Below are 57,671 nucleotides of genomic sequence, written 5' to 3' on the forward strand. Positions count from 1 at the left end.
AATTTCATTCTATTTAAACATGACGGAAATAATCTTTGGAAAAGAAGTGACTTTTCTTTCGAAGAGGCTTGTTACTCTAAAGAAGACATAATTTCTTCTTTAAAATCTGTAGGATTTAACAATATTCAATTACACGGTACAAATAGAACATTTTTCATTTGTCAAAAATAAAAAAACTGAATCGTATCGATTCAGTTTTTTTGTATTATTTTTTTCTTAATATATTTACAACGGTAGTCGTTGCATTCTTTTCTTTATATACACGCGGAATTCTTCTATCTAACATACATGTAACTTCATAGTTAATAGTACCTAATATATCAGCTATTTCTTCTACTGCAATCTCTTCTTCACCTTGTTTGCCGTAGAATACAACTTCGTCTCCTACTTGTACTGGCATCGCTTTTGTAACATCTAGCATAAGCTGATCCATACAAACACGACCAATAACAGGCACTCGAACTCCATTAATTAACGCCTGCCCTTTATTAGATAACTGACGATTATAACCATCTGCATAGCCAATAGGTACAGTCGCAATCCATTCTTCACCCGTTGTTACATACGTATTCCCATAGCTAACACCACGATTTTTCTTCGCATGTTTAACATGAGCTACTTTTGATTTTAAAGACAACGCTGGCTGTAATGAAACAACTGTATAATCAACTTCTCTTGAAGGATACATGCCGTAAACTCCAATACCGACACGAACCATATTTTGAAATGTGTTACTAAGCTCCATTGATCCTGCACTGTTTGAACTATGAATATATGGAAAATGAATCCCTAATTCTTCCGCTGTATTTACAGCTTTCTCAAACAAACTTGTTTGCATATTTGTATAAGTTTTATCTATTTCATCAGCGGTAGAGTAATGTGTAAACATTCCTACTACTTCTACATATCGCATACGTTTTAACTCTTCAAAAAATGGTTTAACTTCTTCTTCTTGTAAACCGATACGGCTCATTCCTGTATCAATTTTCACATGAATACGCACTTTCTTTTGAAGACGATTTGCAATTTCATTTATACCATGTAAATCTTCTACTCTATAAACAGTCATCATAACGTCATATTGAATTACATCTTCTGCAGCCGCTACTGGTGTATAGCCTAAAATTAAAATCGGTACAGTGATTCCAGCTTCTCTTAATTCAATTGCTTCATCTACAAATGCAACAGCAAGTTGGTTTATTCCTGCTTCAATAGCAGCTTTCGCAACTTCAACTGCCCCATGGCCATACCCATTCGCTTTTACAGCAGCCATCATCGCAATATTTTCATCGTTTACATGTTTTTTAAATTCTTTTACATTATGTTTTACAGCATTTAAGTCAACTTCAACAATTGTATCTCTTCCATATTTCAAACTCATTGGTCTAACTCCTAACTCAATAATTGCATTCCATTCTATTTCACGTTTCATATGACCTTTTACAATATAATACTTTTCACTATGCTAGTCAAACTACTAGAATTTTCCGAATTTTGAGTATGATATAATACCCTTAAGAAACTATTATATACGGAGGCGAGGAAAATTACAATGTTTGTCCAATCCGCGTTGCATCAACTTAAAGTTGCTGTTGATAGTTTTATTCATATGCTCAACCAATATAATGATAACAATTTGCAAATAACACCGATTCAATCAAAGCGTTCACTATTTGAAATGTGTACACATCTTTCACTTATTTGTCATGCTGATTCTCTCATCTTAAATGGTATTAAGGAAAAAGAGCTACATACTTTTTATAAAGAGCATACACCTAAAACAATTACTCAAATGCAGCAAACATTGATACAAGGGTACAATCTTCTTTCTAAAACTTTTCTATCCTATTCCAATGAAGAATTAGCGGAAGTTATGACCGCCTATTGGGGTATTTCTTATTCTCGATTTGAATGGTTACTTGAAATTATTGCACACTTTTATCATCACCGTGGGCAAATTCATACTTTATTATGTGAGCATATTCATGATCCTAAGATATCTTTATTCGAATAAAGATATCTTTTTAACGAATTTACCGAAAGAATTCTCCTTCCTCAAGCGTGTGAAGGGCGATAACCCAACGGTAGGTGGGAGATGAATTTCGGTTTGGCATAGCCAAAAACTTTTGATAAACTAGCTATATGAAGTTCTTTGATAACTTGATATATAAGGTTGCAGGTAGAAAATAGAGTGCGAAAACCAAGCCATTCGGTTCCTGCGTAAAATATCAACCGTACCAAGAGAGCATCCAAGCGTTGGACATCTAGGGGTGGAACACCCCGAAGTAACGCTCAGGGAGACGAAAGGTTACTTTCGTCGTGGAACTGAGAAGCTCCCACTTCAAGCTTTGCTAAGTGGTGAGTAGTTCACATAATCTTAAATTCCTTTAAAGCAAAAGCAATGCCACCTTCACTTGATTTTTTTGTAATAAAATCCGCTCTTTTCTTTAACTCTTCCCCACCATTCCCCATCGCAATTCCTAATCCTACATATTGTAACATCTCAACATCATTTCCACCGTCACCAAAAGCAATTGCTTCTGATTTACAAATTTTCAGATGTTCCAATACCTTTTGAATTGCAGTTAGCTTCGATACTTTACTATCTTCCAATACATTCATAACGTAACCATGAAAACGTTCAAACGTAAGCGTTGGATATCTTTTTAAAAATTTTTGGGCTTCTGTTTCATCAGCATACAGACATACACAATAAACCTCTTCCAACAAGTTTCTGACTTTGTCAGGATACTGTTTTAAATTTAACGTTTCGTTTAGTGCTCGTATTACACGTTCATCTTTCGAGGCAATACCATTCATTGCAAATTCCTCTGTAAAATAAGAAACACTGTGACCATGTAATTCAGCGAAATTTGAAATATCATGAACAATTCCACTAGAAAGTACCGATTTATGTATAACCTCTTCATCACACTTTATATGTGCGCCATTTGCAGAAATAAACGTATTTATGCCTAGTTCTTTAAATTGTGTGCACAAACTATATGGTCTCCCAGTTGTAACAACTACGTGAATACCTTTATCTATCAATCTTTGTATTGCTTCTCTTGTGCTTTCATGCATACTTCTATCAATCTCACTTAACAGCGTACCGTCCACATCAAAAAATACAACTTTGTACATATCCTATTACATTCCATCCAAATGATTTGTATCATTTATAAAATGAACTATTTTCTGTTTATCCTTAAATTCAATCAAACTAATTCCCGTATCTCCCATTTTAAAATAATAGTCCATTGAAATTGGCATTTGGAAAAATGCACGTAATATACTATTTATTACACCACCATGTGCAACAATTGCAATCCGGTCATATGTATTCTCTGTCACAATTTTAGAAAAGATTCCTTCTATTCTCATTCTAAATTCAATAAATGATTCCCCGTTTTCAAAACGATCGTGAAGATACTTTGGCTCTGGATATTTCTTCGCTTCTTCAAATGACAAACCTGCTTGTACCCCATTATTAAACTCCATTAATTCCTCTTCTAATTGAATTGGGCATCCCATTGCTTCCGCTAATGTTTCAGCAGTTTCACGAGCACGTTTTAATGTACTTGCCCATATGAAATCTGGCGGAAATTCCGCTTTCACTTTCTGGATAAGTTTTTGTACTTGCTGTCTTCCCTTTTCTGTTAATTCAAAATCAGCTCGTCCTTCATGTACATTTAAAATATCAGCTTCTGATTCTCCGTGGCGTATTAGTAGTATTTGCATGTCTATTTCCCCCTTATCTCCTTTTAAACAAGGTTAAATTTTAACATATTATTAAGATTTTTCAAAATAATAAAAGCAATCCCCATTCCTAAAAGAATGAAAATTGCTTTTATTACCAACTAACTTTTTTCTAAACTAGCTTTCGACTTTCCTCCTACTCCCCAATGTGAACTAGGGATTTCATTTACTAAAACACGTACACGCCCAGCATCTACATCTAAATTTTTTGCAACCGCCTCTGTAACATCTGAAATAAGATTTTGAATTTGCTCTCGTCCTCTACCTTCTATTATTTGAATTTGTATAATTGGCATTTCTCTCTCTCTCTTTACTATTTATTCACAAAACATTGCTACACTTCCTAAGTCATCAAACTGTGCAATAATAGAATCTCCTGCTTTGAATGCAATCGCTTCTGACAATGCTCCACTTAATACGATATCACCTTTTTTAAATCCTTCATTTTGTAAACCAAGTTTATTCACCGCCCAAGCAATCGCCTCTGCTGGATGCCCCAGTACAGCTGCCCCTGTTCCAGTTGTAGCAATCTTACCGTTTTTCGACATAACCATCCCTATACTAGCTAAATCTATTTTTTTAGCATCAATCCATCTACTTCCTAATAAAAACTTTGAAGATGAACAATTATCTGCTATTACATCAGGTAATGTAAATTTAAAATTTAAATACCTGCTATCAATAATCTCTAAAGCTGGAGCGACATATTTTGTTGCCTTTAATACATCATCGGCTGTAACATTTGTACCTTGTAAATCCTCTCCTATTAAAAATGCAACTTCTGGTTCTACTTTTGGATGAATTAATGTTTCATATCGCAACGGCTCCCATTCGAACGCTATCATATCATGTAACAAATACCCATAAATCGCTTCATCAATCCCCATCATTTGTTGTTTTGCCTTACTCGTTAATCCAAGTTTTACACCAACTCTTTTAGAACCTTCCTTCACTTTTTGTTCAATTAAACATTTTTGCAATCTATAAGCATCATCCACCGTTAAATCAGGATGCTTATCCGTTACTTTCACTACTTCTTTCCTTTCCTTTTCAGCCTGGAGTAAATAGTCAACAATTTCTAAATCTGCCCCTTTCACTAAAGCCACTTTTTACACCCCCGTTTTTATCTTTGCTAATTCTGCCGCTACATCTAAAATCATATCCTCTTGTCCGCCAACTACTTTTCTTTTCCCAAGTTCTATTAAAATATCACGAGCGTCTACACCAAAACGCTTTGCCGCTCTTTCAGCATGTAATAAAAAGCTAGAGTATACACCAGCATACCCCATTACAAGACTACCTTTTTGAATTTCTTGCGGCTCCGGTAATAACGGAGCGACTACGTCCTCTGCTAAGTCCATCATCTTATACAGATCTATATCTAGTTCATATCCCATACGATCTAAAACGGCGAGCAATACTTCTGTTTGTGCATTTCCAGCCCCCGCTCCAAGACACCGTACACTTCCATCAATACGTGTCGCACCTTCTTCAATTGCCGCCACTGTATTCGCTACTGCAACAGAAAGGTTGTTATGGCCATGGAAGCCAATTTCGACATTTAAAGATTGACGTAATGCACGAATACGTTCACGTACTTCATGAGGCAATAAAGCACCAGCTGAATCAGTTACATAAATCGCTTCTGCACCATAGGCCTCCATCAGCTTTGCTTGTTCTACTAACTTTTCAACCGGTGCAGAATGTGCCATCATTAAAAAACCGCACACTTCCATACCTAACTCACGTGCAAATTGAATATGCTGGGCTGAAACATCCGCTTCTGTTACATGCGTTGCTACACGAACAAGTTTCGCACCAATATTTGCAGCTTGCTTTAGTTCATGGATAGTTCCAATACCAGGAATTAACAAAACAGCTACTTTAGCTTGCTTGCACTCATCTACCGCTGCTTCAATCAGCTTCATTTCATTAATTAGCGACTTTCCATATTGTAATGTAGAGCCTCCTAAACCATCTCCATGACTCACTTCGATATAATGCATACCAGCTTCATCTAATGCCCTTGTTACAGAACGAACTTGTTCTTCTGTAAATTGATGTTTCATTACATGACTTCCATCACGTAAACAAACTTCCGTTATTTTAATTGGCATTTTACTATTTCGCCTCATTCATTACACCTCTTTTCATTTCTGAAATGATCTGCGCTGCAAACTCTTCACCAACTTTTAATGCCGCTGCTGTCATAATATCTAAATTACCGGCATAAGGAGGAAAATAATCTCCAGCTCCTTCAACCTCTAAAAATACAGTCACACGATTCCCATCAAACATTGGCTCTTGTTTTAACGCATAACCTGGAACATACGTCCTAACTACTTCAACCATCTTTTGAATCGCCTCTCGGATAGAAACCTCATCCATATACTTAACTTCACAATATACTGTATCTCTCATTAAAATAGGAGGGTCCGCAGGATTTAATATAATGAGTGCTTTCCCCTGATCTGCCCCGCCAATTTCTTCAATTCCACGCCTTGTCGTAATTGTGAATTCATCAATATTCGCCCTTGTACCTGGACCTGCACTTAAACTTGAAATTGTAGCAACTATCTCTGCATATGCAACATTTGCCACCTCATTAATAGCATGTACAATCGGAATCGTTGCTTGCCCCCCGCACGTAATCATATTAACGTTTTGCTTATCTACAAAATCATTATTTTGTAAAGCAGGGCAAACGAACGGTCCACATGCAGCAGGTGTTAAGTCGATTATTTTTTTTCCAAGCTCTCCTAATACTTTTGCATGATAATTATGTGCTTTAGCTGAAGTTGCATCAAATACAATATCAGCTATACTCGGCTTATCAATAATTGCTTGTATCCCGTTATCAAAAACCACATATCCCTCTTCTTTTGCTCGCTTTAAACCATCCGATTCTGAATCTATTCCAATCATGGCATTCAGCTCTATGACTTCACTTTTTCTTAACTTATACATTAAATCCGTGCCAATATTACCTGATCCAATAATAGCTGCCTTTACTTTTTCCACATCTATCCCCCCTTTTTCACCGCTTTAATCTATTTGAATTTAACAAAAACTGATCCTAGTGAACCGAAATCAGCTTGAATACTATCTTTACTATTCACTGCGACTGCAACAGATAACGCACCTGGTAAAATTAACTCACCTGCTTTTAATCCAATATTAAATTCATGAAGTTTATTAGCTAACCAAGCAACAGCTTGCGCAGGATGCCCTAATGCTGCTGCGCCAGCTCCTGTAGCAATTAAACAATTATTCTTATAAAGTGTCATTCCTGTTGTACGTAAATCTACTTTATCAATGCTAGAGAATGTATCACCAACTACAACTTTTGCCGATGACCCATTATCCGCCACTGTATCAGCAAGCTGAATCTTCCAATCGGCAATTCTACTATCAATAATTTCAAGTGTAGGCACGACATATTTCGTCGCCATTAGAACATCAACATATGTAATGTTAGGACCGCTTAAGTCTTCTGCTAAAACAAAACCTATTTCTGCTTCTATCTTTGGAGATACAAAGGAGCCTATTGAAATTTCACTACCATTTTCTATCTTCATATCATCTAGTAAATGTCCATAGTCAGGTTCATCTACTCCAAGCATTTGTTGCATTGCAACACTCGTAAGACCGATTTTCTTCCCAATTATGCTACGCCCACTCTCTAATTTCCTCTCTATAACTTCAAGTTGAATATTATAAGCATCCAAAACTGATAAATTAGAATACCTCTCTGTAAAAGGAGTAATCCCTACACACGAATTTTCAGCTTGTATTAGTTCATCTGCTAATTCTTTAATTAATAACTGCACTCATCTCACCCCATTTTTCAATTTTATACTTATCGCACATCAACGAAACTTTAATTTGCTCCCACCTAGCTTCTTTGTTTCCACATAATTTTGAGGTGGGAGCTTTACTGTTCACAAACAGTCGGATAAAACTCCACTGGTGCAGCATTGACTTTATAATTTCATCGTAACTGTCTTAGCTTCTGTATAAAATTCAAAACTATGACGTCCACCTTCTCTACCAATCCCGCTAGCCTTCGAACCTCCAAATGGAGTTCGTAAATCTCGGACATACCAACAATTAATCCATAGTAAGCCTGAATCAATTTGTGAAACAACTCGTTGTGCTCGTCTAAGATCGTTCGTCCAAACAACTCCAGCTAGTCCATAAACGGAATCGTTCGCAATGCGAATTGCATCCTCCTCCGTTTTAAATGGGATAACAACTAGAACTGGGCCAAATATCTCTTCTTGCGCTACACGCATACTGTTATCAACATCATATAGAATAGTAGGTTCATAAAAATTCCCTTCTACTAAACTTTTAACTCTTTTTCCACCATAGGCTAATTTTGCGCCTTCCGAAATCCCTATTTCTACGTAACGATCAACTGTTTCTAAATGAGATTTTGATACAAGCGCTCCCATATCGGTATCTTCAGAAAGAGGATCTCCCACTTTTATTCTTTTTACAGCCGCTACAAATTCCTCTAAAAACTGTTCATATACACTTTCTTGCACAAGTAATCTTGAACCAGCTAAACAAATTTCTCCTTGGTTCCGATAAATAGCTTCAATCGATCCTTGTACTGCTTCATCTAAATCCGCATCTTCAAATACGATATTTGCTGATTTACCCCCTAACTCTAATGAAACAGGAATTAAGTTTTCTGATGCATTACGCATAATTGTTTTTCCTGTGTTACTTTCTCCAACAAATGAAATTCTTCTTACAGCCGGATGTGTTGTCATTGTTGTCCCAACAGTATTTCCTGGACCTGTAATAATATTAAGTACACCTGGAGGTAGCCCTGCATCATTTGCAATTTCACCGAGCATAACTGCACTTAAAGGGGTATACGAGGCTGGTTTGACAACAACAGTATTACCAGAAGCAAGTGCAGCTGATACTTTCCACGTCATTTGCATAAATGGCAAATTCCAAGGAATGATTAAACTAGTCACTCCCGCTGGAGCATACTTTGCATATGACATAAAGTTATGTTTGTCATAATGTTCATGCACCATATATTTAGCCATTTCAGCAAAGAAGCGAAAATTATGAGCCGAGCGTGGTATATCGAACCCTTTACTTTCTTTAATTGGTTTTCCAACATCAAGAGTTTCTAAATACGCTAGTTCATCCACTCTTTCCATAATCAAATCCGACATTTTGCATAAAATATTCGATCGTTCTTCCACAGGCATTTTACTCCAAATACCACTTTTAAATGTTCGTTCTGCCACATCAATTGCTCTTTTTGTGTCCTCTTCATTTGCCTTTGCTATAGAAGCAAGCTTTCTATTCGTCGCTGGATTGAACGTATCAAACGTTTCGCCGGATATAGAATCCACATATTGTCCATCAATAAACAACTTCGCATCTTTTACTTTCAGTTTTTCAGCTAATAATTCTTTGTTCACCTTCCTTACCTCCTATTCCTCAATTTCTAAAACCATCTCAATTTCAATTGTTGTGTTATTAGGTAATTGAGCCATTCCGACAGCAGAGCGGGCGTGTTTTCCCTTTTCCCCAAAAATATCTACTAATAAATCCGATGCTCCATTCATTACCTTTGGCTGATCGATAAAATCTTCTGTACAATTTACAAAACCAAGCATCTTTACAACTCGTTTTACCTTATTTAAATCACCAAGTTCGTTTCTCACAACACTTAACAAATTCAACATTGATTGTCTTGCTGCTTTATATCCCTCATCAATTGGTATATCCTTTCCTAATTTCCCATGATACTCATCTACACCTTGTCCAGCAGTAAACAATAAGTTACCTACTTTTACACAACTAACATAATTTCCGACTGCTGGACGAATAGCTGGTAGTGTGATACCTAACTCACTTAATTTATTCTCAGGTGTTTGTACTCTCTGCATATGCTTCACCTCGTTTTTTTATATCAATATTTAAAAATTCCGCAGCATTTCCCCCAAGCATTGCTGCCTTTTGTTCCTCAGATAAACCGGATGTCTCGTCAATCACTTTTCCTGGATCAATTTCTCGCAATAAAAATGGATAATCCGAACCCATGAAAATTTTTTCATGTCCAAATCTTTCAATCATATATTTCAAATTAATAGGATCGTAATTTAAAGAATCAAAATAAAATTTCTTTGCATAATAACTAGGAGGGTGTGTAGTCAACCGCAAATGTGGCCATACTTTCCACCCCTGATCTAATCTTGGCAAAATATATGGGAAAGACCCTCCACCATGCGCAAAACAAACCTTCAACCGTGGAAACTTCTCCATTATCCCACTCCATATAAGTGTAGCTGCCGCTAAAGCCGTTTCACTCGGCATCCCGACTGTATACATAAAATTATGATGCGGCATTCTATCGCGCCCTAATGTTTCCCATGGATGAATAAAAATTGGAACTTGCCACTTTTCGGCCATTCGAAAGAATTCAATAAATGATGGATCATCTAAATTTTTCCCATTTACGTTTGTACCAATTTCAATACCATGTAAATTTAATTCCGTAATACACCGCTCCATTTCACGAACCGCAGTTTCCCCATCTTGCATCGGAACCGTTCCTAATCCGACAAAACGATCTGGATATGCTAAAACTGTTTCTGCAATAAAATCATTTTGAATACGTGCCATACTTTCAGCTTCCTCTGGTTTTGCCCAATACGAAAATGTGACAGGGATTGGTGATAAAACTTGAATATCGACACCTTCACGGTTCATATCTTCAATCCTTTTCTCAGGACACCATACTTGATCTGTCACGTCACGAAAATTTTTGCCTCCAACCATAATACTTGCACCACATGTACAAGTCCGATTTAATATTGGCCAACGACCGCCACCAAACTTCTCTTCAAAATCCGGAAAAGTTTCAGGAATAATATGTGTATGAAAATCTATTCGCACTTCCATTCCTCCACTTCTTCCGGCATAATGTAACCACAGTTTTTACATGCGCGAATTTCCTTATTTGAATTAAAACTATGAATCGCTTCTTTTACTTGTTTTTCAATATCATTTAATTGAACACGTACACGATGCATTTCATGATTACACTCGTCACAGAACCAAACGAAATCCTCGAGTTCTCCTTGGTTACGTTTTCTTTCAATTACTAGCCCATATGTGTTAGCAACGCGATGTGGTGAATGAGGTACCATAGCTGGTAGCATAAATACATCGCCTTCTTTTACTGTAACGACTTCACGCTTACCTTCCTCTGTAATACATTCCACATAACAGTCACCTTTAATTTGATAAAAAAACTCATCTGAGGGATCTACATGGAAATCACGTCTTCTATTTGGACCACCTAATATCATGGCGATAAATTCCGAGTCCTGCCAAATAACCTTATTATTTACCGGCGGCTTCAACAAATCTTTATTCTCATCAATCCATTTTAGTAAATTAAAAGATTGTAATGTTTTTGACATATTTCTTCCTCCTCATTATTCCTTCTATTTATATCGTTTTGAAAGACCATCCGAGTAAAGAGCTAGACTTTTGTAACTCTCCTTGACATACATGATTTCTAATTCTTGTTGAAGATATCCGCTCACCTTCTTCACAACACACATCTTCAACTATAGAAATATTGAAGTGTTCTCGTAGAAGCTCTATATCACCCTCTCGATTTTTTCCAAATCTAAAATCTTGGCCAATATAAATTTCTACAGGACATAACCTTTGTAGCTCTTTAACAAAATAACTCGCCCTTTTTGTTACATAGGACTCATCAAAACGAATTGCAACTATATGTTCAACACCAAGATTCTGAAGACGTTTCACCTTCTCATCAATTGGCGTTAATATTCGAGCGCCTTGAAAATAAGAACGTGGTGGTGGATCAAATGTATACACAACATTTGTAATCTTTAATTCTTTCGCTCTATGAATCGCGTTTTTAATAACAACTTGATGACCTTTATGTACGCCATCAAAAGCACCAATTGAGACAATTGATCTCTTTAATACCGGTATACAGTTATCATGTATATAAATGAGTCTCACCCCTCTTTTTTGGAATTAAATTTCCAAAAAACCAAACTCCTTCGAAATTAAATTCGCCGTATTCATCACACTTTGAATTATGATTTCACGATTACTTCCCTGCATATACGATATAGGTCCAACAATATTAAGCGCTGCAATTGTTCTCCCAGTGTAAGATCGAATGGGAGCTGCAATTCCATACAATCCATGCTCATTTTCATTATCACTAATTGAATAACCTTGCTTACGAATCGTCTGTAACTCTGTCTGGAATTGTTTCACGCAAGTAATTGTATTGGGTGCTCGTGGTAAAAGCCTTTTTTCTGAAGTAAATTCTAAGGGAGATGAATTAAATGAAAGCAGCACTTTCCCTGTACTTGTACAATACGCAGGCTCTCTTGATCCAACATGTGTTGAAATCTGAACGGAATCCTTTGATGAAACTTTCAAAATAAATACAACATCACCACGATCAAACATGCCAATATGCACAGTTCCATTAAAATTCCTTACAAGCTCTTCTACAAGCGGAATTGCTCCACTATAAATCTCTTGCTGAAACATTACTTGATTTCCCCACTCTAACAATTTCCAACCTAATCTATATTTTCTTTGCTCATCTTGAATGAGCATTCCTTCTTCACACAACGTACGAACAAGGTGATGAACCGTACTAGCATTCATATTTAGTTTTTCAGCTATTTCAGAATTTCCTAGTACAGGTTCATCACTCGTAAAACAATTTAGAATTTTACAAATTTTACTGATAGAAGCGATCAAATCATTTACCTCCCCTATTTCAGTTACAGTTCTCTATTTTACATGTTGTTAATAATATAAGAAGATTTACATCCTAACAGTAAAATTCTTGTTATCATCTGTTGCTCCTTCCTTTTCCAAATAAAAATGTAAGCGTAAACATTTTTATTTAGCTTAAAGCGCCTTCGGATGAACTCGATTGCAAAGCTTCCTTCACTAGAGAAAGCGATTGTTGTTTTTTGTACGCACTATAAAACATTCCCATTTTACGCACCGGATCTCCAGAATAGTAACGCTCATATTGTAATAATCGTTGTCCAAAAGCTTCACCACATAAATCCCAAGCTAATTTAAACAAGCGAACACGTTCCTCAGAAGAGACTCCTTCACGCCCGATATAATATTTATGCATATCATCTTGAATCTCAGGGTTCATAAAATCAGCGCCTGTCGGTGACATCAATAGCCCACCAGCACCAATGGTTTGAATGATTTCAATAGCCCGCGGATACATTTTAGGTAATAAACTACGTATCGTATCAAGCGGCAACCTCGCAGGAACAACTTCTCCATATGGATTCGTTTCATATTCATATTCAGCTACTTGCAAGAGAGCACGTATCGTTTCTACATCTTGCATAAGCTCTGCTAACTGGTTTTGTACATTTAAAAAACCGTCTACTCCTATCGAATCTGCTAATTTCATAGCTACTTCAGCGGCGAAAGATAGCTTAACTAACCCTCTTACTCCAGATTGATGCGCTGGTTGATGACCAATTCCCGTTTTAGGGTACAATTGATTCCCAGCTTCTACACTTTGATAAATAAATACTTTATCCCATGGGATAAACACATTATGAAATACTAGTAATGCATCCATTTCCTCAAACCTTGATGCAAGTGGATGATCAAATAGAGAACGTTTTCCATCTTGCATTGGCTCACGACAAAGAATCCTTAGTCCCGGTGCATCAATTGGAACGGCAAAAGAAATTGCATGACGTTCATCACCTGGTTTAAAACTTGGATAGGAGTATATAATTACCTCATCTGTAATCGGGGCAAGTGTCGCTAACATTTTAGCACCACTAACATACATCCCTTCCTCTGTTTCACTTACTACACCTAAATGCATTGTTTCATCTTCTTGTTGATGAGAAGCCTTGCTCCGATCATTTTGCGGATTAATAATCGCATGTGTTAAAAATAAATCATTATCTCGTATATGTTTATAATAGTTCTTTATATTCGCTCCCCATTCTGGATTGAACTTCTCAAAAAACCACGCATTACTTGCCATTGAAGTAACTGTTACATTTAAAAAATCAGGTGTTCTTCCCATTAAACCAAAGGTAGCTTTTGCCCATATTTCAAATAATTCACGACGCGCTTTTAAGTCCTCATAATTTTTGGGTACTAAAAATGCATTTGAGATCCTTTCTCCTGTCTCTTCGCATATATGAGTAATCTTATCCTGATATTCTGGATTGTGCTGCATATCATATAAGTTAGCAATTTGTAAAATAGGTTCGCGAAAAACATCTTCATTTACTACATCTGTTACTTTTCTTCCACCCATCCAGATTTCAGGATTTCTTTTTCGCAATCCTTCAATATACTGTTCCCCTGTTCTAATTGCCATTCTTTCCCCTCCAATTTCCCATAATAATATACTAAAAAGTTTAGAAACCTCATTAGATGACTGAATTTTCAATCATTATACCAATTTTAATTCGTACAATTTCTCCCTTATTTCACATTATGAAATCTTAATAATTTTTTAAGCAATACGAAAAAGGAACGGTCTCCCGTTCCTCACCCATTCACTTTCTCCGCATTATTCCAATAATACTTACTAAACGCTTCCGTTAACACATCAATGGTATTATATAGTTCATCTAAAGTATTATCTACACCACCAACTTCGATTAGCATCGCATTTTTAGATAAATCTTGATTATACACTCCATCCCCGTCCTTTTTATACTTCGGAAAAATCCCTCTACTTAACCCGTAATAATTTTCATCTAAATAACTATTGATTGCCCTTGCAATTTTTTCATTCTCTGTATGATTCCCATTTTCCATTCCAATTATAAAATATAATCTTGCATACGATTTCCCGTTAATTACTTTTGTTGTTACCTTTTTCCGCTGATCATCACGATGTATATCAATTGGAAACGCAATTTTATTATTTTGCGCCAATGTTTCTTTTACATATCCATGAGACGCTTTATACGCTTGATACCATTTCCACTTTTTACTCGCTAATAAATCCCCCATATTCGTTTTATCATGAATTACTGGTATTCCTTGCCCTTCAAGCTGCTCCTTCAAACGTTCCCCTAGTAAGGACACATTTACGTCCGGGCTCGATGGGTCGGTAGCTCCTGGTAATAATGGAAAGAACGATTCCCAACTATGCGTATGATAAATGTATACTGCACTTTCACCCTGTTTCGTTCCATTTCTTTTCTGGACTGGATTTTTCTTTTCCGCTTCTGTGACTTTATCTTTTGCTACTTCTCGCTCTTTCGTTACTTCTTCAATTGGTACACTAGATTCATTAGGTATATTCGTATAGTTCGTCCCTTCACCAGCTACGATAATGTTAGAATAATACTTCGACATACCTGGTACTTCTTTCCCGACATACGTTCTTAAGTCTTTAATTTTCAAATCCGTCGCGATTGAGAATAATAAGCTTCCAACTGACTCCCGTTTATGTATTTTAAAATAATCTGTTCCGAAATAATGATTCTCACTTTCTATCATTTGAACAAAACCTTGCATCGATACTTTTCCGAACCATTGATTCGCGTAATAAGATTTCATTGTATGTAAAAGTGAAGTTACAATAGATGCAATTACGATCACTACAAATGCATATGTAAACAATAAATATATTAATCTCTTTCCATGTATACGAGTTGCATACTTTTTCAATGTATCACCTTCTTTATACATGAATATGTACAAGCTTTATGTAATATACGCATAAAAAAGAGAAATGGCATCCCATTTCTCTTTCTCACACTTATTTCTCTTTTTCTGCATCTGACGAAGGTAACTTCTTCGCTTGTTTTTCTTTAAAGATTTCACCAATTGCACCAAGAGTACCAAGTGTTTCAATTGCATTAGATGGAATAAAGACTTTATTTGCTGGCCCTTTCGCAACTTCTGCTAATGATTCAAATGATTTATAAGCAAGTACGCGCTCATCTAAATCTGCTGCACGGAGTAACTCAATTCGATTTTGTTCTGCTTTTGCGATTTCCTCAATCGCTCTTGCTTCCCCTTGCGCTTCTAATTCTTTTGCTTCTTTAATACCTTCTGCTTCTCGAATACGCGCTTCTTTATCCCCTTCAGCCATTAAAATTTTACTTTGTTTTTCCCCTTCAGCACGAAGGACCTTATCTTGTTTTGCTGCTTCAGCTTCTAAAATGATCGCACGTTTATTACGTTCTGCTTTCATTTGTTTTTCCATTGATGCTTGCACATCTTTTGGCGGGTTAATATCTACTACTTCAACACGCTCAATACGAACGCCCCATTTTTCTGTCGCTTCGTCAAGCGCTAAGCGAATTTCTGTTGAAATTTTTTCACGACCAGATAATGTTTCATCAAGTTCCATTTTACCAATAATTTGACGCATCGTTGCAGAAGTAATGTTACGAACACCATATTCATAATTGGAAATACCGTATGTCGCAAGTTCTGGTTCAACAATTTGATAGAAAATAATTGTATCAATTTCTACTTGTACATTATCTTTCGTAATTACCTTTTGTGGCGGTACATTCGTTTGTTGAATACGTAAGTCGTGATATACGCGAACTCGATCTACAATCGGTATTAATAAATTTAATCCTGGCTGCATAATACGCTGAAACTTACCAAATCTTTCAACGACCCCAACTTTTTGCTGAGGAATAATTTTAATTGTTAATGCAACAAATGTAACTACAATTAGTGCGAAAATAATCGTTAACGTTAATGCTACCATATTTATTCACTCTCCCTTTTTACTTGTAAAATAGTACTATGCCTCTTTATAACAACGACTTTTTCTCCGGTATCAATAGGAGCATCCGAAATAGCTGTCCAAGTATCTCCATCTACTTTCACAATACCGTTCACTTCACTTGTAATCGCTTGCATAACAATTCCCTTTTTACCGACAAGTTTATCTACTGTATCAGTAAAACCTTTTGCTTCTCGAAAGTTTTTTGAAATTCTTTTCGTAAAGAAAGTCAATGTTAAACTTACAATCGCACCAGCAACAACTTGTAAAAATAGTGCATCAGGAGCAAATAAGGCAATAAGACCTCCGACAACAGCTCCAATTCCAAGCCAAAGCATGTAAAAAGTAATCGACAGCATTTCTGCGATAAATAAAATACCTGCTATTATAAACCAAATCACCCATCCAGCCATATGCAACCCTCACTTTCTTTCTCAATTTCTATATGTATATGAAGAAAAGAATGGTTTATCCGCCCTATCTCACACAGAGGGCGTTTGCTACAAGCTATTATACATATTCGCTGTTACAACAAGTATTAATAAAATACTATATCAATATATTCTTCATTATACATGAAAATCCCTTTCAAAAAATGACAAAATATTTAATTCTTCCAAAAACGTAATTTTCAGATTATAATTATTCTAACTAAAAAAGCATTATTTTTTTGGAAGGTGGTATTCTTATTGCCGAAACGTTCACTAGCTTACTATTTAGGCTCCAAAATGTGTATTACCCTCGCTGACATTGTATACTTAATGATTATTACGACTCACATCTATATCACAACTAAATCAGCTACAATTACTGCTCTTTTTCCATTATTACAAGTAATCACAAACCTTATCGCGAACACATCTGCACCACTTATAATGAATCGTTTTCCATCTTATGCATTGCTATATACTCTACAATGGATTAAAACAGTTCTTTTACTATTATTAATGATATTATTTCCTATGCTATCCACAAACATCATTTCTCTTTTAACTTTCATCATCTTCATTTCATTATGTAGCGGCTGGAGCGCTCCATTATTATACAGCATTCTTCCGCACCTAACGCCAAAAGAAAAGTTAGTAAAAGTAAATAGCATCTTTTCCTTTTCAACACAAATTGTGCAAGCAGCTGCTTACTCATTTACAAGTATAATTGTTCTTCTCATTGGTGTTACTTCGACACTCATGATTAATAACATATTGATGATTTTCGGATGTATTACATTACACCTTTCATTACAATCTATACAAGCTGAACGAGTAGCAGAACCCTCCTCTTCAAAAACTATTGCTTTATTAGAGGGCTGGAAACTATTATTTCAGCACCCGTCTCTACGCACCGTTACATTTATGGATTTAATTGAAACTTTCGCAGGGACGATATGGATTGGTGCCATTACGATGGCATATGTAACTACCGCTTTACATAAAGGCGAAGAATGGTGGGGATATATTAATACAAGTTATTATGTCGGAACGTTAATTGGCGGGATATTAGCATGGAAAATGAGTACATATATTCAAAATAATTTAATACGCTCTATGGCGATAGGATCTCTTTTGTTTAGTATCCTTACATTTTTATACGGTGTTATGAGCAGCGGATTTATTGCCCTATTCCTTTGCGTTCTAATGGGACCATGTTATCAAATTAGAGATATTTCTCAAACGACGGTTTTACAATCAAGCGTCGCTCCTTCTTTATTATCAAAGATGTACACAGCTCACGGTGCTCTTCTCTCAACAGCTTCTGGTCTTTCTATGCTAAGTGTTGGCATAATTACTGACACTTTCGGTGTTCGCACTATTTATATCATTGCTTCTTTTCTTATTTTATGTTCAGCTTGTTTGTCTTTTCGTTTATTAAAACATCAGAGGTCACAAAAGAAAGAGATTTCTATTTAATATATATCATAAATATAATGTTTTCCGTAATTGGAGCCTCCAACTACATAGCACCATAGTACATGAAATTATATGAACGATTTTTAAAATATATCTATCGTAACTTACAATATATCAACGATTCGACAATACTTTTAGCTATTAAAATAAGAGAAGGCTGCCCCCAAAAAATCCATTTTGAGCAGCCTTCTCTTTTTCCATTTACGATAAATTGGGAATCTTTCTATGCTTTGTCGCCTGTTCAAAAGCGTATGCTAGTTTAATTAATGTCCCTTCACTAAAAGCAGTACTTGCAAGTGTAATCCCAAAAGGCCTCCCGCTTTTCATATATCCAGCCGGCATTGCTATAGACGGATAACCAGCTTTGGCACAAATTGTAGAGCCTATATAGGAGGGGAACAGTATCGCATCAAGATTGTATTTTTTTAATGCAAAATCAATTCCTTGTTCTTGTGAAAAGTATATATCTTCTAATCTGGCATTTAAATATTCCGGATTTCTTAACGTATTAGGAAAATCTTTTCTTATTTCTAATTTATTTTGTCCATATTTCAATGCCCTTTCTTCTATATGATTATTAAAATCGATTAGTTCTGAAATCGAATGCACTGGAATATTGGAAGGTAATTTAGAAAGATAGTTATCCAAGCTATGCTTCAGTTCGTAAAGAGGTACTCCCCAACTCCATTCCCTATGAAAGGATGGAATATCGATATCTTCTATTACTGTCGCTCCCTCATTGCGTAACACGTGAATTGTTTCTTCAAACAATTTTTCATCATACTCACCAGTTTCGCAATAATCTTCTGGCGCATTGCTAAATACACCAATCTTCGCTCCCTTTAATCCATTTACATCAAGATAAGTTGTATAATCCTGCTCTGTCCTTCCTTCACTTTTTTGAGTCGCTACATCCATCTCATCCACTCCGGCTAAGCTCCCTAATAAAATAGCGGCATCTGTTACCGTTCTAGCAAATGGCCCAGCTGTATCTTGAGAATATGTGAAAGGAATAATTCCTCTACGGCTAATTAAACCAACTGTCGGTTTAATGCCAACTACAGAGTTTTGAACAGCTGGGCTTAAAATAGAAGCATCTGTTTCTGTTCCAACAGATAGTACTGTTAAGTTAGCGGCAACTGCCACGGCAGACCCTGTACTCGATCCTCCAACAAACATATCATCTTTTCCTGTTCCGTAAGGGTTTATTGTTTGACCTCCCCTAGCGCTATATCCAGCCCACATTTCAAAAGACATTCCGTTTGCCAACTCTGTCATATTTGCTTTCCCTATTATAATTGCACCTGCTTCTCGCAGTTTTGTAACAAGAAATGCGTCTTGACTACTAATATTATGCTCAAGAGCAATTGTCCCTGCACTTGTATGCATAGAATCATTCGTTTCAATATTGTCCTTCAGCAAAACTGGTATACCATGTAATGGACCTCTCACACCTTTTGTCTTTCTTTCATGATCTAACGCTTCTGCAATAAAGATAGCATCTGGATTTATTTCTAAAATAGAATTGATTTTCGGACCATCTTGGTCATACTTTGCGATCCTATAAAGATAATACATGACTAATTCTTTCGACGTTAATTTTCCTTCTTCCATTGCAGTTTGTATATCATGAATTGTTAATTCTTTTTGCAATAATGTATTAAACTGAATTTCCATTTTCATTCTCCTTTTATAAGCCCTTTTCTTTATGAAGTGTATCTATTAATTTTTCATTTTCTTCGCTCCTCGTATAAACAACTACTATCCCTTAAAAGAAATTCAACTCACCTATTTAAAAACCTTTAATTTCCCGAAAAATAAAAAGAGTCTGAAACGAATCAACTTCCGCTTCAGACTCTTTTATTACTTTACATATATCTCATCTAGTAAATGTAAAAACTCTCCTTGTTTACCTGCTAATTCAGGACATTTTGCAATATCAACCCATTCATAACAAAATGCTAAACCTTTATCTTCTTCACCATCACTTACTATATGTTCCCACGTATCTTTCACATCTGTTACTAATGAAACATGGAAAAAATGACGTTTTTGATATTCCTTTTTTTCTTTCACATAAATAATATAATCAGCAAGGAATCGCTCAATGTATAAATGACGTAGTCCCGATTCTTCTTGTACTTCACGTAAAATCGCTGCTATTAACGTTTCTCCTTCATCAACTGTCCCACCTGGTACTTGGATACCAGCTTCAGGTATATCACGATGTTTAAAAACGAGTAATTGCATAATCCCTTCTTTTTCTCTTGTAACATATGCATGTACCTTTTTCTTATATAACATCGTCATCTTAGCCCTCTCCCCTCAATTATTTACTTCGTTACTTCTTCAAGCGTAAGTTGGTTTTCATATAAATATGTAGCTTGCGGATTCCCCACATATCGTACGTGCCACGGTTCATATCGATAACCGGTAATCCCTTCTTTCTGTTTCGTATACCGAATAACGAAACCAAACTTATGTGCATTTTCAGAAAGCCACTTTCCTTCTTTCGTCTCTCCAAAAACTGTTTCTAATTGAAATTTAGCAGATTGAGATGTAATATCCATAGCTAACCCTGTTTGATGTTCACTCGTACCAGGAACTGCACTGGACATCGCTGTTTTTGCTTCACCATCTTGTTTTTTATACATCGTATTTAATGCTTTTTGTCGATCAAAAGATCTAAATCCAGAGACTGCAAAAAGGAAAATACGCTCCTTATCAGCTTGCTGGAACATTTGCTCCAGCGCCATCGCTGCCTCTTTCCTCATTTTTTTCTTCTCTTGATCACCTTCACTAGAGTAACGTACTTTGGGAATAACTAAATCTGGTGGCTTATACCCATCTGGTAAACGCCTACTTTTATTTACAAGTACAAGCATCGAATTTGGATTATTAATGACTGCGATATCCCCATCCATATTAGCAATCGTTTCTTTTGCTTTCGGAAATATATTGTTTACATTTACTTCCCGCGCCTCTTGATCCTTATACATTTTATAATTTATCCCTGCTACTCCAACAATCAGTATCACTGCTACGATACCAAGTAATGTCCATCTTTTTTTCATATAACGACCTCTTATTTTAATAATTTGGCCATTTCATACTCATCAACACCATTCCCATCGATGATAAGAGCAGATTTTTTGACACCTTCTTGTTCAAATCCAATTTTACTATATAGTGTCTGAGCTCTTGTATTGTGGGCCATTACCGTTAATTCTAAACGCCATACATCATGTAATCTTGCCCACTTCTCTACTTCTTTAAACAAACTTGTTCCAATACCTCGGCCACTATACTCTTGTAAAATACCAATGACAATTGTCGCAACATGTCTCTTTCTTTGAACATCATTACCATTAGCTAAAATAAATCCAACTAATCTACCATTTTCAACTGCTACAAATATTTTTGCATATTCACTTTCTATAAAACGGTGGACCATCTTTTCTTGTTGCTCTACTGTAGTTTTTCGTTCTCCTGGTTCATATAACATAAATTTCGTTTCTTCGTCTAATTGCTTACTTAATTTTAAAAATGATGCTGCATCTTCTACTCTAATCTCCCGGATCACCTTGATCACCCTACCCATTCTGTTAGTTAAAAATTTTCCTTGTAAAAAGATTTTCTCCACTATTCCGAAAATTCCTTTCTAAATTCCTTACTATAAATAGACAAATTTCGATATTGCTATAATGATAGGAAATTATGTCTATAATGTGACATATCTTTTTAACCATAACTTATGCTCAAAAAGAAAAAACGTAAGCTTCTCACTTACGTTTATCCATTCACTTTTTCAGCTTGCCAAAAATATTCTCCAAATGCTTTAGCAAGAACATCAATTGATCTATTCAATTCTTCATCTGTATTATCTACGCCACCAACTTCAATTAAAATCGCCTGTCCTGATAAGTCTTGATTATAAACACCATTACCTGTTTGGAAGCCTTTTTGAATAACACCTCGGCTCACTCCCGGATATTTCTTACTAATCGTCTCATGTAAAGCCGTTGCTAATTGTAAGTTTTTTTCATAGTTTTTGTTACCTTTCCCAATTACAAAAGCAAGCTTCGCATATGATTTATCTCCAATTGTTTTTGTCGTGACGTTTTTCCGGGCACTATCACGGTGCAAATCAAAAAAGTATTGGAGTTCTTTATTTCCAGTCATAGCTTGTTGTACAATTTCTCGAGACATTTTATAAGAGCTATTACTGTTTAATCCTTTGCTTATTAACTTTTGACCGACATCAGTCTTATCGTTAGTAGCCCCTATGCCTTCACTTTCCAGTTGTTCCCGAAAACGATCTCCAACTATTGAAATATTCGTTACAGAACTCGTTGCTTTATTCGGATCTGGGTCATTCGTTAAGTTCAGTAACGGTAAATAAGATTCCCAACTATGTGTATGATAAATAAATGCAACTTGCCTTTTCCCCGTTGTTTGAGCTGGCTGTTTCTTCTCTTTATTCGGATCAGACTTAGGAACTTGTCCAGTTTCTCCAGTCCGTTCCTTCACTACTTCTTCAAGAGGAACGCTCGACTCTATTGGTAAGTTGGAGTAATTTGTTCCTTCACCTGCTATAACGATTTCCGTATCATACTTTCCAAATCCCGGAAGTTCCTTTCCAACAAAACTACGTACATCATCAAAACGTATATTCGTTGCCATCGAAAAGAGGAATGAAGAAATAGAAAAGTCTTGATTCAAATTCCGGTACTCTTGTGTAAAGTAATGATTCTCTTTTCCAAGAACATACATGTAACCATTCATTGATAACTCATTTAACCAATTATATAAATACGTTGACTTCGTCTCTTTCATAGAAGTTACCATCATACTAATAAGAAAAAAAGTCGCTAATACCGTAGTAATAATAAATAAAATTAACTTGCGTACACTCGTTAATTTCACATAAAAAAAGCCTCGATTCATACTATCACCCTCTCTATTTCAAGTTATGTACAAGCTCTAGAGAATAGACCGCTTAAATTTTGGCTATATTGTTAATGAGGTGAAATGAATTGAAGCTATTAATAGGAACATTACCAATCGTTCTATCATTTATTTTTTATTTACTTGCTATACACCGTAAAATTCGTATTGCACTTCATATTTTTGCGTACATAGCATTGTATGTACTCGGGACAATTATTTCTATTAATATATATGATGTTTTAATACAACATCTTGTTTTCATGACGAACATTCATGGTATTTTACTAAATCCATTATTCCTTATTTCCGGAGCATATGTAGGAATATACACTTTGTCCCTAATATTGTCTCAAATTATTACGAAACTACTGAATATAGAAAATGGAGAGTAATAAAATGCAGCCACCGTTCATCTGTCATACATGCAAAAAAAGAATAGTGAGAAAGCAAGATCTTATTACTGCTACATGGTACTTCCGCTTTTATTTATTTCACAATATTTGTTTTAAGCAGCAGAAACTATTTACCTCTCGCTTTATCCCTATTAATACACTCTTTAGTTTCTTTCTTATTATATATGGACTTATCGCTGGCAGCATCCTAATGTTCACAGAGCCATCTATAATTTGGCTTATTTTTTTGATTCCTATATTATATCGGCTTCTTTCTTATTATTACGTAGAGCGTTATTTCTCTAAATAACTGGTAGACTGCCCCCTAGGAATACTTAAACACGCCCAATCGGTTTCTTTTAACATTTTACCAATGTAAATGATTTGTCCAATATGTAAAGCATAATGTGAAATTTGCCTTTCAATCGCTTGCATGACAGTATGTTCTTCTCCACGAATGTATACTCTCTGCAAAATCTGATCCGGTGTTAAATCATCCATCGCTTTAAAAACATATTCCCATCCTTCCTCCCACGCAGCAAGAGCTTCTTGTTTTGAATTGTAGCCGCCCTCAAATTCACCATCTCGATTACGATCGGTCTTTTCACCATCCGACGTTAAAAAATCCGTCCATCTTGAACGCATATTACCATGTAGATGCTTAATAATAATGGCAATACTATTCGTCTCCTCATGAGAGGACCACATGATTTGTTCATATGATAATTGAGAAAGTGCCCGTTCTCCTTGCTTCTTTGTTGCTTTGAAATTCGAAATTGCACATTGCAAATATTCTCGTCCGATATCCAAATTAACCCCTACCTTCACACTAACTAATTTTCGTTCCATTCGGTAGTTCCATATTTGGCTGAAGTAAAACAACATCGCCAGCTTCAGGAACACCACCCAGTACAAGTACTTCGGATTTAAATCCTGCCACACGCTTTGGCGGGAAATTTACAACAGCAACAACTTGCTGACCAATTAACTCTTCTGGATTATATCTCTTAGTAATTTGAGCGCTTGATTGCTTAATCCCTAGCTCGCCAAAATCAATTTCTAGCTTAATTGCAGGAACCCTCGCCTCTTTAAATTCTTCAGCCATTCTCACCGTCCCAACCCGTATATCCAAAGTTAAAAAATCTTCAAAATTAGCCATTTTATCATTCCTCCCAATTATTACTTAGACAAAATACAAAAATCCCCTTCAAAAAAAGAAAGGCGCCTAAGCACCTTTCTTTTGTAATTCACTTGATTCATTTGATTTATAGAAGAAGTAACCGAGTACCCCGCCAATACATGATGGGATTAACCACCCTATTCCTTCTTTATATAAAGGTAGCATTTGCAGTACATTTGAAATTGCGTCAATTTTTATATTTGCACTTTCTAAACCATTAAACAAGCTAATTGATAATGCCCCTAAAATTGCTCCAATGTAAATTGTATTACGCTTTCCAATCCATTTATGGAAATACGAAAGTACGATTAATACAATTGCAACTGGATAAATGATCATTAACACTGGTAATGTTACTGCGATTAATTGTGTTAATCCTAGGTTTGATACAATTAAACTAAATACACATACTATTGTTACAATCGTTTTGTGTGAAAATTTCGGGAATAAATTTGAAAAGAACCCTGCACATGCAGATGCTAATCCAACCGAAGTTGTTAAACAAGCAAGCGTAATAACAAGACCTAATAAAATTTTACCACTCGTGCCATATAACTCATTCACAACATTCGTTAAAATAAGACCACCGTTCTCTGAAACACCAAGTGATGTGCTTGTAGAACCGAGATAAGCAAGTGATAAATATATTAACGTTAAGCCTAATACAGCAATAATACCTGATACGACTGTTATTTTTGCAATTTGTCCACTCTCTTTTATCCCTTTAGAGCGAATAACTTGTACAACAACAATTCCAAAAACAAGAGCACTAATTGCATCCATCGTTAAATACCCTTGAATAAACCCACCAAAGAAAGCATTTTCTTTATAAGCAGCTAACGGTGCAGCTGGTGTTCCAATTGGATCAATAATTGCCTTTCCGACAATAACAGCAACAATTAATACTAATAATGGTGTAAGAAACTTTCCAAACCAATCAACTAATTTAGATGGATTTAATGATAAATACCACGTTATTCCGAAGAAAACTGCAGTGTAAAGGAATAGCATGTACCATTCTGAAATCATTGCTTCTGATAAAAACGGCTTCATCCCCATTTCAAACGAAACAGCCCCCGTACGTGGGATTGCAAAGAATGGTCCAATTGCTAAATAACTAACGAGTGGAAAAACAAACGCAAATATAGGGTGAACTCTTGAAGATAACGCTTTCAAGTCCCCCTCTACAAACGCGACAGCTGTGACAGCTAGTAGGGGAAGTCCGACTCCCGTTACAAGGAATCCAATTGTAGCAATCCAAACATTTTCTCCAGCTTGTTGCCCTAAAACTGGTGGAAAAATTAAATTTCCTGCTCCTAAAAATAATGCAAATAACATTAAACCAATTGCTAGCGTATCACCTGGCCTTAATCGTCCCTTCATTTCTTTAAATTGCATAGCACTTTTACATTGTTTTTCTCTATTCTCACAATATGCTATGCATCCTCCTCTCTGTTCATGATCATAAAATATGCCCCTTACAAAGCAATGTCTTTCTCCATAATTTCTCCATTCCCCTTTTAATTACTCCAAATAATAAATTTTGATTTTTTCGAAAATTTAAATCATTAGAGTGTTATAACGTGGAGTTTAGTTGTCAGACCTCTTTGCTTTTATCACACATATAGTAACATATTTAGTTGAAAAATAAAAACATAATTTTTGATGGAATTTTTCGAAAATCAAAATTATCCACACTTATCTCTCTATTTTATTCTATTACACAAATATTTTTTAAAATCTATGTATTTGTATGTTTTGTTATCTTTGAATAACTTTATGTAAGGACTATAGCAAAAGCCATCCCAAAAATAAGATGGCCAATAAACGTTAATCTATAGTCTCCAATTCACGTGGATTATTCATTTCTTCAACATACACAACTCTAAATCCATGATCTTCTAAATCCTTTAACAATGTTTCTAATTCAGCATCTTTAAATTCTTCTCCTAATGTAAACATAATTCTACGTACTAATAACGCGTCATTATCAAAAGTCATCAAACTTTGAATACCAGTGTATTTCTTTAACACTGTCGATAATTTTTGAATTGCTCCATTATAATCTTGTGTTCCAATCATGACAGAATATTTACTAGAATGAACGCCCCATGCATCTTCTAATAACTCAAAAACTTTTTTATGAGTTAGGATTCCAAGGAAAATCCCTTTTTCATCGACTACTGATAAATACGGTAGTTTTTTTATTGTAAAAAATATTTTAAAGAACGAAGAGTCTTCTCTTACGTATCCATCTTTATCGTTCAATAATTGTAATAAATTATCTTCAAGTGAACCTTTATATTCTAAAATATCTACTTTGTATACATTCCCTAAAAATTCCTCTTTTTTTTCATCTAATACTGGTACACAACGATACCCTGTTTTATTTAAATGCTCCAGCGCTTCCCCTACCGTAATTGAACTTGAGCAAAATAAAACTTCCCTTTTCGGCACATAATTCCCTTTAATCCTCATAAAAAGCCTCCTTATGTTAAAATACTTTCTGTGCCATAACTATATTATATTTTCAGAAAAAAATAAATAATTTATTTTATTTTTCTGAAAATTTTTCGTTTTTTCGTCATAATTTATTCATGAATCATACACTTTTATTAAGTGCAATTTTAATCAGTAGGGATTTTGTCCATGCCCACTGGTTAATTAGCTCATACCAATCCGGTAAATCTTCAATATGGAACATTCTCTCACAGTTACTTTTAGAAAAATATATTGTAACTTCCTTAGAAAAAAGCTAAAATAAGAATAAGAATTTTCTGAATATTCAAAGAGTAGGTGATTGTATGTCCTTATTGCGCTCACATATATGTAAATTTATCGTTGGTGTTTTTATTATTTTCGTCATAAGTCCTATTCCAGCTTTATTCATTACACATAATTCCTCTTACTTAACTGGCTTTATAAGCATTTTTCATAACTTTACACAACTTTCTTCCATTTCGATTCCAAGAATCGATTGGATGCATGAACCTATCCTTTTCTCAGCAATTCCGATGGTACATACACAAAATATGATACATACTTCTAGTCATTCGACTCCTCTATTCCCCTACATATGGGAAATATATTTTTTATCAATTGTTCGTTTCACTTTCACTCTTGCAATCGGTTTCTTTATAAGTTTAGGAATCGGCCATCTATTTTTAAAAGCACCGGACTCAGTAAGAAAGTACACTTCTTTATTGCGTTGGATACCATATTCTTTTAGCGCTGTATTATTACAATGTTCAGTCCTATTATTACTTCTCTACATCGCAAAATTCATAAATCTTCCTTTCTTCTCATCTTTTATCATCGTATGTAGCACTTCCATGATTATCGTTATGCAAGCAATAAAAAAATGGCTACCTTTCTTAAATAATACAAATGAATACGAAATAAAAAATTCAGCTTTCCTTGTTGATACGTTATTTATGGCGCTTACTTCCAATCATAAATCTATTTTAAGTTCCATTATTCTTTCATTCGTTTTTATGGAGTGTGTTTTTCACGCGAACGGACTCTTACAATTTATCGTTCAATTTGGCGGAAATGCACCTATAGTTGTCGCAATTGGTCTATTACTTCTTTACATCCCATACAGCGTCTTATCTTTTCTCCAAACTCTATGGACAACAAACTACTCCAAACAGCAAACATATGCTTTAGCAAGAAGTATTTCAAAACCATAACGTAGAATAACCGTCTACTTTAAATTAAAAGTAGACGGTTATTCCTTTTATATAGAGGACAAAATAACAGCAAATTTAAAAAACACTTTAGAAACCTACCAATATTTACCCATTTCCTTTGACTAATCTTTTCATTTGGATTTATTATAAAAGTATAACATAATTGCAGGAGGTGACATCTTTATTCCCACTTAGGAGTAGAGAACACACTTGGACATATTAAATATTTTTCTCATCTTTATACTTATCCTTATTTCTGGCTTTTTCGTTGCATCAGAATTCGCTGTTGTAAAAGTACGAAAAAGTCGAATCGATCAGCTTGCAAATGAAGGTAATAAGCAGGCATTAGCTGCAAGAAGCGTCGTATCTAACTTAGATGTTTATTTATCTGCTTGTCAGCTCGGTATTACTATCACTTCTTTAGGACTTGGTTGGCTTGGTGAACCAACTGTGGAACATTTACTACGACCACTATTTGAAAGAATCAACATTACTGGAGCAATGGCTAACACGTTATCCTTTATTATTGCTTTTAGTATTATTACTTTTTTCCATGTTGTGTTAGGAGAGTTAGTTCCTAAGTCTTTCGCAATCCAAAAAGCAGAAGCAATCACTTTAAAATTTGCAAGACCGCTTATTTTATTTGATAAAATTATGTATCCATTCATCTGGCTATTAAATAGTTCGGCAGTATTTTTCACCAAATTATTCGGTTTAGAGCCTGCAAAAGAAAACGAACTTGCCCATTCTGAAGAAGAACTGCGACTTATTTTAGGTGAAAGTTATAAAAGCGGCGAAATTAATCAAACCGAATATAAATATGTAAATAATATTTTTGAATTTGATGATCGTGTTGCTAAAGAAATTATGGTACCTAGAACTGAAATGGTTTGCTTATCTACTGAAAATACGTTAGAAGAGAATATGGAAATCGTCGCAACTGAAAAATATACACGCTATCCTATTATTGAAAAGGATAAAGATGATATTATCGGTATGATAAATACGAAAGAGATTTTTCACAATCAAACAAAAGGCATTTACAAACCACTTGACGCGTACATACATCCTGTTTTAACTGTATTTGAAACAGTTCCCATTCGTAAAACGTTAATCCACCTTCAAAAGAACCGCGTACAAATGGCAATTGTTATGGATGAATACGGTGGAACAGCTGGACTTTTAACGATGGAGGATATTCTTGAAGAAATTATCGGAGAAATTCAAGATGAATTTGATACAGACGAATCACCAATGATTGAAAAGCGTACTCCAAAATTAACTGTTTTAGATGGAAAAGTACTCATTTCTGAAGTAAATGATATGTTTGGTCTGCATATCGATGATAGTGATTTAGATACAATTGGTGGTTGGCTTCTCTCTCAAGCAATCGATTTAAATATTGAGGCTGGCTATTCGGTTGAATATGCTGGTTTTCAATTTAAAGCATTGGAACTTGATGGGCATCAGATTAAAAAAATTGCTGTACATAAATTAGATACTATAAAGGAGTTATAAAGTGACTGTTTTACTAACAATTTGTATCATTGCTTGTTTCATTGTTTCATTTCTTGCCTTTATTTACCCCATTATTCCTGGCATCCTTGCCGTATGGGCTGGCTATTTCATTTATCATTTTGGAATAAATGGTGGAGAGTTAACGATATCTTTTTGGGTTATTCAAGTCATTTTTACACTCTTCATTTTTGTTGCTGACTTTATAGCAAATGGATACTTCCTAAAAAAATATGGAAGTTCTAAGTGGGGCGAACGAGTCGGCATGGTTTCTATTATTGTCGGATCGTTCTTCTTTCCACCATTTGGTCTTATTATCATACCGTTCTTATCAGTATTTATAACAGAACTAATGCATAAAAAGACGCCAAAAGACGCCTTTTTAGTCGGAATTGCAACTGTAGTTGGTTTTTTAAGTAGCACAGTAGCCAAAGCAATTCTCCAAATCATTATGATTATCATCTTTGTATGCTATATCATTTTTTAACCATCCCTATTTTGGGATGGTTTTTTAATAGGAAATACCTACTCGACTTCTCTCGTATAAGTTTTTATAGCGTAAGCTCCATGTAAAATGAGCTGTATCACCAACTGTTATTTCAGAGCCATCAGCTGGCAACATATCTTTTTCAGTTCGATATACACCTGTTACTTCACCATCTATTAAATACGTTGGACAAACAACAGTCCAACTTAGTTTACTATTTTTCAGTGCTATATACGCAGCTAAATGATCTTCCGCAGCTGTGGTCGTTTTTCTTTTCGATTCCTTTGACCGGAAACGATATATACTTGGATTTGTTCGCGCCTGTAAAATACCAGCCGTTCCTATTGTAACTATTTTCTTTATACCTTCTTCTTCCATACACTTTATAATATTTGGCAAACTCTTTGCTAACGTCCCATTCTGATCCGTTCCAAGAGCACTAATTACAATATCACATCCTTTCAATGCTTCCTTTATATCATTTCCGTTTAATACATTGCCCTCAATAATACGTAACCTTTCATGCTCTATTTCCACTTTACTCAAATCACGAACTAATACCGTCACTTCATATGAATCATGTAATGCTAACTTCATAATGTGTGAACCTACTCTACCTGTCGCTCCTAATATACATACTTTCATATACTATCCCCTCTTCAATTCTTTCTCTCTATTTTTCCGCAAAACTTACAAATATACAACAAAAAAGCTCCCTCGTATATGTGAGGAAGCTCTGTTATCCATTTATTTCTTTTCTTTTGAATCAGAAGACTTCTCTGTTCCGCTTGTTTCTTTATCTTTTTTTTCATCTTGCTGTGTTGTCATGTCATCCTCTTTCTTTTTATCCTCACCTTTACTACAACCTACCATTAATAAAGAGCTTGCAAGTGCCATAGCAGTTAATGACTTAACCCATTTGTTCATTTGCGTTTCCTCCTTTTGATAGAATATGTACAACCCTATATTACTCTTTATTTTTAAAGGGAAGATTTAAAAACAGTAAAGATATGGTAAACTTTTGTAAATTTACCGATAACAAAACCGGTTTTCTCAATTCTTCTAACTAACCCTCTCATTAGACGAAAAAAAACTAAGGCGCCTTTCATTCCGCCTTAGTTTTTCATGCAAACTTCTCATTTTCATATACATGTTTAATCTTATATTCCTTCTTCATAACATATTGCCAAACACTATAAGCATAACGATTCATTTTTACAAAACAATTTTCCAAAAAAGAACGAAACTCTGGGTTCGCAACTTCCACTGCCACTTGAGCAAACTTTAATGCCAATCGTTTCAAATGTGAAATATAGCAAATGGCAATCCCAATATCCCCTGTATATTCATTACCTGTTTCCATATCTATCTCAGTAAAATCAGGCCACATTTGTTCACAAGTTATATGCTGTACATTTTCTCCTTCTTGAAAATTCACTTGTTCATTATATGCCTGCAACATATACGGTAAATGATGCTGTAATATATCCTTTAATTCTTTATCTCGAACCATGCTCGTATACTCTCCAACTTTATATATAAGTGTGTAACTATATCTCATCAATTCTTTCATACAATCCATTATTGCACCGCCTTCCTATTTCATCTATATACTATAAATATGCTGCGACAACATTCGCTATTCTTGCTAGAAACCAATCCCAGCTACTAATTTTCTCAAAATCTGCTTCAGAATATCGTTTAGATTTATGAAAGTCTTCCTCAAGTCGGCTCCATACTTCTGCTACTACTTTCTTATCATAAATAAAGCAGTTAGATTCAGTATTTAAATAAAAACTTCTATTATCAAAGTTTGCTGTACCGACATCAACAATTTCATCATCAATAATTGTTACTTTCCCGTGAAAAAATCCATTTCGATATTGATAGATTTCTGCCCCTGCCATAAGCATTTCTTTTAAATGTGGGTAAGCTGCTTGTTTCAGCATTACAGCATCACTCTTAAACGGGACGAGAATTTTTACACGAATACCTCGATTTAATGCATCTTTTAGCCCCTGCATCATTTCTTTACTCGGTACAAAATATGGTGTGGCGATTATTAAGGAATGTTTCGCCTTCTTTAATAGTGCCCCATATTCCTGCCATAAACCTTTTCCATTCGAAAATACGTATTGATATTTTACATTTCCTTGTACAGGTAAACCATGATGTATAGGAACCTTTTCTCCCGTATCTTCCTGCCAATCTTCCGCAAATTTCCGTTCCATATCAGCAGCTCCATCCCCTTCGATGCGTACATGATAATCACGCCACGGACCAAATTTAGGATCCTGTCCAAGATACTCCTTGCCGATATTAAAACCACCGATGTACGATACTTTCCCATCTATAGTAACAATGCGTCTGTGATTACGTTGATGCAAAGAAAAAAATAAATTTTTAAATTTAGGGTTTTTACTGAATGTAAACCTCACGCCTTTTTCTTTTAATTGACTAATTATCTTTTTCTTAAGCTTATATCCACCTATCCGGTCTACTGACAATTTCACATCTACACCACTAGATGCTTTTTTCTCTAATAACCGTAAGAACTCTTGACTTACTTCATCTTTACCTACAATATAAAAATGAATATATATGTACTTTTCTGCGCGATTTATATCATCAAATAAATTCCTATATAACTCATCACCGTTCGTATATAGTTGAAAATCCCCTGATCGAATTTTTTCTAATTCATAACCACTAGCCATTTTTTTCCCCATTTCCACATCGATGTTCATCCAAGTGAATACACCTATAAAACAAAGTATTACAATGACAAAGTGCTTCATGGATAAATTCCTTTCTCCACATACTGTTATTCCTATATCTTTCCTTTTTTAAAACATTATCATACAAAAAATATGTCATTACATGATATACGTCCATATCAAACAAGAGCTCATCTGCATATTGTATGTTGTATCTTAAAATAAAAGGAGGAAATAACAATGGGCTTCGCACATGGTAATGGATTTGCGCTACTAGTTGTATTATTTATCCTCTTAATTATCGTCGGTGCTGCTTGCTTCTGCTAAGCAGTTATTGTAATACGATATGCGGATGAAAAAACTATAAAAGCGGACACCTATTTTTAGGTGTCCGCTTTTCATTTCAAACTTTTTTCGCCTATTATTGAAATATTAAACGAAAAGAAAAAGTATTTATCATCAAAAAGTTAGCAGTTTAGCTACTTTCTTACTCTCTGCCTTACGAATATGGCGCTGTTCTGCACGTAATACAGCAATTCGATGTAATTCTTTCTCCTCTTCTGTTTCTGGGATAACACGCGGTACAGGAACTGGATTGTTCTCCTTACTCAGTGCAACAAAAGTAACGAATGAAGTTGCCGCTACACGTTTTTCACCTGAAATTAAATTTTCCGCTACAACTTTAACAAATATCTCCATAGATGTTCTTCCCGTCCAAATTACGAAAGATTCATAACTTACACAATCTGTTGAACGAACTGGATGTAAGAAGTCTACCCAATCCATAGACGCTGTGACACATTCCATTCTTGAGTGTCTCGTTGCTGAAATCGAAGCAACCATATCCATCTCCGCTAATATTTTCCCACCAAATAGCGTATTATGATCATTTAAATCCGTTGGAAATACTCGACTCGTTTTAAACACTCTTGATTCATTTGCAGTTTTCCCCTTTACTTCTGCCATTGTTATCGCCCCTTTAATTATTTATCCCTAATATTTCAATAATTACTACACTAGGTGAATTACATGTTTAATATTAACAATCTTTAGAACTTTTAGTCCATAAAAAAGAACCGATTTTATCAATCGGCTCCTCTAAATACATATTGTTCTTTCGGCTGTTCGACTTTATTCCATTTCGTTACTTCTAACACAGGAATGTTCGCATGAAACGGCTGGTAAAATTCAGTTGTTATTTCTCCTTCTACCTGAATCCAGTCATCATTATTCCACTCTACACCTTCTGGTTTTTTTACTAACATACCATATACACCAGAATCCGCTACGCAATGTATAATACCGAAACGGAATAAGAAATATTGTTCTTTTTTTGAAGAGTCATCGCGGAAAACAAAGCCTTTAAAAGATAAAGTTTTACCAGTAAACTCACCAGGATAATTATAAATTGTCTCCATACCCTTGAGGAAATCCTCATCTTTTAATGCAATATTGTCTTTTGTAACAAACTCTTTCTTCCCTTTTTCCATTACACCACGATATCCTTCTTTTCCGTAATAAATACTCGTATCTGGTCTTAAAAATTGTCTTGTCATAAATGGATCTTTACTTTCCGCTTGTGCAACAGGAAAATGAAACCCCTTCGCTTTAACAATGTCCGAATCTAATGTTGCAATTGGGAAAAATAATCCTGAAATAATCGGGAAACAGAACAATGTGTACGAAAATGCTTTTTTCCACCATGTATTTTCATCTTTCGAATGATCGTGCCCACAATGGCTATGATCACAACTACAATCTTGTTTCTCTTTTTCCTTTTGATGCTCTTTCTGGAAAACGATAATAATTTGTACAAGCGTTAAGAAACCTAAAATAATAGCTGCAGTTTTTGATAAATAAGCATACTTCATATTTATATATTTCGTAATGTTACCGGAAATATGAAGCTGCCCAATTAAAATTGTGAAACCTAGTAATATATATACCCGAAACATAACCTACCACCCCATCGCATAAATGAGTAGTGAGCTTGCATAAACAACAAGTGTAACTGTAACTATCACAACAATTACAAATCTTGTTTTAAATGTCGCAAGCATCATAAACATATTTTTAATATCCACCATCGGTCCATAAACGAGGAACGCGACTAGTGACGCTGTTGAAAATGTACTTTGGAACGAAGAAGCAATAAATGCATCTGCCTCTGAACAAAGTGATAATATATAAGCAAGTCCCATCATTACAGCTGATGAAGAAAACGGACCTTGCCCAATAGCAAGCAACGTTGAAGTTTGTACAAACGTTTGAACTGCGGCAGCAATTAACGCTCCTAACACTAAATATTTACCCATTGAGAAAAATTCCTCAACAGCATGTGTACATACATCCCACATTTTTTTACGTAATGGACGCTTATGGTTCACTTCTGGGAAGTGGTCATCTCTTAATTGATGCTCTTTAAACATAAATGATAATATAACTCCAACAATAATTGCTACGACAATCGCTACAATAGAGCGATACCATACCATGTGCATACTACTCCCAAAGGCAACATATGTTGCAAATAATACAACTGGATTAATAATTGGTCCAGTTAGCATAAATGCAATTCCAGCATATGGCGGAACACCTTTTCCAATTAATCTTCTTACAATCGGAACAATTCCACATTCACACCCAGGAAACATCATTCCTAAAAAAGTAGCTAATAGAACAGACAGAAATCGATTCTTAGGCATCCACTTTGCCACCATATCTTCTGTCACAAACATTTGAATGAATCCTGAAATAAATACACCAATTAGCACAAACGGAAGTGCTTCGATTAAAATCGATATAAAGATTGTATTCATTTGCAGGAATGCTTTCGGTAATTGAAACAATTCCATGATGTATGTCCTCCAACTTTTCATTAACAATATGTAATTTTAACCCCATTTTATTATTTGGACAAGACTTATACGGAATTCATAACTTTAATACACATTACATTTTACAAATTATATTCTATTCCAAAATCAAGATTTTATAGCAAAAAAGCTGTTCTAGCGCAGTTTTATAACTATGCTAGAGCAGCTTTCTTATGGTTAAAAGTAACGTTTCTTCCAAAAAACAAATGCTAAAGCGAAAGATAATGTTACACATATTATTATTACAATTACAAAACCTTGAGCCTCACCTTCAAACGGAACCTTTACATTCATTCCAAAGAAACTAGAAACCATTGTTGGTAATGATAAAATAATTGTAATAGAAGTCAACAGTTTCATAACACTATTTAAATTGTTAGAAATAACCGAACTAAATGTATTCATCATTCCGCTTAAAATGTGACTATATATTTCTGCCATTTCAATTGCCTGCTTATTTTCAATTAATACATCTTCTAATAAATCTTGATCATCTTCATACATTTTTAAAAATGTACTGTTACGCATTAATTTTTGAATAACAATTTTGTTAGCCTTTAATGATGTTGTAAAGTAAACTAAACTTTTTTCAAGGCCTAGCAACGTAAAAATTTCTTTATTTTTCATCGACTGATTTAATTGGTGCTCTAAATCGATAGTTTTTCGATTAATTTGCTTTAAGTATCTTAAATAATAAGTAGAAATTGTATATAAGAGCTGAAGTGCGAATCGCGTCTTTTTAAACGTATAAAATTCCTTAATACGTTGATTAATAAAGCGTTCAAAAATTGGATTTTCTTCTAAACAAATTGTAACAAAACAATCTGGCATTACAATCATACCTATTGGAATCGTGTCATATATCGAATTTCCTTCTTCATCATGTCTAACTGTCGGAATATCCACGATAATTAAAGTATTATTGTCTTCCTTTTCAATACGAGAGCGTTCTTCATCATCCAAAGGGTCTTTAATGAAATCTAAGTCTACATTTAAAGTTTGTACTAGATACTGAATTTCTTCTTCAGTTGGATGAAGTACATTAATCCAGCAACCCTTTTGCATTTCCTCAATCTCTTGTAGTTTTCCGTTTCGGTCTGTTAAATAAATATTTAACATACTATCACCCCGATTCTTTTTACATGTAGGAATCTACCTCACTTAAACAACAGTTTTTAAACCGCCATTTTCAGCATATGAAACAAACGATTAAATTTCAATAGAAAAATTATTTTGAAAACGTTTTTTTAAGAAAAATCTTGTAAACATAGAAAAAGACAGAGTGTTCTCTGCCTTTAAAAAAGCTTATGTTGCCTTTATAACATATTTAGAAAGCATCCACAAGTTAAAACCGACTGAAATCGTATAGCCAGCGTATGTTGAAATGATAAAACTTACAAAATCAAAATAAGGTAGCAATACAATATTTAATACTATCTTTACAATAATTCCGATTACTAATCCTAGCACTGTTTTCTGTTGTTGATTAATTCCTTGTAACATCGCAGCAGTTACCGTAAATAGTGAAAATAGTATACAAGCAGGGGCATAATATTGCAAAATGATACTCCCCATCTCCGGATCATTTCCAGCGCCAAATAATAGAGTATATACTGGCTTTGCTAATACCATCATTCCTATTGCCGCTGGTACCGTGATCCCCACCACCAATAAATTCGTCCTCGTAAAGTGTTTATACAGCAGCTTCTCATTTCCCGCTGTATAAGCTTTCGTCATCTCGGGTACGAGAGACATACTAAAAGCCGTAGCAACAGAAACTGGGATTAGCACAACCATCTGAACAAGGCCAATTATCGCATTAATCTTTTCTGCTTCTCCTTGCATATACCCTACTTGTATTAATAGTTTATTAATTGTAAATGTATCAATTGTTTGATACAACGGAATTGCCAAACCGACTACAACAAATGGGATGGAATATGTAAATAACTCTTTATATAATGAAAAAAAAGATTTCGTTGTCTGGGGAATACTTGCTATCTCCTTTTGTTTCAAGTATTTTCGCCTTTTCATATAATAAGCACTCAAAATAATTAATCCACCTACTGCACCCATAAATGCTCCAAAAGTCGAAATACCAACCGCTAACGACACTGATTCTTTTAAAACATATAAAACTACAAAACTTCCTATCAAAATCGTTAAAACACGAAAAAACTGTTCGACAACAACACTCAATGCCGACGGTCCCATCGATTGGAATCCTTGAAAGAATCCCCTCAATAAACTCATTACTGGTACAAGTATTAACGCAAAACTTACAATTTGAATATTGTGCGTGACAGCTACCACACTATTCCCCGACTGATCATTTCCATCAATCACAAGTTTAGCTAAATGTGGTGCTAACATATATAATGCTAAACAAGAAATAACGCCCATAATGACCATAAAAACGATACCACTCTTTAGTACTCTCTTAACAGTATGATAATCATTGAGTTGATCATACTTTGAAACCATCTTTGAAACGGCAAGTGGTAATCCCATCGTTGCAATACTCAACATAATTGTATAAGGACGGTATGCATACGTGTATAATACGTAGCCACTCGTACCCACCATTGCTGTAAATGGTATAACATATATAAACCCTAACATTTTAGATATCATCGTTGCCATCGTTAAAAATATCGTTCCACGTAAAAACGGTGATCCTTTCATCACATTCCCCCGCTACGCTTTATTATTACACATTATGGACAACTTCTTTTTTTTAGAACTGGAACAAATAAAAAAAGCCAATGAAAAATCATTGACTTTAACGAGTTGTTTTTCTCTTTTTCAAATACTTTAAACCGAAGTAAAGAGCTATAAATAGGACTGCTCCTATAATTATGTAATGTGTATAATCAGATGCATACTCTTTAATATGACGCCAATTTCCACCAAGCTTTTCTCCTAAGTATATAAATAGAATTGACCATGGGATAATCGCTACTACTGTATAAAGTGTAAAGAGTTTTAAAGGCATCTTTGCTAATCCTGCCGGAATAGATATTGCATGACGTACAACTGGGATAAAACGTGCCGAAAATATTACTCCAGCTCCATAACGCTTAAACCAATTTTCTGCTATGTCTAAATGATGTTTATTAATAAGCAGATATTTTCCATATTTCTCAACAACCGGACGCCCTCCGTAATATCCAAGCCAGTATAAAAAGATTTGCGCTAAAGTACCACCGATTGTTCCTGCGATAACAGCCCCGACAAAACTAATTTTTTCTTGCGCAACTAAAAACCCTGCATACGAAAGAACAATTTCACTTGGAATTATTTCAATCATTAAACCTAGTGCTACCCCGAAGTATCCTAGACTTGCAAAGAATTGTAATAACTGATCTATTATATTCGCTAACATATTCTTTTCTATCTCCTTTTTTCTTCACATACCCTCCATTATCACATAAAGATTGCCATCTGCCAATATAATCATGTGAACCTCTTCATCTGAATCATAGATTTTGAAGAGGAATACGCCTTCTTATTTTTTGTTAAAAGAATATGTACAACCTTTTTTCAATATACCCTTAGCATGATACAAAATTAACTTTACTATCCCTCTATTTACGGGCGTGTCGACTAATAATCAACGTAAATATAACAAACGAGACCGATTAATTATTAGTCCAGTAGCCTTTCTTTATTTCTATCTTTCATATACGCAAACATTTCTTTAATTTGCCATTCTGTATTTCTAGCATTTGATAAATCAGGTATTTCGTTTTCACTAAAGAAATCTATATCTTCTGTTTCAATGCTTAATTTCTTTTCTCCACCAACAATCTCACAACCTATAAAAATTTTATATACATGTGTAGCTGATAGAGATGGTTGATGTTTTTCTTTATCGAATATAGCTAGTAGCCTAAAATGATCTACCTCATAGCCTGTCTCTTCTAAAACTTCTTTAGTAGCGACTTCTGTTGGAGTATAACCAACATCAGCCCATCCACCTGGTAATGCCCATCTCCCATCACTTTTTTCTTTCACAAATAATAATTTGTCATTTTGAAACACTACCGCTCGTATATCAACTTTAGGAGTTTGATAGCCTGTCTCACTTGCAAATAATTTCTCTACTACTTCCCAATCTGTTTTTGTGTAATGTGACATCATTGAAATTGAAATGTCTCGTAATTGTTGGAAACGCTCTATATCATACACATCTTTGGAGTACGTTAAACCAGCTTGTGCTATCGACTGTATTTGTTTTACCCAATCAATCCATTTAACCGTCATCTTTACACAACCCCATTCTCTATCAAATAAATACTATGTTACTTTTTTGGTACATCTTTATTATACAAAAAAAGAGATTGATAATGTTCCAATCTCCTTCAAAATTAATCCAATTCATGAAGATGCTCTTCTATATATTTTCTTCTTTTATTTATATATTGAAAAATCATATCAGCCTCTTGGTCAAATGTTTCTATTTTTTCTTTCATATATGGATCTTGTAGTAAATACGGACGAATCAATTTACACATTTCTTCTACTTTCGGCCTCATAAACGAAACTGTAAATTGTTCTTCTAATATTTCCCCTAAAATACTTCGATATTGTTTTCTAAATACGGGTATATCTAACAACCTTGCACTTAACGTATTATATCCTTGAATACGAATGTACTCATGATTTAGTGGTCTTCCTTGTACATCTCGCCCCCAAGTTGCATCATAATCCCACGGTATAACTTCAAATAAGTTTGTCTCATCATTATGATATAACGCATAGTTATGAACAAAACCATCAAAGTTTTGAGTCAAAATCACTCCAGCTAACCACCGTAAATATTTATCAACATGAAGGTATTTCCCAATTTCTTTTTCATACTCTTCCCTTGATAGTGTATTTGCTTGAAAAACAAATTCACTCAGTTGCTCTTCACTATTTTCATTCGAACATTTAAATTCATATCCTGCAAAAAGCTCGCTTTTAACATCTTTGTCTCTCTCGCTCATTAAAGAAAAATCCGCATCATCATCTATTGCATAATAAATAGAACCATTCGGTAACCCTCTACTTTTTAAAAAGTTTTCATCAACCGATTCTAACTGTAAATATACGCCTTGGATTTGGCCATTTATTTTTATAAATACATGCTGTGACTTCGGTGAAAGTACCCCAATATCATTAAAAAAATCGAGTGATAATTTGTTACGAATAAGCGATGGATCCATAAATTCAGAGTTTAAATGAAATTCCTTTACCCCTTGAAATTTTTTCGGTTTATAAAATTTAACATGGTAAGACTTTTTCTCAAACTCGCGAATATGAGCACCTCGATAAACGATATCAATATCATACTTCTTTTTTCCAAATGTTAACTTTGCTGGCACTGGACTATCTGACCAAATATCTTTTTTCAATTCCACTAAGTACATTGGATGAATAAAAAAATCATATAAAGGTAGCATATTTTCTCATCCCTTCCCAGTTCTCTTCATTCAATGTATGCGCCTTGTCTTGTCCATACATCTGCAATCATCTATTTATATTAAATTACACTCTTGTCCTGTTCAGAAAGATGCCTAAATTCATATCATGTTAAGGAAAAAGAATACCTTTTCACTTTAATACATGATAAGGAGGATTTCTATGAAACGTGATATTAGAAAAGCTGTTGAAGAAATCAAAAGTGCTGGGATGGAGGATTTCTTACACCAAGATCCAAGTACTTTTAAGTGTGATGATGATAAATTCTCTCATCATCACACTTAAAAGTACAACAGGACGTAATTGTACAAGAACAAGATGTACTCGCGTGAACCATTGTACTTTCGTTACAAAATGTACTCGTGTACGCGTTCAAAAATGGACGTTCGTTACGAAAGTGACGCGTAGAAAAGAATGCGTTTTAGTTACAAAACGTACTCGTGTAAAAAAATGCACTTTTGTTACAAAGTGTGTGCGCTTTGAAAAGAAATTTTTCTGGACAAAACGATGTTTCTGTAAAAAAAGTGTATTCTTCCCTCATAGTAATGGTGGCTCTTGCGATGATTCGTGTGATCATGACGGAAACAAATGGCATGGTTGCAAAGACGGTGGGCATAAGTTCCCTTCCTGCAAACATAAGAAATTCGATCACTTCTGGTATAAAAAACGTAATTGCTAGTTTTTTATGTCAACAAAAAAAGGCCGCGTTGCGACCTTTTTTACGTTCACTGAAAATGACTTACATCTGCAAATTGTTTTACTTTACCACGATCTTCATCAAATTCAATCACACTGAGACTCGCGCTATGCATAAATGGATCATCCCACACATTTTCAATTTCAATACCCGCGAAATGCCCTACAAGTAATTTCGCTGCCGCAGCATGAGAGACAATCAATATACTCTCACCTTTATGCTTTTCTAAAAGTATATGTAGCCCTTCTATTACCCTCTTATGAACGGCCGCAAAGTTTTCCCCTGATGTTGACTGAAAAAGATGTGGCTCATTCCAAAATAAATGTACTTCTTCTGGATACTGCATTTCCAAGTCATTAATTGTTTGCCCTTCCCATGCCCCCATATTAATTTCATAGAAATGTTCATCTGCAATAATTGGTATATTGCGTTCTCCTTTAATCAGTTCAGCAGTATGAAGCGTTCTTTCACTTGGACTACTATAGATGGCATGAAGCGGTAAATCCTTCATATGATCACCTAATTGTTGCGCTTGTATCATACCATTCTCAGTTAATGCTGAGTTTTTTCGTCCTTGCATCCGCCCTGCTACATTCCATTCCGTCTCACCATGCCTTGTTACATATACCGTTGTCTTCATTTCCTATTCCCCCTTACCATTTTGGCCGCAATTCCCACGGCTCAACTCTCCCTACAACCCATTCCGCGTATTTCCCTTCAATTCCTTTTATAACCCCGTCAGCTATCTCTTCATGAGTAAGCCACCTTGCATATGTATCTTCTAAAATAAACCCTAATATAATTCTATAATAACTGCATAATGCCCCGCCTATTTTTTGTAACTTCGCACGTGATGCACTACTACCTAATATATGAAATACACTATATTCCTTAGACGACAATTCAATCTCTTCGCAAATTATCGGAAGTGCACGTTCAGCAGTCGAATGTATCCATGCAATAACTAGTGTGATTGGGCCATTGTGTTCAATTGACTCTTTAATAGATTTCTTTACATCTTCTTCGTTATGATAATCTAAAGAAAGACTCGTAATTTTTTCTCGTTCACTACATACTTGCTTAACATTTTCTAATTTCGCATTATCTCGTCCAATAATAGAAACATGAAACCCTTGCTTACAAAGCCACATAGAAACCTTCTTTAACATTCCTGTTCCACCAATTACAAGTGCATGCAAATTCCTTCCCTCCCTCAGTAGAACATCATATGAGGCTTTGCTTCCCTATAATAATTTAGACGGTCTTGTAACGTCCCTGAATGGAACTCAAATTTATGACCATCTGGATCAAGAAAATATATAGATTCGTAATCTCTCACATCACGTTCTCGGCCTTTTAAAATATGAACTTCGTTTTCTTCTAATCGCTTTAACAAACAATTAAAATCTTCCTGTTCAATAGTAAATGAAATATGCGTATAAGATTGATGAATCTCATTTCTTGGAATATCTACTTCCTCATTAAGTGCTACCCAAACTCCGCATATATTAAAATACGCAAGTTTTATCCCTTTAACTAACAATTCTCCTTCTAATACTTTCTCATAAAACATAATAGATTTTTCCAAATTTGAAACTGAAAAACATAGATGATTGATTCCTTTCAACACGTAAGGTTCCTCCCTATACAAATAAAAGATGAGTGAAAATTCACTCATCTTTTATTATACTATTTTTTTGTAATATATGCCCATTTATAACTAAAGTCCCCACCGAACGTATGGTTAGCAATACCTTTTACATACGGCTTCTCTAAATAAGCTGTACTTTGTTGATACGTAGGAGAGATTGCAGCATCTTGACCAATTAAGATTTTTTCAGCTTCTGCAAGTGCTTTCCAGCGTGCTGCGTCATCCTTTAATAGTTCCCCTTTGGATTTCGCTACTAAATCATCATATTTCGGATTAGAATAAGCCATTTCATTGAATGAGCTTCCTGTAACGAACATATCAATGTACGTCATTGGATCTGGATAGTCTGGGCCCCATGCAGATAACGAGAATTCATATTGTAGCTTCTTCTCTAAATCTAGTTTTTGTTTATATGGTTGTTGTTTCAAATTCACTTTAATGCCCGGTAAATTTTTCTCTAACTCTTCTTTAATAAAATCGCTCACTTTTTTACGACTACCGTTATCATCATTTAGTAATTCTACTGTAATTGTATCTTGACCAAGTTCTTTTTTCGCTTCTTCCCACAATTTTTTTGCTTTTGCTGCATTATCTTTATTATCACGGAAATTTTTGTTTACAGAACGGAAGTCTTTTCCATCTGGTCCTGTCGTAAATTTTTCAGGTACTAAGAAGTATGCTGGCAATGAGCCATCATTTAAAATAACATCTGCAATTCCTTTTTTATCATATGCTAAATCAATTGCTTCACGAACTTTTTGATTTTTAAATGTTGCATTTTGTTGATTAAAGCGTAAGAAATACATACGTGGATCTAGCTTCGTTTTAAATTCATCTGGCTTACTCTTTTTATATTTATCAACAAATTCAGAACTTAGAATAACTCGATCTGCTTGATCACTATCATATAAATTTACTCCTGTGCTTGTTTCCTTTACAACACTTACATTTATTTCTTCTAACTTTACAGTATCTTTATCCCAATAATTAGGGTTTTTCTTTAACTGATAACTTTGTTCATGTTTCCATTCACTCATTGTAAATGGTCCATTGTACAATAGTTTATCTGCTTCTAATGCATATTTATCCCCTTGTTCCTTTACATACTTTTCATTTAAAGGGAAAAATGTTGGGAACGAAGTAAGTTCAAGGAAATACGGCGCTGGTTGTTCTAATTCCACCACTAACGTTTTATCATCCTTTGCTTTAACTCCTAATTGATCTAAAGGTAATTCCCCCTTATTTACTTTCTGTGCATTTTTCACATCAAATAAAATAAATGCATACTCAGCAGCTGTTGCTTTATCTAATGCACGTTGCCAAGCATATACAAAGTCTTGCGCTCGAACTGGCTCGCCATTAGACCACTTTGCATCTCGTAATTCAAATGTATATGTTGTTTTATCCTCACTAATCTTCACATCTTTTGCCATACCTGGCGTTGGCTTATTATCCTTATCTAAACGATATAATCCTTCCATTGCATTTACAAAGGCGCGGAAAGATACGGAATCCGTTGATTTTGACGTATCCATTGAAGGAATTTCTGCTGTTTCCAGTAAGTTTAAAACTTGCTTATCTGCTACTCCCTTACTTGCTTCTTTCTTCGTTGTAGATGCCTTCTCCCCATTTCCGCAACCTGCAACTAACACACTAGTCGATAATGCAACTGCAGCAATCGTTGTTACCTTTCTCTTCATTCTTCCTTCCCCCAATCTATATGTATAAATGAAAGCCTGTATAATATATACCATTATACAAAAGATTCTGATTATTTTAAATATTTATTTTTATAAACAGAAAAGAAGCAGTTAGAAATTGCTTTCCATCCGCTTCTTTTTGCACTGCTTTTACTTGTAATCCATCCTCTAAGTCAAATGGATTTTGAACCTTAAATATTTCTTCCATCATCTTCAAAAACTCTTCTTCACTTTTAGATTCACCGTTAATCGTAAGTGAGTATGGCTCAATTTCACTCAATTTATAATCAACAATAAATTGAATCGTAACTTTTTGTCTTGGCATCCCTGGGCTGTATCCTTGAAATTCTACTAGTTCCAGTCCTTCCGATCCGCGATAATATACCCACCCTGAATTTTGGAAATAACTTTCAAACGATTCACCAATCGAAAAGAACGGGTATTCATAAAGCGAGCTTGTACGTACTTTTTGTATAATGTCTCGATCCGTCGGAAAAAAGAAATGACTGAAAAAAATAGTTGCAATGGTCAAAATAGTAACGATTGTCGCCCCCATTTTACTCGTTCCACCACTATCACGAATAAGATACTCTTCAACCGATTCATCTTCAATTCCCCGTGCCTTAATACGATATATACGCCTTTCTGCAAATTGATAATATAATCCATTCGCAAAAATCCCCATGCCAAATACAATAAAAACGAGTAATAGAAATGTAAGGGGAACCATATTAATAACTGGCAACGCTACATTGAATCCCATATAATAAGAAAATGCATCACATGCTACTAATAACAATACAAATAAAGCAGCAGGTAAATAATACTTCCGATAACCAAGCCATCCTACATTAAAAATAGCTGCCCATCCATTCCAGCTCCACCTAGCAATTCGTTTATTTTCTAGCTCCCATTTTCTTTTATAATGTGGATAGTTTCTCCCTACATATACTTCTAACTCTCTGTCTATTAGCGAGCTTCCTTCACCTTGTTCATTATGCAAGTTTCGCTGACAATTTGCACAATTTAACTGATCATTAGTACAAGGTCGCCCACAATTTATACATTTCAAAACAATCCCTCTTTCCATCCATACTTCATTTTATAATGCCTTCATGCTTCAATAACCACTCTTTCCTCCATAAACCACCCGCATACCCAACAAGCTTTCCACTCTTTCCAATCACACGATGACATGGAACGATAATAGAAATTGGATTCCGACTATTTGCTCCTCCTATCGCTCGTACAGCTTTCGTATTCCCAACCTTCTCCGCAATATCTAAATATGAAGCACTTACGCCATATGGAACAGTATAAAGTGCATCCCATACATTCTTTTGAAATGTTGTTCCTTCAGCAGACAATGGAACTGTAAACTCTTTTCTTTTACCTTTAAAGTATTCATCTAATTCATCTATACATTGTTCAACAATTTCATTTTTAAGTTCTTCTTTTCTTTCTTCAACAAATATAACAGACGTAATTCCTTTCGTATTCGCTGTAATTTCCAGCAAGCCTAATTCATTTTCATAATAAGCCCGATACATACGTCATCCTCCAATTCTTTTCATATTTGTCATTGTAACACGGATTGACAAAATTTTGCGTATAAGCGTTTCACTAGGGAAACTACAAACAAAATGATAAAATGAAAGAAAATTCAAACAAAGGGGGATTCCAATGCTTTTTTCACCTTATACAATTAAAGGTGTTACGCTAAAAAACCGTATTGTTATGTCACCTATGTGTATGTATTCATCAGAAAATGAAGATGGACAGGTAACCAATTTTCACCTTGTTCATTATGGGACTCGAGCAGCTGGGCAAGTCGGCCTCGTTATGATTGAGGCAACGGCAGTTGTACCTGAAGGACGTATTTCTAATAAGGACCTCGGTATTTGGGATGATAGTCTTGTTGAAGGTTTACACAAAACCGTAACATTCATCCGTGATAACGGTGCAAAAGCTGCCATTCAACTCGCTCACGCCGGAAGAAAGGCTGAATTAGAAACGGATGCTTTAGCTCCTTCAGCAATTCCGTTTAACGATAGAATGAAAATACCAGTAGAAATGAATAAACAGCAAATTAAAGAAACTGTTTTAGCTTTTCAAAGAGCTGCTTTACGATCTAAAGAAGCTGGCTTTGACGTTATTGAATTACACGGTGCCCACGGTTATCTTATTAATGAATTTCTTTCTCCACTTTCCAATAAGCGAACCGATGAATATGGAGGTACACAAGAAAATCGCTATCGCTTCTTACGTGAAATCATTGATGCAGTAAATGAAGTTTGGACTGGGCCGTTGTTTGTTCGTATTTCTGCTAATGATTATCATCCTGAAGGTTTAACTGTTCAAGATTATGTTCAGTATACAAAATGGATGCAAGAACAAGGTGTTGATTTAATTGACTGTAGTTCAGGTGCAGTTGTCCCAGCACACATTGATGTTTATCCTGGGTATCAAGTACAATATGCCAAACATATTAAAGAACATACTAAGATTGCAACTGGTGCAGTTGGATTGATTACGACTGGGTCACAAGCGGAGCAAGTTTTAAATAAAAACGAAGCAGATTTAATCTTTATCGGACGTGAGTTACTTCGCAATCCGTATTTCCCAAGAATAGCCGCCAATGAACTTGGCTTTGAATTACAAGAACCGTATCAATACAAGCGAGCACCCGGGAAAATCCATACGAATAAATAAAACCGAGAATAATATGTAATACTGAATCTAAAGTAATTAAAGATATATAAGGTATACTACACGACGACGCATGTTGTTTAACAATGTAGTTTTAAGGTGTATCAACACTTTGCTTGATACACCTATTTTTTATGTTTTTTATCACTACTTTCAATTGTTTTGTTGGGTGTGAAACTCAAGCAATTTTAATCATCGCTTATAAATATGAACGCTGAGCTGGCCATGAACCTTGGAGTTTGCGAAGCTGTACAATTTGTCCTGTATGATAAGCATCGTGCAAAAGGATATTCAGATATTGTTGCCAAACTGGTAGAGATGGACTTGGTTGATCCAGTTCCGCTTCTTGAAGGGATGTTAATGAAGATTGTAAGGCATCATGTACTTGAAGTGTTCGCTTCACTGTTTGTTGCCAAGCATCATCATCATCATTAGGCCCACCTTGGACAAACGTGTCATCATTATTTTGTGGAGCAACAAATGTGTCATCTTGATGTAAGCGGGAAAGTAAGCGCTCTTTAAAGGTTAGTAAATGGTTTACATTTTCCCAAATCGTATTACTGGCCTTTCCTTCTGGTTGCCAACATGCTTGTGCAGCGGTAAGATTCTTTAACGCTTCTGATATCGGTGGATACCATTCTTCTTCGTAAAAAACTTGCTTGACTCCACTTTGCAATATTTCTTTTTTACTCATTAGTACAGCCTCCTTTTTTTGTGATTTTCCAAAAAAATACAAAATAACGAAAATATACACAGCCTTTATATCTGTGGAGCCCAATCGTTTTCAGATTTCACTCAAACAAATCTGAAAACAATGCTCGGTAAGATCGCTTCTAAATGGGCAGTATATCCTAATGACTTATTGGCATCAAAAACAATGGATATATGATAGTAGTGTATTTTTAAATGAAATAAAAAATTCTTATTAACCTAAAGCATGCGATAGTTTAATAAGATTCTAAAAATGTTGTTGTAGTAAATGAGGTCACTTGTAGTACAAAAATAGGATAGAAATAGCATATATCTCTTCTGCCTTTCTATCCTTCTTTTTTTGAATTTAAATTATAAATTGTCGTGTTAATTGTTAAACAACATGTATTTACTGTTAATTCAAGCCTCAAACTTTATTTCTTTGGTCTTTCAGTAAAAGTCATTCTTCTCGGTTTTATTTATTCTATCGTTGTAATTTCATTTGAATTATAAATATGGATACCCGACTCTTCACGTAACGCTGTTATATACATTCCCTTCGCTACGTCTTTCGCTGAGATTGGTTTATACTTTTTAAAAGCACCTTTAAATATAAACGGAATAATACGAGATAATTTCTCAGCCATTCTTTCTCCAAAACGAAATTCTTGTCGATTTCCTACTAATAATGAAGGCCTAAAAATATGAATACCACCAATAACTAGCTTTTGCAACTCCTCTTCCATCTTCCCCTTTACTTGCGAGTAAAAGAAAAATGATTTAGGATTTGCTCCCATTGATGAAATAACAAGGAAATTTTGCACACCTTGTTTTTCAGCTAAACAAGCAGCTCGTAACGTATATTCATAATCTACTTTTTTAAAATTCGCCTTCGATTTCGCTTTTTTAATCGTAGTTCCTAAACAACTAAATACATCATCTACCGCAAAAAACTCTTTATATTCCTCTAATACCGAAAAATCCACCTGTTTCTGCTGTAATTTCTCATGTTGCCATTTCAATGGTTCCCTTACAAAAATAGTAACCGAATCGTAGTAATCTGAGTCAAGTAATAGACGCGTTATTTCTTGTCCAACTAATCCACTTGCACCAAGTACTAACGCTGTTCGTTCATTCATATATATGCATACCTCTTTATTTACTTTTCTCTCCTTTTGCTGATAGTCGCTAATAGGAGTTTCCGTTTTATTATTTTATCATAAGTAAAGCACTATGCGTAAGCATAGTACTTTACTTACTCTTTTTTCTTTTCTTTTTCTTCCACTGGCAATTTCGTAATTGTTGTAGCATCCCCTAAATTACTTATTAGTCTTCTTAAAAAGATTAAAACAAAAGTTAATGGCAAAACAACCGCAAGTATTAAAAAGATAGCCTCCATAATGTATCCCAAGCGCTCATCCCCTTTTTTCTGCTCCCTCCCAATATATGAAAGTAACATTGTCATATATGCACCAATCATAAAAATTAATACCCTTCTTTTTGACAGATTTATAACAAAATCAAATCGTAATGATTATTATTTATTGCAACTTTCATAAAGATGTATTATACTAGGTTCGCAAACTAAAACGTAATTATTCCGTTTTGTGTTGAATCGATATTTTCTTCTTACATTTGGAGAAAATATAATTGTAAAAAAGAAAAGAGGAGAATTATATGCCTAAAAAATTAGCTATATTTTCATTTATACTTATTTTCACACTCATCTTTGCTGGATGTTCCAACAACAAAGATGGTGCGGCGAAAAAAGATGGGAAACTTTCTGTTTATACAACCATTTTCCCACTTGCTGACTTTGCAAAAAAAATCGGTGGTGATTATGTAAATGTAGAAGCAATTTACCCACCTGGTGCGGATTCTCATACATTTGAACCGAGTCAAAAACAGACTGTACAAGTTGCAAAAGCCGATTTATTCGTTTATAACGGCGCAGAATTAGAACCATTTGCCGAAAAAATGGAAAAATCATTAAAAAATGAAAACGTAAAAGTTGTAAATGCATCTAAAGATATCGAACTTCGTACTTCAACTGAAGAAGAGCAGCACGATCATGGAGACGGTCATAAAGAAGATGAACATCACCATGATAAAGATCCACACGTTTGGTTAGATCCTACTCTTGCGATGAAACAAGCAGAAAAAATTAAAAATGCACTTGTAGAATTACAACCTGAACATAAAAAAGAGTTCGAAAAAAACTTCGCAGCACTACAAACAAAATTTACTGATTTAGATGATCAATTTAAAGCCGTTGTTGCAAATGCAAAAACGAAAGAAATATTAGTTTCACATGCAGCTTATGGCTACTGGGAACAACGATACGGTCTAAAACAAATTCCAGTCGCTGGAATTTCAGCATCTGATGAACCATCTCAAAAACAGCTTGCTGACATTACAAAAACAGTAAAAGATCACGGTCTAAAATATATTTTATTTGAGACATTCTCTACTCCAAAAGTAGCATCAGTTATTCAAAAAGAAACAGGTACAAAAGTTTTACGCTTAAATCACCTTGCTACTATTTCTGAGGATGATGCGAAGAACAATAAAGATTACTTCACATTAATGGAAGAAAACGTAAATACTTTAAAAGAAGCAACAAACTAATCAACTATATTTTCTAGGAAGCTGAATATGTCATTCAGCTTCCTTTTTATGTATTTCCCCTTGACTTGACCGAAATAACAAGTAAAATTATCCATATTAGCTTTTAAGCTATAATAATTTAGAAGGTGAGTTGGAACTATGAACCTTCACATTTGTGAAGTAACAGCAAATAATTGGCGTTCAGTAGCTGCTTTAAGCGTAACAAAAGAACAGCAGCAATTTATTGAAAGCAATGCGTTTTCTTTAGCGGAATCATTATATGAAGAAAATGGAACGTCAGTAGGCTTATATGATGAAGAAACACTTGTTGGATATGCACTGTATGGATGGTATTGGAAAAAGCATGAAAGCGTATGGCTAGATCGTTTTATGATTGACCAACAATTTCAAGGAAAAGGATATGCAAAGCGTTTCCTTCGCCTTTTAATTCAGTTCTTACAACAAAAATTTGAATGTAAAATAATTTATTTAAGTTTACATCCGGACAACAAACTAGCAATGGGATTATACGAATCATTCGGTTTCCGCTTAAATGGGGATATTGATGACGAGGGCCCAGTTGTAGGTGTTGTAATGGAATTGCTTATAGATAAAAATACAAGCCTGTGAAAACAGGCTTTTTGTTATACATTTATCAATATAACATTTTCTATTTCTAGCTTCTTCCCCTTATATACTTCATTTTTACAATCTAATACTATCTCAACGAAGTGCTCATTCGATTGAATTAGATGAATCGCTTGATTTTTTAAACGGACAATTATTCCCTCTTCCTCATTTATAACATCTGAAAATAGACAACTAATAATATTCCGATCTTCATTTGTTAATTCTCCATATAATTTCACTGCAATAATTCCAGCGACACCCTTTTCCGCACTATTTGGATACATATATTTCTCCATATATTCTCTGCTCTTTTGATCCTTCATTTGTTGTAGAAAAAATTGAAACGGCATCCCCTTCATTGGCTGTATGTATGCATTTTTCCATGGCATGGTTTTCTTTAACAAATTAAAAAACCACCTGTATTGTAATGGCTCTGGTTTTGTAATTTCAATTCCACCTTCTCTCATTTTTTCATACACCTTATCTATATTTTCAACATCAATTGCCAGTCCGATTAGTCCTCTATGCCCATCATTATATTTCTGAACCCACTCTTGTACCCAACCGCCCCCATTTTTTGTTTTTACTCTTACTAATTCTAAATATTCTTTTCCAATCCATATGTTAGATACTTTAAATCCTTTCGTTCCCTTTCCCCATTTCGGAACATAAGGTAGCCCAATAGAATGCACATTTTTAATAATCTCCTTATTTTCTTGTATTTCTTTATTAACATTTACAACAAGATGATCAATTTTCATTTTCTTCCCCACCATATTTTTAGTTTTTTAATAGTTTCTCTAATTTATGAGTTAATCGAGGTTGCATCTCACATTGTTCATACATATTTTCGAAAATAAGTTTCATATATTCCGGTACATCATCCTTCGTTTTTTCCCCTTCTCTCTTTTCCTCATAAGTAGCTAGTATTTCTCTTTTCTGTTCATCTAAAGCTTCTAAAATCTCTTCTTTCATGCTCTCTTCTTCTGACAAGAATGTTAACGCTGTATACAGATGATTCGGAAACACAACTGAAGTTTTTTGAAATGATTCTTTAAGTAACTTTTTAAACTGTTGAATTCCTTATTCAGTTATACAATACATAGTTTTCGATCGTTTACCAGTCATTTCAATTGTTTTTATTTGAATTAATTCCTCATTTGCCATTTTTTTAACGCGTGATAAATAGAAGCCGGGAACACCTCCGCCCATTTACTACTTTGAACCATATGTAGCGCCTGCTGTATTTCATAACCAGAAAGCGAATCCCTTTTAGTAAGCAATCCAAGAATCATTAAACGCATCATTCCTCTTTCCTCTGGAAATACTAAAAATTCAGTATTTTCAGATTTATTTTAATATTAATTCCAATATTAGTAAATAAAAAAATAAACCTGCAATTTACGCAGGCTTACTTCACACACTCTTGGAAATGTTCTTGGAACCACTCTTTATTAATATCTTTTCCGATGAAAACTACTTCACTTACTCGTTTTTCATCCTCTTGCCACTCTCTATCATACGAAGCAGCAAACAATGTATGTACACCTTGGAAAACAATACGTTTATCTACTCCATCAATTGATAATATTCCTTTGTAACGATATAAATGCTCTCCTAGTTCTTGAACGACAGCTGACATCCACTCATTAAGTTTTTGTAAATCTAACGGACGTTCTTCACGTAATACAAATGATTTTACGCCTTCTAAATGATTATGTTCTTTATGTGGGTAAATTTGTAACGTATCTCTCGTTTTAAACGTTTGTATTTGTAGTAATGATGGAATATCCACCTCACAGTTAGTCGTCGGAATTAATTTCGCAGTTGGATTTATTCCTTGAAGTTCATGTAGAAGGTCTTCCTTCTCATTTTCCTCAATTAAATCTAATTTATTAACTAAAACTACATCAGCAAATGCAATTTGTTCTTTTGCTTCTAGTCCCTTTTCAAAATGTTTATGTATATGGTAACTATCTACCACCGTTACAACGCCGTTAATTTGGTATGCAGATTGAATTACTGGATCTAAAAAGAACGTTTGAATAATCGGACCTGGATTTGCAAGACCCGTCGTTTCAATTACTAAACCATCAAAATCCATTTTACCTTCTGCTTTTACGTCCAGTAATTGTTTTAACGCAACGAGTAAATCTTCACGCACAGTACAGCATAAACAACCGTTTGTCATTTCCATAATTTCTTCTTCAACATTCATAATCAACTGATTATCGATACCAATTTGCCCTATTTCATTTACAATCACCGCTAATTTTTTTCCGTGATGTTCTGATAAAATACGATTTAATAATGTCGTTTTCCCAGATCCAAGAAAACCAGTTAATATTGTTACTGGAATCATTTCATACCTCTCCTTATAGCTATATGTTTCTATATTATAGCATATAGAGAAAATCGTTTTTGTAGCAAAACATATTTATTGTATGTACAACCGGGTAACTATATAATAGTATTTAGCAAGAAAGCCTTTTCAAAAATATTATTATTCATCAAGGAGGTACTTATAATGGAACGAGTTCAAATGACCGAAACACTAGAATTTTCTCGTATTATTCAAGGATTTTGGCGTTTAGCAGAATGGAATATGACGAAACAAGAATTACTTTCTTTTATTGAAGCTTGTATGGATATGGGGATTACTACTTTTGATCACGCTGATATTTATGGTGGATATACATGTGAAGGATTGTTTGGAGAAGCGTTACAACTAAAGCCTTCCTTACGCGAAAACATGCAAATCATCACAAAATGTGGAATCGCTCCCCCATCACCGAAATTTCCAGAACGATATGTCGCTCACTACAATACGAGTGCAGAACATATTATAAAAAGCGCGGAGGATTCATTAAAAAACTTACATACAGATTATATTGATGTACTGCTCATTCATCGTCCCGATCCATTCATGGATCCAAATGAAGTGGCAGAAGCATTCTTACGCTTAAAACAAGAAGGAAAAGTTCGTCACTTCGGTGTTTCTAACTTTTTACCTTCTCAATTTAATATGTTAAGTTCGTATTTAGACTTCCCGCTTATTACAAATCAAATCGAAGTATCTGCGATGCAGCTTGAGCATTTTGAAAAAGGTACTATTGATTTATGCCAAGAAAAACGAATCAATCCAATGATTTGGTCACCTCTTGCTGGTGGTGAAATCTTTACTGGTCAAACTGAACGTGCTGTACGTTTACGTGAAACTTTACAAAAAATCGCTACTGAACTAGGCGTTGATAGCATTGATACTGTTATGTATGCATGGTTACTTGCTCATCCAGCAAAAATGATGCCAATTGTTGGCTCTGGCAAATTAGATCGAGTAAAAACGGCTGCAATGGCAACAAAAGTTAATTTAGATCGCCAACAATGGTTTACAATTTTCGAAAGCTCTAATGGACATCCTGTACCCTAATGCATACAAAAGAAGAGCTGTTACTTTACAGCTCTTCTTTTTCATATGTATTTCTCGTCATAGCGAACACACACATATCCCTTAATCCATTTCCCTCTACGGCGACACTCGCACTTTCTAAAATACCCTCTAATTTAAAGCCTAATTTCTCAGGTATCGCTCTACTCTTCTTATTTAGAGAATCGCATCGAATTTCTACACGGTTTGCTTTCAGTTCAACAAAAGCGTAATCCGTTATACCTGTTGCAGCCTCTACCATATAGCCCTTTCCACTAAACCTTGAATCAATCCAATACCCGATTTCAAATTGAGGTATATCCCAATTAATACGATGTAATCCGGCAGATGCAATAAATTCACCTGTTTCTTTCGAAAACACTAGTAATCTCAAATCCTCACGCTGCAAAAATTGAATATGCGATTTTCTAATACTCTCTTCTATTTCTTCCTCTGTTTGCTCTTTTTGTGCAAAAACCATCCAAGGCTTTAATTCTTTCATTGAAGCTTGAATCGCTTCATATACAACCTTACCATCACCTGGTTTTGGCATTCGAATAAAAAGCCTTTCAGTATTAAATTCAGTAGGAAAATCGAATAATAACGGATTCAATATAAACACTCCTTATAATTCTTTTATATATAATAATATCCATCTCAAGTTATACAGTAAAGAAATTTCTGAATTTTATACATTTTCCTCATTCACATCAACCGCCACACGAATTCCAGATTCAATCGCACCTTGAATCCATCCGTGATATAGTGTTGTATGGTCTCCAGCGAAATGTATTCTCCCCTCAGGTTTTACAATGGCTGGTTGTAATTCAGATTCTTGACCAGCTTGAAAAAGTGCAAACCCTCCCAGTGCATATGGATCTAATGTCCAACTTTTTGATATTCCAGACATGAACTCATCATATACTTGCCCACCTAATATTGTTGCTAAATTTTGTAGTGTGTAATAGATGCGATCACCTTTTGATAAACCATCCCATAGCAATGCATCGTATAACCACGTATAACTCCCAAGCATTATGGCTGGTCCTTTTGAACCGATGCCGTGACTTGGGTAATAGGCATAACGAATAGGAAGATCTGTTATAATTCTCCCCCCTAATTGCCCTTGGTCCTCCCAAAAACGACTTTTAAACTGAATTCCTATTTTTGTAGCTGGCATATAATGCAATTCACGAATTGCTTTCCATTTCGCATGAGATATAGAATCAAATGGATCTACTTCCACAAATCGCATTGTTGAAAAAGGGATTGTAACAATAACTATATCACCTGTTATGCTACTATATTCAAAAGTTTGCTCATTCCGATAGTAAGCTGTCACACCATTAGCTTGTTGATGTAGTTTCATTAATTTTTGGTTATATATAATATTTTCTTCTAATTGTGGTAAAAATGACTTTGGTAATCTATCGTTCCCATCTATTATTTCGCAAAATCCGCTTTCCTCTTGCATAATGTATAAAAAACGTAATGTCTCAATGAATGACCTTTCCAAAAAACCTTCTAAGTCTAATAGAACTCCTATCATTTCAATCGTTACCGGTGAAAAATACGTATTATATTGATAAGGATGATACTTTAAAAACTGCCCTGTAGAGTACTTCCCAAAATCCTTTTCTACAACGCCCCAATTTTTCTCTGGGTTTCTTTTAATAAAATTTATAATTGGTTGAACTGCTAACAATAATAATTCCTCAGAAGTTTTCCCTTCTTCATTCATCTCAACAGGATACCTTAAAATACTCGGGTCTTTTTCGTATTGTTTCAATGTCGTTTTCCGGCCATTGACA

At 34.8% G+C, this 57,671-nt stretch carries 65 protein-coding genes and 2 pseudogenes (2 of these 67 running past the window's edge); 14 read left to right on the forward strand and 53 right to left on the reverse strand.

The genetic code is table 11. The features are described 5' to 3' along the window. Positions 1 to 171, forward strand: partial view of a class I SAM-dependent methyltransferase gene (locus ACTFQM_RS05045; protein ID WP_400527730.1) — the 3' portion only. 543 nt of this gene lie to the left of the window's left edge; the window shows 171 of its 714 coding nt (coding positions 544-714); the start codon falls outside the window, past its left edge; it ends in the stop codon at positions 169 to 171. Between the two features lie 34 nt (positions 172 to 205). Here the strand turns inward: ACTFQM_RS05045 and alr are convergent, their stop codons facing one another. Then, complete coding sequence (gene alr, locus ACTFQM_RS05050) at positions 206 to 1,381, reverse strand: alanine racemase (RefSeq protein WP_440034386.1); 1,176 nt, start codon at positions 1,379 to 1,381, stop codon at positions 206 to 208. Positions 1,382 to 1,552: 171 nt separating this feature from the next. Here alr and ACTFQM_RS05055 point away from each other — a divergent pair, with 171 nt between their 5' ends. Beyond that, positions 1,553 to 2,014, forward strand: coding sequence for a DinB family protein (locus ACTFQM_RS05055; protein ID WP_440033640.1), 462 nt, complete (start codon positions 1,553 to 1,555; stop codon positions 2,012 to 2,014). Between the two features lie 353 nt (positions 2,015 to 2,367). Here ACTFQM_RS05055 and ACTFQM_RS05060 read toward each other — a convergent pair whose 3' ends face one another. The 17 genes from ACTFQM_RS05060 to ACTFQM_RS05140 form a co-directional block, all read right to left on the reverse strand. Then, complete coding sequence (locus ACTFQM_RS05060; RefSeq protein WP_440033641.1) at positions 2,368 to 3,144, reverse strand: Cof-type HAD-IIB family hydrolase; 777 nt, start codon at positions 3,142 to 3,144, stop codon at positions 2,368 to 2,370. Positions 3,145 to 3,150: 6 nt separating this feature from the next. Continuing rightward, positions 3,151 to 3,741 (reverse strand): histidine phosphatase family protein, encoded by a 591-nt coding sequence (locus ACTFQM_RS05065; RefSeq protein ID WP_440033642.1) that lies wholly within the window; start codon positions 3,739 to 3,741, stop codon positions 3,151 to 3,153. A gap of 119 nt (positions 3,742 to 3,860) precedes the next feature. After that, entirely contained in the window at positions 3,861 to 4,076 is a 216-nt protein-coding gene (locus tag ACTFQM_RS05070) for a 4-oxalocrotonate tautomerase (RefSeq protein ID WP_265621536.1), read from the reverse strand. Continuing rightward, positions 4,077 to 4,865 carry a 2-keto-4-pentenoate hydratase gene (locus ACTFQM_RS05075; RefSeq protein WP_440033644.1) on the reverse strand — a complete coding sequence of 263 codons (789 nt, stop codon included), beginning with the start codon at positions 4,863 to 4,865 and terminating at the stop codon, positions 4,077 to 4,079. It lies immediately after the preceding gene. A 3-nt stretch (positions 4,866 to 4,868) separates the two neighbouring features. Next, positions 4,869 to 5,894: a 4-hydroxy-2-oxovalerate aldolase gene (dmpG, locus tag ACTFQM_RS05080; RefSeq protein WP_440033645.1), complete on the reverse strand. Its 1,026-nt coding sequence runs from the start codon at positions 5,892 to 5,894 to the stop codon at positions 4,869 to 4,871. Continuing rightward, complete coding sequence (locus ACTFQM_RS05085; protein WP_440033646.1) at positions 5,881 to 6,780, reverse strand: acetaldehyde dehydrogenase (acetylating); 900 nt, start codon at positions 6,778 to 6,780, stop codon at positions 5,881 to 5,883. Before ACTFQM_RS05085 ends, dmpG begins: the two co-directional genes overlap by 14 nt. Positions 6,781 to 6,809: 29 nt before the next feature. Then, a complete protein-coding gene (locus tag ACTFQM_RS05090) occupies positions 6,810 to 7,589 on the reverse strand; it encodes a 2-keto-4-pentenoate hydratase (protein WP_440033647.1) in 780 nt (259 codons plus the stop codon). A gap of 153 nt (positions 7,590 to 7,742) precedes the next feature. Next, complete coding sequence (locus ACTFQM_RS05095) at positions 7,743 to 9,212, reverse strand: aldehyde dehydrogenase (RefSeq protein ID WP_440033648.1); 1,470 nt, start codon at positions 9,210 to 9,212, stop codon at positions 7,743 to 7,745. Positions 9,213 to 9,224: 12 nt separating this feature from the next. Next, positions 9,225 to 9,683, reverse strand: coding sequence for a RidA family protein (locus ACTFQM_RS05100; protein ID WP_002171562.1), 459 nt, complete (start codon positions 9,681 to 9,683; stop codon positions 9,225 to 9,227). Beyond that, positions 9,661 to 10,698: an amidohydrolase family protein gene (locus tag ACTFQM_RS05105; protein ID WP_033718903.1), complete on the reverse strand. Its 1,038-nt coding sequence runs from the start codon at positions 10,696 to 10,698 to the stop codon at positions 9,661 to 9,663. The genes ACTFQM_RS05100 and ACTFQM_RS05105 overlap by 23 nt, the downstream gene beginning before the upstream one ends. After that, positions 10,683 to 11,222 (reverse strand): 3-hydroxyanthranilate 3,4-dioxygenase, encoded by a 540-nt coding sequence (gene nbaC, locus ACTFQM_RS05110; protein ID WP_002171560.1) that lies wholly within the window; start codon positions 11,220 to 11,222, stop codon positions 10,683 to 10,685. The genes ACTFQM_RS05105 and nbaC overlap by 16 nt, the downstream gene beginning before the upstream one ends. 28 nt (positions 11,223 to 11,250) lie before the next feature. Beyond that, positions 11,251 to 11,799, reverse strand: a complete 549-nt coding sequence (locus ACTFQM_RS05115; RefSeq protein ID WP_002171559.1) for an FAD synthetase family protein — start codon at positions 11,797 to 11,799, stop codon at positions 11,251 to 11,253. Positions 11,800 to 11,814: 15 nt separating this feature from the next. Then, positions 11,815 to 12,561: an IclR family transcriptional regulator gene (locus ACTFQM_RS05120; RefSeq protein WP_002171558.1), complete on the reverse strand. Its 747-nt coding sequence runs from the start codon at positions 12,559 to 12,561 to the stop codon at positions 11,815 to 11,817. 148 nt (positions 12,562 to 12,709) lie between these two features. Next, entirely contained in the window at positions 12,710 to 14,182 is a 1,473-nt protein-coding gene (locus ACTFQM_RS05125; protein ID WP_440033649.1) for a 4-hydroxyphenylacetate 3-hydroxylase family protein, read from the reverse strand. 173 nt (positions 14,183 to 14,355) lie between these two features. Continuing rightward, positions 14,356 to 15,489, reverse strand: coding sequence for a stage II sporulation protein P (spoIIP, locus tag ACTFQM_RS05130; protein WP_440033650.1), 1,134 nt, complete (start codon positions 15,487 to 15,489; stop codon positions 14,356 to 14,358). Between the two features lie 91 nt (positions 15,490 to 15,580). Then, positions 15,581 to 16,549, reverse strand: a complete 969-nt coding sequence (locus ACTFQM_RS05135) for an SPFH domain-containing protein (RefSeq protein WP_025149921.1) — start codon at positions 16,547 to 16,549, stop codon at positions 15,581 to 15,583. Positions 16,550 to 16,551: 2 nt separating this feature from the next. Beyond that, positions 16,552 to 16,980, reverse strand: coding sequence for an NfeD family protein (locus ACTFQM_RS05140; protein ID WP_002171554.1), 429 nt, complete (start codon positions 16,978 to 16,980; stop codon positions 16,552 to 16,554). A gap of 276 nt (positions 16,981 to 17,256) precedes the next feature. Between ACTFQM_RS05140 and ACTFQM_RS05145 the strand changes: the two genes are divergently transcribed. After that, complete coding sequence (locus tag ACTFQM_RS05145; protein ID WP_440033651.1) at positions 17,257 to 18,474, forward strand: MFS transporter; 1,218 nt, start codon at positions 17,257 to 17,259, stop codon at positions 18,472 to 18,474. A gap of 201 nt (positions 18,475 to 18,675) precedes the next feature. Here ACTFQM_RS05145 and ACTFQM_RS05150 read toward each other — a convergent pair whose 3' ends face one another. From ACTFQM_RS05150 to spoIIP (ACTFQM_RS05170), 5 genes are all read right to left on the reverse strand, one after another. Then, entirely contained in the window at positions 18,676 to 20,151 is a 1,476-nt protein-coding gene (locus tag ACTFQM_RS05150; protein ID WP_440033652.1) for an amidase family protein, read from the reverse strand. A gap of 186 nt (positions 20,152 to 20,337) precedes the next feature. After that, the gene (locus ACTFQM_RS05155; RefSeq protein WP_440033653.1) at positions 20,338 to 20,784 is read right to left on the reverse strand and encodes an NUDIX hydrolase; all 447 of its coding nucleotides are present in this window, start codon (positions 20,782 to 20,784) and stop codon (positions 20,338 to 20,340) included. Between the two features lie 23 nt (positions 20,785 to 20,807). After that, positions 20,808 to 21,548, reverse strand: coding sequence for a M15 family metallopeptidase (locus ACTFQM_RS05160; RefSeq protein ID WP_048372612.1), 741 nt, complete (start codon positions 21,546 to 21,548; stop codon positions 20,808 to 20,810). Between the two features lie 11 nt (positions 21,549 to 21,559). Beyond that, positions 21,560 to 22,057, reverse strand: coding sequence for an N-acetyltransferase family protein (locus ACTFQM_RS05165; RefSeq protein ID WP_440033654.1), 498 nt, complete (start codon positions 22,055 to 22,057; stop codon positions 21,560 to 21,562). 209 nt (positions 22,058 to 22,266) lie between these two features. After that, complete coding sequence (gene spoIIP / locus ACTFQM_RS05170; protein WP_002171548.1) at positions 22,267 to 23,421, reverse strand: stage II sporulation protein SpoIIP; 1,155 nt, start codon at positions 23,419 to 23,421, stop codon at positions 22,267 to 22,269. Between the two features lie 89 nt (positions 23,422 to 23,510). Between spoIIP (ACTFQM_RS05170) and ACTFQM_RS05175 the strand changes: the two genes are divergently transcribed. Both ACTFQM_RS05175 and ACTFQM_RS05180 read left to right on the forward strand, forming a co-directional pair. After that, positions 23,511 to 23,816, forward strand: a complete 306-nt coding sequence (locus ACTFQM_RS05175; protein ID WP_440033655.1) for a hypothetical protein — start codon at positions 23,511 to 23,513, stop codon at positions 23,814 to 23,816. A 4-nt stretch (positions 23,817 to 23,820) separates the two neighbouring features. After that, positions 23,821 to 24,126, forward strand: a complete 306-nt coding sequence (locus ACTFQM_RS05180) for a hypothetical protein (RefSeq protein ID WP_002171546.1) — start codon at positions 23,821 to 23,823, stop codon at positions 24,124 to 24,126. Here the strand turns inward: ACTFQM_RS05180 and ACTFQM_RS05185 are convergent. From ACTFQM_RS05185 to cbpA, 4 genes are all read right to left on the reverse strand, one after another. Beyond that, on the reverse strand, positions 24,111 to 24,665 hold the full coding sequence (locus ACTFQM_RS05185) for a DUF1572 domain-containing protein (protein ID WP_440033656.1): 555 nt from the start codon (positions 24,663 to 24,665) through the stop codon (positions 24,111 to 24,113). The two genes, ACTFQM_RS05180 and ACTFQM_RS05185, sit on opposite strands and share 16 nt — an antisense overlap. Next, entirely contained in the window at positions 24,646 to 24,975 is a 330-nt protein-coding gene (csaA, locus tag ACTFQM_RS05190; protein ID WP_048372616.1) for a chaperone CsaA, read from the reverse strand. Before csaA ends, ACTFQM_RS05185 begins: the two co-directional genes overlap by 20 nt. A gap of 66 nt (positions 24,976 to 25,041) precedes the next feature. After that, positions 25,042 to 26,379, reverse strand: coding sequence for a branched-chain amino acid transport system II carrier protein BrnQ4 (gene brnQ4, locus ACTFQM_RS05195; protein ID WP_440034387.1), 1,338 nt, complete (start codon positions 26,377 to 26,379; stop codon positions 25,042 to 25,044). A 447-nt stretch (positions 26,380 to 26,826) separates the two neighbouring features. After that, complete coding sequence (cbpA, locus tag ACTFQM_RS05200; protein WP_440033657.1) at positions 26,827 to 27,474, reverse strand: cyclic di-AMP binding protein CbpA; 648 nt, start codon at positions 27,472 to 27,474, stop codon at positions 26,827 to 26,829. A 326-nt stretch (positions 27,475 to 27,800) separates the two neighbouring features. Here cbpA and ACTFQM_RS05205 point away from each other — a divergent pair, with 326 nt between their 5' ends. From ACTFQM_RS05205 to ACTFQM_RS05215, 3 genes are all read left to right on the forward strand, one after another. Next, positions 27,801 to 28,688 carry a hypothetical protein gene (locus ACTFQM_RS05205; protein WP_440033658.1) on the forward strand — a complete coding sequence of 296 codons (888 nt, stop codon included), beginning with the start codon at positions 27,801 to 27,803 and terminating at the stop codon, positions 28,686 to 28,688. A 210-nt stretch (positions 28,689 to 28,898) separates the two neighbouring features. Further along, a complete protein-coding gene (locus ACTFQM_RS05210) occupies positions 28,899 to 30,206 on the forward strand; it encodes a hemolysin family protein (RefSeq protein WP_025149934.1) in 1,308 nt (435 codons plus the stop codon). A gap of 1 nt (position 30,207) precedes the next feature. Beyond that, positions 30,208 to 30,690: a DUF456 domain-containing protein gene (locus ACTFQM_RS05215; RefSeq protein WP_002171539.1), complete on the forward strand. Its 483-nt coding sequence runs from the start codon at positions 30,208 to 30,210 to the stop codon at positions 30,688 to 30,690. 24 nt (positions 30,691 to 30,714) lie between these two features. On the opposite strand, the gene ACTFQM_RS05220 is transcribed toward ACTFQM_RS05215, so the two are convergent. The 4 genes from ACTFQM_RS05220 to cls all read right to left on the reverse strand — a co-directional run bounded on the left by ACTFQM_RS05220 (position 30,715) and on the right by cls (position 33,488). Then, positions 30,715 to 31,335 (reverse strand): NAD(P)-dependent oxidoreductase, encoded by a 621-nt coding sequence (locus ACTFQM_RS05220; RefSeq protein WP_440033659.1) that lies wholly within the window; start codon positions 31,333 to 31,335, stop codon positions 30,715 to 30,717. A gap of 102 nt (positions 31,336 to 31,437) precedes the next feature. Further along, on the reverse strand, positions 31,438 to 31,617 hold the full coding sequence (locus ACTFQM_RS05225; protein WP_025149936.1) for a hypothetical protein: 180 nt from the start codon (positions 31,615 to 31,617) through the stop codon (positions 31,438 to 31,440). 196 nt (positions 31,618 to 31,813) lie between these two features. Further along, a complete protein-coding gene (locus ACTFQM_RS05230) occupies positions 31,814 to 32,272 on the reverse strand; it encodes a spore coat protein (protein WP_440033660.1) in 459 nt (152 codons plus the stop codon). Between the two features lie 31 nt (positions 32,273 to 32,303). Further along, entirely contained in the window at positions 32,304 to 33,488 is a 1,185-nt protein-coding gene (cls, locus tag ACTFQM_RS05235) for a cardiolipin synthase (protein ID WP_440033661.1), read from the reverse strand. A gap of 159 nt (positions 33,489 to 33,647) precedes the next feature. Between cls and ACTFQM_RS05240 the strand changes: the two genes are divergently transcribed. Further along, entirely contained in the window at positions 33,648 to 33,734 is an 87-nt protein-coding gene (locus ACTFQM_RS05240; protein ID WP_000505094.1) for a YjcZ family sporulation protein, read from the forward strand. Between the two features lie 132 nt (positions 33,735 to 33,866). Here ACTFQM_RS05240 and ACTFQM_RS05245 read toward each other — a convergent pair whose 3' ends face one another. The 8 genes from ACTFQM_RS05245 to cotH form a co-directional block, all read right to left on the reverse strand. Further along, positions 33,867 to 34,373: an acyl-CoA thioesterase gene (locus tag ACTFQM_RS05245; protein ID WP_328052851.1), complete on the reverse strand. Its 507-nt coding sequence runs from the start codon at positions 34,371 to 34,373 to the stop codon at positions 33,867 to 33,869. Positions 34,374 to 34,492: 119 nt separating this feature from the next. Next, the gene (locus ACTFQM_RS05250; protein WP_002171533.1) at positions 34,493 to 35,362 is read right to left on the reverse strand and encodes a TIGR03943 family putative permease subunit; all 870 of its coding nucleotides are present in this window, start codon (positions 35,360 to 35,362) and stop codon (positions 34,493 to 34,495) included. A 3-nt stretch (positions 35,363 to 35,365) separates the two neighbouring features. After that, positions 35,366 to 36,262: a permease gene (locus tag ACTFQM_RS05255; RefSeq protein WP_002171532.1), complete on the reverse strand. Its 897-nt coding sequence runs from the start codon at positions 36,260 to 36,262 to the stop codon at positions 35,366 to 35,368. A gap of 198 nt (positions 36,263 to 36,460) precedes the next feature. Beyond that, entirely contained in the window at positions 36,461 to 37,402 is a 942-nt protein-coding gene (locus ACTFQM_RS05260) for a magnesium transporter CorA family protein (RefSeq protein ID WP_002171531.1), read from the reverse strand. Between the two features lie 186 nt (positions 37,403 to 37,588). After that, the gene (locus ACTFQM_RS05265) at positions 37,589 to 38,968 is read right to left on the reverse strand and encodes a putative polysaccharide biosynthesis protein (protein WP_002171530.1); all 1,380 of its coding nucleotides are present in this window, start codon (positions 38,966 to 38,968) and stop codon (positions 37,589 to 37,591) included. Between the two features lie 97 nt (positions 38,969 to 39,065). Further along, on the reverse strand, positions 39,066 to 39,668 hold the full coding sequence (locus ACTFQM_RS05270) for a DedA family protein (RefSeq protein ID WP_025149941.1): 603 nt from the start codon (positions 39,666 to 39,668) through the stop codon (positions 39,066 to 39,068). Between the two features lie 263 nt (positions 39,669 to 39,931). Beyond that, entirely contained in the window at positions 39,932 to 40,549 is a 618-nt protein-coding gene (locus ACTFQM_RS05275; protein WP_002171528.1) for an NUDIX hydrolase N-terminal domain-containing protein, read from the reverse strand. Positions 40,550 to 40,653: 104 nt separating this feature from the next. Then, positions 40,654 to 41,730, reverse strand: a complete 1,077-nt coding sequence (gene cotH, locus ACTFQM_RS05280; RefSeq protein ID WP_440033662.1) for a spore coat protein CotH — start codon at positions 41,728 to 41,730, stop codon at positions 40,654 to 40,656. 181 nt (positions 41,731 to 41,911) lie between these two features. On the opposite strand from cotH, the pseudogene ACTFQM_RS05285 reads away from it, so the two are divergent. Continuing rightward, positions 41,912 to 42,428 (forward strand): annotated as a pseudogene (locus ACTFQM_RS05285) (CotG/ExsB N-terminal domain-containing protein). A gap of 46 nt (positions 42,429 to 42,474) precedes the next feature. On the opposite strand, the gene ACTFQM_RS05290 reads toward ACTFQM_RS05285, so the two are convergent. The 6 genes from ACTFQM_RS05290 to ACTFQM_RS05315 all read right to left on the reverse strand — a co-directional run bounded on the left by ACTFQM_RS05290 (position 42,475) and on the right by ACTFQM_RS05315 (position 47,347). Next, on the reverse strand, positions 42,475 to 43,086 hold the full coding sequence (locus ACTFQM_RS05290; RefSeq protein ID WP_440033663.1) for a phosphoserine phosphatase 1: 612 nt from the start codon (positions 43,084 to 43,086) through the stop codon (positions 42,475 to 42,477). 13 nt (positions 43,087 to 43,099) lie between these two features. Beyond that, on the reverse strand, positions 43,100 to 43,645 hold the full coding sequence (locus ACTFQM_RS05295; protein WP_440033664.1) for a short-chain dehydrogenase: 546 nt from the start codon (positions 43,643 to 43,645) through the stop codon (positions 43,100 to 43,102). Between the two features lie 14 nt (positions 43,646 to 43,659). Beyond that, a complete protein-coding gene (gene fosB, locus ACTFQM_RS05300) occupies positions 43,660 to 44,076 on the reverse strand; it encodes a FosBx1 family fosfomycin resistance bacillithiol transferase (protein ID WP_440033665.1) in 417 nt (138 codons plus the stop codon). A gap of 59 nt (positions 44,077 to 44,135) precedes the next feature. Further along, entirely contained in the window at positions 44,136 to 45,797 is a 1,662-nt protein-coding gene (locus ACTFQM_RS05305) for an ABC transporter substrate-binding protein (protein ID WP_440033666.1), read from the reverse strand. Between the two features lie 76 nt (positions 45,798 to 45,873). After that, positions 45,874 to 46,869 (reverse strand): DUF2628 domain-containing protein, encoded by a 996-nt coding sequence (locus ACTFQM_RS05310; RefSeq protein ID WP_265620660.1) that lies wholly within the window; start codon positions 46,867 to 46,869, stop codon positions 45,874 to 45,876. A gap of 25 nt (positions 46,870 to 46,894) precedes the next feature. After that, positions 46,895 to 47,347: a methylated-DNA--[protein]-cysteine S-methyltransferase gene (locus tag ACTFQM_RS05315; protein ID WP_002171519.1), complete on the reverse strand. Its 453-nt coding sequence runs from the start codon at positions 47,345 to 47,347 to the stop codon at positions 46,895 to 46,897. Between the two features lie 133 nt (positions 47,348 to 47,480). Between ACTFQM_RS05315 and namA the strand changes: the two genes are divergently transcribed. Continuing rightward, positions 47,481 to 48,509: an NADPH dehydrogenase NamA gene (namA, locus tag ACTFQM_RS05320; RefSeq protein WP_440033667.1), complete on the forward strand. Its 1,029-nt coding sequence runs from the start codon at positions 47,481 to 47,483 to the stop codon at positions 48,507 to 48,509. 196 nt (positions 48,510 to 48,705) lie between these two features. Here namA and ACTFQM_RS05325 read toward each other — a convergent pair whose 3' ends face one another. The 3 genes from ACTFQM_RS05325 to ACTFQM_RS05335 form a co-directional block, all read right to left on the reverse strand. Then, positions 48,706 to 49,200 (reverse strand): DinB family protein, encoded by a 495-nt coding sequence (locus tag ACTFQM_RS05325; RefSeq protein WP_440033668.1) that lies wholly within the window; start codon positions 49,198 to 49,200, stop codon positions 48,706 to 48,708. Positions 49,201 to 49,675: 475 nt separating this feature from the next. Further along, positions 49,676 to 50,335 (reverse strand): oxidoreductase, encoded by a 660-nt coding sequence (locus tag ACTFQM_RS05330; RefSeq protein WP_002171516.1) that lies wholly within the window; start codon positions 50,333 to 50,335, stop codon positions 49,676 to 49,678. 116 nt (positions 50,336 to 50,451) lie between these two features. Further along, on the reverse strand, positions 50,452 to 50,676 hold the full coding sequence (locus ACTFQM_RS05335) for a hypothetical protein (protein WP_025149950.1): 225 nt from the start codon (positions 50,674 to 50,676) through the stop codon (positions 50,452 to 50,454). Between the two features lie 197 nt (positions 50,677 to 50,873). Here ACTFQM_RS05335 and ACTFQM_RS05340 point away from each other — a divergent pair, with 197 nt between their 5' ends. After that, entirely contained in the window at positions 50,874 to 51,824 is a 951-nt protein-coding gene (locus ACTFQM_RS05340; RefSeq protein WP_071720347.1) for a metal ABC transporter substrate-binding protein, read from the forward strand. A 138-nt stretch (positions 51,825 to 51,962) separates the two neighbouring features. After that, complete coding sequence (locus tag ACTFQM_RS05345; RefSeq protein ID WP_400527699.1) at positions 51,963 to 52,433, forward strand: GNAT family N-acetyltransferase; 471 nt, start codon at positions 51,963 to 51,965, stop codon at positions 52,431 to 52,433. 14 nt (positions 52,434 to 52,447) lie between these two features. Here the strand turns inward: ACTFQM_RS05345 and ACTFQM_RS05350 are convergent, their stop codons facing one another. The 3 genes and pseudogenes from ACTFQM_RS05350 to ACTFQM_RS05360 form a co-directional block, all read right to left on the reverse strand. After that, on the reverse strand, positions 52,448 to 53,194 hold the full coding sequence (locus ACTFQM_RS05350) for a VOC family protein (protein ID WP_440033669.1): 747 nt from the start codon (positions 53,192 to 53,194) through the stop codon (positions 52,448 to 52,450). Between the two features lie 19 nt (positions 53,195 to 53,213). After that, positions 53,214 to 53,737: pseudogene (locus ACTFQM_RS05355) on the reverse strand (PadR family transcriptional regulator). A gap of 107 nt (positions 53,738 to 53,844) precedes the next feature. Further along, positions 53,845 to 54,795 carry a CobW family GTP-binding protein gene (locus ACTFQM_RS05360; RefSeq protein WP_002171510.1) on the reverse strand — a complete coding sequence of 317 codons (951 nt, stop codon included), beginning with the start codon at positions 54,793 to 54,795 and terminating at the stop codon, positions 53,845 to 53,847. Between the two features lie 165 nt (positions 54,796 to 54,960). On the opposite strand from ACTFQM_RS05360, the gene ACTFQM_RS05365 reads away from it, so the two are divergent. Next, positions 54,961 to 55,863 (forward strand): aldo/keto reductase, encoded by a 903-nt coding sequence (locus ACTFQM_RS05365; RefSeq protein WP_048372655.1) that lies wholly within the window; start codon positions 54,961 to 54,963, stop codon positions 55,861 to 55,863. Positions 55,864 to 55,888: 25 nt separating this feature from the next. Here ACTFQM_RS05365 and ACTFQM_RS05370 read toward each other — a convergent pair whose 3' ends face one another. Next, positions 55,889 to 56,473: a GNAT family N-acetyltransferase gene (locus ACTFQM_RS05370; protein WP_328044620.1), complete on the reverse strand. Its 585-nt coding sequence runs from the start codon at positions 56,471 to 56,473 to the stop codon at positions 55,889 to 55,891. Positions 56,474 to 56,548: 75 nt separating this feature from the next. Continuing rightward, positions 56,549 to 57,671 carry the 3' portion of a flavin monoamine oxidase family protein gene (locus ACTFQM_RS05375; RefSeq protein WP_440033670.1) on the reverse strand. The gene runs 344 nt beyond the window's last position, so only the last 1,123 of its 1,467 coding nucleotides appear in the window; its start codon lies off the right edge, out of view — the gene reads right to left on this strand; the stop codon is at positions 56,549 to 56,551.

The sequence above is a fragment of the Bacillus cereus group sp. MYBK30-2 genome (assembly GCF_051915945.1).
In the GTDB taxonomy this organism is placed as follows: domain Bacteria; phylum Bacillota; class Bacilli; order Bacillales; family Bacillaceae_G; genus Bacillus_A; species Bacillus_A paramycoides.

Coding starts and splice junctions, on each gene's coding strand:
- ACTFQM_RS05185 (WP_440033656.1), bottom strand. CDS start 24,665: ATGGAACGAAAATTAGTTAGTGTGAAGGTAGGGGTTAATTTGGATATC.
- ACTFQM_RS05055 (WP_440033640.1), top strand. CDS start 1,553: ATGTTTGTCCAATCCGCGTTGCATCAACTTAAAGTTGCTGTTGATAGT.
- ACTFQM_RS05240 (WP_000505094.1), top strand. CDS start 33,648: ATGGGCTTCGCACATGGTAATGGATTTGCGCTACTAGTTGTATTATTT.
- ACTFQM_RS05150 (WP_440033652.1), bottom strand. CDS start 20,151: ATGGAAATTCAGTTTAATACATTATTGCAAAAAGAATTAACAATTCAT.
- ACTFQM_RS05180 (WP_002171546.1), top strand. CDS start 23,821: ATGCAGCCACCGTTCATCTGTCATACATGCAAAAAAAGAATAGTGAGA.
- ACTFQM_RS05245 (WP_328052851.1), bottom strand. CDS start 34,373: ATGGCAGAAGTAAAGGGGAAAACTGCAAATGAATCAAGAGTGTTTAAA.
- ACTFQM_RS05345 (WP_400527699.1), top strand. CDS start 51,963: ATGAACCTTCACATTTGTGAAGTAACAGCAAATAATTGGCGTTCAGTA.
- ACTFQM_RS05255 (WP_002171532.1), bottom strand. CDS start 36,262: ATGGAATTGTTTCAATTACCGAAAGCATTCCTGCAAATGAATACAATC.
- ACTFQM_RS05270 (WP_025149941.1), bottom strand. CDS start 39,668: ATGTTAGCGAATATAATAGATCAGTTATTACAATTCTTTGCAAGTCTA.
- ACTFQM_RS05140 (WP_002171554.1), bottom strand. CDS start 16,980: ATGGCTGGATGGGTGATTTGGTTTATAATAGCAGGTATTTTATTTATC.
- ACTFQM_RS05260 (WP_002171531.1), bottom strand. CDS start 37,402: ATGTTAAATATTTATTTAACAGACCGAAACGGAAAACTACAAGAGATT.
- csaA (WP_048372616.1), bottom strand. CDS start 24,975: ATGGCTAATTTTGAAGATTTTTTAACTTTGGATATACGGGTTGGGACG.
- ACTFQM_RS05340 (WP_071720347.1), top strand. CDS start 50,874: ATGCCTAAAAAATTAGCTATATTTTCATTTATACTTATTTTCACACTC.
- ACTFQM_RS05250 (WP_002171533.1), bottom strand. CDS start 35,362: ATGTTTCGGGTATATATATTACTAGGTTTCACAATTTTAATTGGGCAG.
- ACTFQM_RS05335 (WP_025149950.1), bottom strand. CDS start 50,676: ATGATTGGTGCATATATGACAATGTTACTTTCATATATTGGGAGGGAG.
- ACTFQM_RS05060 (WP_440033641.1), bottom strand. CDS start 3,144: ATGTACAAAGTTGTATTTTTTGATGTGGACGGTACGCTGTTAAGTGAG.
- brnQ4 (WP_440034387.1), bottom strand. CDS start 26,379: ATGAAGGGACGATTAAGGCCAGGTGATACGCTAGCAATTGGTTTAATG.
- ACTFQM_RS05325 (WP_440033668.1), bottom strand. CDS start 49,200: ATGAGTAAAAAAGAAATATTGCAAAGTGGAGTCAAGCAAGTTTTTTAC.
- ACTFQM_RS05220 (WP_440033659.1), bottom strand. CDS start 31,335: ATGAAAGTATGTATATTAGGAGCGACAGGTAGAGTAGGTTCACACATT.
- ACTFQM_RS05155 (WP_440033653.1), bottom strand. CDS start 20,784: ATGACGATGTTATATAAGAAAAAGGTACATGCATATGTTACAAGAGAA.
- cotH (WP_440033662.1), bottom strand. CDS start 41,730: ATGCTACCTTTATATGATTTTTTTATTCATCCAATGTACTTAGTGGAA.
- ACTFQM_RS05105 (WP_033718903.1), bottom strand. CDS start 10,698: ATGGAAGTGCGAATAGATTTTCATACACATATTATTCCTGAAACTTTT.
- ACTFQM_RS05230 (WP_440033660.1), bottom strand. CDS start 32,272: ATGGATTGTATGAAAGAATTGATGAGATATAGTTACACACTTATATAT.
- ACTFQM_RS05225 (WP_025149936.1), bottom strand. CDS start 31,617: ATGAACAAATGGGTTAAGTCATTAACTGCTATGGCACTTGCAAGCTCT.
- ACTFQM_RS05360 (WP_002171510.1), bottom strand. CDS start 54,795: ATGATTCCAGTAACAATATTAACTGGTTTTCTTGGATCTGGGAAAACG.
- cbpA (WP_440033657.1), bottom strand. CDS start 27,474: ATGAGGATTAAAGGGAATTATGTGCCGAAAAGGGAAGTTTTATTTTGC.
- namA (WP_440033667.1), top strand. CDS start 47,481: ATGCTTTTTTCACCTTATACAATTAAAGGTGTTACGCTAAAAAACCGT.
- ACTFQM_RS05100 (WP_002171562.1), bottom strand. CDS start 9,683: ATGCAGAGAGTACAAACACCTGAGAATAAATTAAGTGAGTTAGGTATC.
- ACTFQM_RS05160 (WP_048372612.1), bottom strand. CDS start 21,548: ATGAAAAAAAGATGGACATTACTTGGTATCGTAGCAGTGATACTGATT.
- ACTFQM_RS05205 (WP_440033658.1), top strand. CDS start 27,801: ATGTCCTTATTGCGCTCACATATATGTAAATTTATCGTTGGTGTTTTT.
- ACTFQM_RS05135 (WP_025149921.1), bottom strand. CDS start 16,549: ATGGTAGCATTAACGTTAACGATTATTTTCGCACTAATTGTAGTTACA.
- ACTFQM_RS05265 (WP_002171530.1), bottom strand. CDS start 38,968: ATGAAAGGATCACCGTTTTTACGTGGAACGATATTTTTAACGATGGCA.
- ACTFQM_RS05275 (WP_002171528.1), bottom strand. CDS start 40,549: ATGACGGTTAAATGGATTGATTGGGTAAAACAAATACAGTCGATAGCA.
- ACTFQM_RS05305 (WP_440033666.1), bottom strand. CDS start 45,797: ATGAAGAGAAAGGTAACAACGATTGCTGCAGTTGCATTATCGACTAGT.
- ACTFQM_RS05330 (WP_002171516.1), bottom strand. CDS start 50,335: ATGAATGAACGAACAGCGTTAGTACTTGGTGCAAGTGGATTAGTTGGA.
- nbaC (WP_002171560.1), bottom strand. CDS start 11,222: ATGTCAAAAACATTACAATCTTTTAATTTACTAAAATGGATTGATGAG.
- ACTFQM_RS05350 (WP_440033669.1), bottom strand. CDS start 53,194: ATGAAAATTGATCATCTTGTTGTAAATGTTAATAAAGAAATACAAGAA.
- spoIIP (WP_002171548.1), bottom strand. CDS start 23,421: ATGAATCGAGGCTTTTTTTATGTGAAATTAACGAGTGTACGCAAGTTA.
- ACTFQM_RS05065 (WP_440033642.1), bottom strand. CDS start 3,741: ATGCAAATACTACTAATACGCCACGGAGAATCAGAAGCTGATATTTTA.
- alr (WP_440034386.1), bottom strand. CDS start 1,381: ATGAGTTTGAAATATGGAAGAGATACAATTGTTGAAGTTGACTTAAAT.
- dmpG (WP_440033645.1), bottom strand. CDS start 5,894: ATGAGGCGAAATAGTAAAATGCCAATTAAAATAACGGAAGTTTGTTTA.
- cls (WP_440033661.1), bottom strand. CDS start 33,488: ATGAAGCACTTTGTCATTGTAATACTTTGTTTTATAGGTGTATTCACT.
- ACTFQM_RS05125 (WP_440033649.1), bottom strand. CDS start 14,182: ATGGCAATTAGAACAGGGGAACAGTATATTGAAGGATTGCGAAAAAGA.
- ACTFQM_RS05365 (WP_048372655.1), top strand. CDS start 54,961: ATGGAACGAGTTCAAATGACCGAAACACTAGAATTTTCTCGTATTATT.
- ACTFQM_RS05315 (WP_002171519.1), bottom strand. CDS start 47,347: ATGTATCGGGCTTATTATGAAAATGAATTAGGCTTGCTGGAAATTACA.
- ACTFQM_RS05290 (WP_440033663.1), bottom strand. CDS start 43,086: ATGAAGACAACGGTATATGTAACAAGGCATGGTGAGACGGAATGGAAT.